45 protein-coding genes and 1 rRNA gene (1 of these 46 running past the window's edge) are annotated in these 57671 nt (G+C 56.3%); 4 read left to right on the forward strand and 42 right to left on the reverse strand.

What is annotated here, in order from left to right; translation table 11 throughout:
• The 13 genes from I2E77_RS11175 to I2E77_RS11235 form a co-directional block, all read right to left on the reverse strand.
• A partial coding sequence (locus I2E77_RS11175) for a TasA family protein (RefSeq protein ID WP_243252607.1) occupies positions 1-210 on the reverse strand: 210 nt, incomplete at its 3' end.
• Positions 211-793: 583 nt separating this feature from the next.
• On the reverse strand, positions 794-1387 hold the full coding sequence (locus I2E77_RS11180) for an Rnf-Nqr domain containing protein (RefSeq protein WP_195451229.1): 594 nt from the start codon (positions 1385-1387) through the stop codon (positions 794-796).
• Positions 1384-2052, reverse strand: a complete 669-nt coding sequence (locus I2E77_RS11185; RefSeq protein ID WP_191405964.1) for an Rnf-Nqr domain containing protein — start codon at positions 2050-2052, stop codon at positions 1384-1386. The genes I2E77_RS11180 and I2E77_RS11185 overlap by 4 nt, the downstream gene beginning before the upstream one ends.
• Positions 2042-3013, reverse strand: a complete 972-nt coding sequence (locus I2E77_RS11190) for an RnfABCDGE type electron transport complex subunit D (protein WP_195451230.1) — start codon at positions 3011-3013, stop codon at positions 2042-2044. Before I2E77_RS11190 ends, I2E77_RS11185 begins: the two co-directional genes overlap by 11 nt.
• 1 nt (position 3014) lies before the next feature.
• Positions 3015-4241: a 4Fe-4S dicluster domain-containing protein gene (locus I2E77_RS11195; RefSeq protein WP_195451231.1), complete on the reverse strand. Its 1227-nt coding sequence runs from the start codon at positions 4239-4241 to the stop codon at positions 3015-3017.
• Positions 4238-4879 carry a ribulose-phosphate 3-epimerase gene (gene rpe / locus I2E77_RS11200; RefSeq protein WP_195451232.1) on the reverse strand — a complete coding sequence of 214 codons (642 nt, stop codon included), beginning with the start codon at positions 4877-4879 and terminating at the stop codon, positions 4238-4240. The genes I2E77_RS11195 and rpe overlap by 4 nt, the downstream gene beginning before the upstream one ends.
• A 481-nt stretch (positions 4880-5360) precedes the next feature.
• Positions 5361-5621, reverse strand: coding sequence for a hypothetical protein (locus I2E77_RS11205; protein ID WP_087235060.1), 261 nt, complete (start codon positions 5619-5621; stop codon positions 5361-5363).
• Positions 5622-5704: 83 nt separating this feature from the next.
• On the reverse strand, positions 5705-6010 hold the full coding sequence (locus I2E77_RS11210) for a hypothetical protein (RefSeq protein ID WP_195451233.1): 306 nt from the start codon (positions 6008-6010) through the stop codon (positions 5705-5707).
• A 335-nt stretch (positions 6011-6345) separates the two neighbouring features.
• Positions 6346-7638 carry a 3D domain-containing protein gene (locus I2E77_RS11215; RefSeq protein WP_195451234.1) on the reverse strand — a complete coding sequence of 431 codons (1293 nt, stop codon included), beginning with the start codon at positions 7636-7638 and terminating at the stop codon, positions 6346-6348.
• Between the two features lie 466 nt (positions 7639-8104).
• Positions 8105-8338: a hypothetical protein gene (locus I2E77_RS11220; RefSeq protein WP_140400398.1), complete on the reverse strand. Its 234-nt coding sequence runs from the start codon at positions 8336-8338 to the stop codon at positions 8105-8107.
• Positions 8339-8923: 585 nt separating this feature from the next.
• Positions 8924-9325: a 30S ribosomal protein S9 gene (rpsI, locus tag I2E77_RS11225; protein ID WP_054324959.1), complete on the reverse strand. Its 402-nt coding sequence runs from the start codon at positions 9323-9325 to the stop codon at positions 8924-8926.
• 15 nt (positions 9326-9340) lie between these two features.
• Complete coding sequence (gene rplM / locus I2E77_RS11230) at positions 9341-9769, reverse strand: 50S ribosomal protein L13 (protein ID WP_087234568.1); 429 nt, start codon at positions 9767-9769, stop codon at positions 9341-9343.
• Between the two features lie 103 nt (positions 9770-9872).
• Positions 9873-10106, reverse strand: a complete 234-nt coding sequence (locus I2E77_RS11235) for a hypothetical protein (protein WP_195451235.1) — start codon at positions 10104-10106, stop codon at positions 9873-9875.
• A gap of 73 nt (positions 10107-10179) precedes the next feature.
• Here I2E77_RS11235 and I2E77_RS11240 point away from each other — a divergent pair, with 73 nt between their 5' ends.
• Complete coding sequence (locus I2E77_RS11240; RefSeq protein ID WP_195451236.1) at positions 10180-10890, forward strand: tRNA 2-thiocytidine biosynthesis TtcA family protein; 711 nt, start codon at positions 10180-10182, stop codon at positions 10888-10890.
• Between the two features lie 184 nt (positions 10891-11074).
• Here I2E77_RS11240 and I2E77_RS11245 read toward each other — a convergent pair whose 3' ends face one another.
• The 21 genes from I2E77_RS11245 to I2E77_RS11345 form a co-directional block, all read right to left on the reverse strand.
• Positions 11075-12526 (reverse strand): CotH kinase family protein, encoded by a 1452-nt coding sequence (locus tag I2E77_RS11245; RefSeq protein ID WP_195451237.1) that lies wholly within the window; start codon positions 12524-12526, stop codon positions 11075-11077.
• A gap of 4 nt (positions 12527-12530) precedes the next feature.
• A complete protein-coding gene (locus I2E77_RS11250) occupies positions 12531-13202 on the reverse strand; it encodes a DUF4956 domain-containing protein (protein WP_195451238.1) in 672 nt (223 codons plus the stop codon).
• 25 nt (positions 13203-13227) lie between these two features.
• Entirely contained in the window at positions 13228-13926 is a 699-nt protein-coding gene (locus tag I2E77_RS11255; protein WP_207738250.1) for a polyphosphate polymerase domain-containing protein, read from the reverse strand.
• Positions 13916-15130, reverse strand: coding sequence for a PepSY domain-containing protein (locus I2E77_RS11260; RefSeq protein ID WP_195451239.1), 1215 nt, complete (start codon positions 15128-15130; stop codon positions 13916-13918). Before I2E77_RS11260 ends, I2E77_RS11255 begins: the two co-directional genes overlap by 11 nt.
• 110 nt (positions 15131-15240) lie before the next feature.
• Positions 15241-16386: an anti-sigma-I factor RsgI family protein gene (locus I2E77_RS11265; protein WP_195451240.1), complete on the reverse strand. Its 1146-nt coding sequence runs from the start codon at positions 16384-16386 to the stop codon at positions 15241-15243.
• Positions 16383-17108 (reverse strand): sigma-70 family RNA polymerase sigma factor, encoded by a 726-nt coding sequence (locus I2E77_RS11270; RefSeq protein WP_195451241.1) that lies wholly within the window; start codon positions 17106-17108, stop codon positions 16383-16385. The genes I2E77_RS11265 and I2E77_RS11270 overlap by 4 nt, the downstream gene beginning before the upstream one ends.
• Before the next feature lie 383 nt (positions 17109-17491).
• A complete protein-coding gene (locus I2E77_RS11275) occupies positions 17492-18094 on the reverse strand; it encodes a cytidylate kinase-like family protein (protein ID WP_195451242.1) in 603 nt (200 codons plus the stop codon).
• Position 18095: 1 nt separating this feature from the next.
• The gene (locus tag I2E77_RS11280) at positions 18096-19433 is read right to left on the reverse strand and encodes an MATE family efflux transporter (protein ID WP_087234577.1); all 1338 of its coding nucleotides are present in this window, start codon (positions 19431-19433) and stop codon (positions 18096-18098) included.
• A 363-nt stretch (positions 19434-19796) separates the two neighbouring features.
• The gene (locus I2E77_RS11285; protein ID WP_195451243.1) at positions 19797-20201 is read right to left on the reverse strand and encodes a DUF1284 domain-containing protein; all 405 of its coding nucleotides are present in this window, start codon (positions 20199-20201) and stop codon (positions 19797-19799) included.
• Positions 20198-20749 carry a biotin transporter BioY gene (locus tag I2E77_RS11290; RefSeq protein WP_195451244.1) on the reverse strand — a complete coding sequence of 184 codons (552 nt, stop codon included), beginning with the start codon at positions 20747-20749 and terminating at the stop codon, positions 20198-20200. Before I2E77_RS11290 ends, I2E77_RS11285 begins: the two co-directional genes overlap by 4 nt.
• 241 nt (positions 20750-20990) lie before the next feature.
• Positions 20991-22028, reverse strand: a complete 1038-nt coding sequence (locus I2E77_RS11295; RefSeq protein WP_087234580.1) for an aldose epimerase family protein — start codon at positions 22026-22028, stop codon at positions 20991-20993.
• 132 nt (positions 22029-22160) lie between these two features.
• The gene (locus I2E77_RS11300) at positions 22161-24044 is read right to left on the reverse strand and encodes a substrate-binding domain-containing protein (RefSeq protein WP_195451245.1); all 1884 of its coding nucleotides are present in this window, start codon (positions 24042-24044) and stop codon (positions 22161-22163) included.
• A gap of 39 nt (positions 24045-24083) precedes the next feature.
• Positions 24084-25301 carry a response regulator transcription factor gene (locus I2E77_RS11305; protein ID WP_172749730.1) on the reverse strand — a complete coding sequence of 406 codons (1218 nt, stop codon included), beginning with the start codon at positions 25299-25301 and terminating at the stop codon, positions 24084-24086.
• 5 nt (positions 25302-25306) lie between these two features.
• Entirely contained in the window at positions 25307-27070 is a 1764-nt protein-coding gene (locus I2E77_RS11310; RefSeq protein WP_243252608.1) for a cache domain-containing sensor histidine kinase, read from the reverse strand.
• 303 nt (positions 27071-27373) lie between these two features.
• Positions 27374-30913 (reverse strand): NPCBM/NEW2 domain-containing protein, encoded by a 3540-nt coding sequence (locus I2E77_RS11315; protein ID WP_195451247.1) that lies wholly within the window; start codon positions 30911-30913, stop codon positions 27374-27376.
• A gap of 195 nt (positions 30914-31108) precedes the next feature.
• Entirely contained in the window at positions 31109-32692 is a 1584-nt protein-coding gene (locus tag I2E77_RS11320; protein WP_195451248.1) for a cytochrome c biogenesis CcdA family protein, read from the reverse strand.
• A gap of 192 nt (positions 32693-32884) precedes the next feature.
• Entirely contained in the window at positions 32885-33877 is a 993-nt protein-coding gene (gene yjfF / locus I2E77_RS11325; protein ID WP_191405552.1) for a galactofuranose ABC transporter, permease protein YjfF, read from the reverse strand.
• A complete protein-coding gene (locus I2E77_RS11330) occupies positions 33874-34887 on the reverse strand; it encodes an ABC transporter permease (RefSeq protein WP_087234587.1) in 1014 nt (337 codons plus the stop codon). Before I2E77_RS11330 ends, yjfF begins: the two co-directional genes overlap by 4 nt.
• Positions 34874-36397 (reverse strand): sugar ABC transporter ATP-binding protein, encoded by a 1524-nt coding sequence (locus I2E77_RS11335; protein WP_087234588.1) that lies wholly within the window; start codon positions 36395-36397, stop codon positions 34874-34876. The genes I2E77_RS11330 and I2E77_RS11335 overlap by 14 nt, the downstream gene beginning before the upstream one ends.
• A gap of 116 nt (positions 36398-36513) precedes the next feature.
• Positions 36514-37548, reverse strand: coding sequence for an ABC transporter substrate-binding protein (locus I2E77_RS11340; RefSeq protein ID WP_195451249.1), 1035 nt, complete (start codon positions 37546-37548; stop codon positions 36514-36516).
• Positions 37549-37863: 315 nt separating this feature from the next.
• Positions 37864-38340 (reverse strand): hypothetical protein, encoded by a 477-nt coding sequence (locus I2E77_RS11345; RefSeq protein WP_195451250.1) that lies wholly within the window; start codon positions 38338-38340, stop codon positions 37864-37866.
• 98 nt (positions 38341-38438) lie between these two features.
• On the opposite strand from I2E77_RS11345, the gene I2E77_RS11350 reads away from it, so the two are divergent.
• Entirely contained in the window at positions 38439-38690 is a 252-nt protein-coding gene (locus tag I2E77_RS11350; RefSeq protein ID WP_191441711.1) for a helix-turn-helix domain-containing protein, read from the forward strand.
• Between the two features lie 283 nt (positions 38691-38973).
• On the opposite strand, the gene aroF is transcribed toward I2E77_RS11350, so the two are convergent.
• Positions 38974-39993, reverse strand: a complete 1020-nt coding sequence (gene aroF / locus I2E77_RS11355) for a 3-deoxy-7-phosphoheptulonate synthase (protein ID WP_087234593.1) — start codon at positions 39991-39993, stop codon at positions 38974-38976.
• 246 nt (positions 39994-40239) lie between these two features.
• Positions 40240-40356: ribosomal RNA gene (gene rrf / locus I2E77_RS11360) — 5S ribosomal RNA — on the reverse strand.
• A 544-nt stretch (positions 40357-40900) separates the two neighbouring features.
• On the opposite strand from rrf, the gene ygjK reads away from it, so the two are divergent.
• Positions 40901-44740, forward strand: a complete 3840-nt coding sequence (gene ygjK / locus I2E77_RS11365; RefSeq protein ID WP_195451251.1) for an alpha-glucosidase — start codon at positions 40901-40903, stop codon at positions 44738-44740.
• Between the two features lie 524 nt (positions 44741-45264).
• Here the strand turns inward: ygjK and I2E77_RS11370 are convergent.
• The 6 genes from I2E77_RS11370 to I2E77_RS11395 all read right to left on the reverse strand — a co-directional run bounded on the left by I2E77_RS11370 (position 45265) and on the right by I2E77_RS11395 (position 52636).
• Positions 45265-46896 (reverse strand): putative ABC exporter domain-containing protein, encoded by a 1632-nt coding sequence (locus I2E77_RS11370; protein ID WP_195451252.1) that lies wholly within the window; start codon positions 46894-46896, stop codon positions 45265-45267.
• A complete protein-coding gene (locus I2E77_RS11375) occupies positions 46893-47609 on the reverse strand; it encodes an ABC transporter ATP-binding protein (RefSeq protein WP_191405913.1) in 717 nt (238 codons plus the stop codon). Before I2E77_RS11375 ends, I2E77_RS11370 begins: the two co-directional genes overlap by 4 nt.
• 72 nt (positions 47610-47681) lie before the next feature.
• On the reverse strand, positions 47682-48158 hold the full coding sequence (locus I2E77_RS11380) for a zinc ribbon domain-containing protein (protein WP_191405912.1): 477 nt from the start codon (positions 48156-48158) through the stop codon (positions 47682-47684).
• A gap of 384 nt (positions 48159-48542) precedes the next feature.
• Positions 48543-50366, reverse strand: a complete 1824-nt coding sequence (locus I2E77_RS11385; protein WP_191405910.1) for a M56 family metallopeptidase — start codon at positions 50364-50366, stop codon at positions 48543-48545.
• An 84-nt stretch (positions 50367-50450) separates the two neighbouring features.
• Entirely contained in the window at positions 50451-52268 is a 1818-nt protein-coding gene (locus I2E77_RS11390) for a M56 family metallopeptidase (RefSeq protein WP_195451253.1), read from the reverse strand.
• Positions 52268-52636: a BlaI/MecI/CopY family transcriptional regulator gene (locus I2E77_RS11395; RefSeq protein ID WP_191405961.1), complete on the reverse strand. Its 369-nt coding sequence runs from the start codon at positions 52634-52636 to the stop codon at positions 52268-52270. Before I2E77_RS11395 ends, I2E77_RS11390 begins: the two co-directional genes overlap by 1 nt.
• A gap of 243 nt (positions 52637-52879) precedes the next feature.
• Between I2E77_RS11395 and I2E77_RS11400 the strand changes: the two genes are divergently transcribed.
• On the forward strand, positions 52880-57671 hold the 5' portion of the coding sequence (locus tag I2E77_RS11400; protein WP_195451254.1) for a metallophosphoesterase. Its footprint extends 5 nt past the window's final position; 4792 of the gene's 4797 nt are visible here — the first part of the coding sequence; the start codon lies at positions 52880-52882; its stop codon lies off the right edge, out of view.

Raw genomic sequence — 57671 nt, forward strand, 5'->3', positions numbered from 1 at the left:
CTCGTACAGCATCGGGCGCAGGTTCTTAAAATCGAGGGCCGTCTGTCCTTCCTCGCCCGGCTTCACGCTGACATCCAGGATGCCCGCCGTGAAGTTCGTGTCGACCTTTTCCGTGTCTGTGAACCACGCCATTGTGCCGCCCACCAACAGGCACAGCACCAACAGCAGGGACACGCCAGACAAAATGACTCTGCTCTTTTTTGCCTTCATGTCTTTTCCTCCATTCTATTTTTACATCCTCAATAGCCGCCCTTTGCGGCCGTACAAAATAAGGAATATAGGCATTCCTTATTTGTTGTATTATTATACCATTTTATGGTTCTGCTTTATTTCTATATTTAAAATTTGGTTATTTATATCCTATATAATTTATCCATAAATATTATTATATTTTGGTGAATCATGCATTATTCGCCCCGATTTATGATTCATTTTTCTATTTAATATATTATAAGCTGTTAATTACACGTTTGTATTCCTAAAAAATTTAGGAACAAGCAAAATTTATATTCCAGGTCATGTTTACACGCTGCATTTCATGAAAATCTAATTTATCATACTCAGAAAATTGTAGTCAGCTTTCCAAAATAAAAGATGTGCCGTAGAAAAATCCACGGCACACCGAATCAATCGAACCAATAGAAATCATTCGATACTTGTCAACCTTTTCCACTTTTACAGTAAATCGCACGGGCGATGTAGACGTAATTGCCTCCTGGGTCGCAGCATCCAGCAAAACGCCGTCTTTTTAAGATTGCTTCTTAAGCTATGGCGGCCCTCGCCGTGCGCCCTCTCAGCCGAACAGCCGTCCTCCCGTCACGCCCACAAAGACCATGGAGAGAATCCCCACATAAATCAAAACGGAGGGCAAGCCGCGGAACGCTTTCGGCATATATTCGTTGCGGTAACGTGCCAACGCCTCAGAAAGCACGAGTGCAGCCAAAAAGAACGCTACGCCTGTCCCAATCGCGAATCCTGCCGCCTCATGTGGGCGCATAGCAAAACTGCGCTGCATATACGGCATCGACAGCACGATGCAGTTGATCGCAGCAGGCGAAAGGATCGCCCCAACCTTGCCGTAAATTTTCGGTAAAAAAGTCCTTAAGACAAAAGCCACCAGGAGATAGGCCAGCGCCGCACAGAACGCATAAACCGCCGGGCGCATAAACAGCAGGGTGCTGTTTGATAACAGCACCGGCCCCAAATAGCAGGCCGTCAACGCTGAGGCCAGGGAAAAAAGCCCAACAAAACAGCTATAAAGCGCAATGGTTTTTGGCTTGCGCGCAGCGCGCAGCACACGGCTGAAGCCAATCCCGCCTGTAAAAATGACATTTTCTGCGGTAACCGCCAACAGCGCGGCCAAGCAGAGCTCCATAAACATATTCATCCGCGCGGCACCCGCCTTTCCGCCTTTTTATCCCGCCGGGTATCCGCCCATTTGGTGAAAGCAGCAGCAAAGCCCAATAGGATAAACCCAAAGAACGGCAGGGCTGTGCCCTTATCTGCCGCAATGTAAGTCCCGGTATTGCTGTTCCAGACACTGCCACGCTGAAGGAATTCCCGCAAACAGGCAAACCCACACAAAACCAGGGAATATCCGATCATACAGCCAAAGACATCCGCCAGTACAGCGCGCGCCAGATGATACGGCGCATAGTCGTTGCAGCGGGACAACACCATCGAATTGCAGATGGTCAACCCCGCGTATATCCCCAACGAATGCAGGGACCCCGGGAACAACTGGTTCAAGCACCAGGCTGCCGGCAAGTAGAACACGGCGTTCACGGCAAGCACAGCGCCAGGGCGCAGCCAATTGGGCACTAAACCGCCGAGGAAACAACAGGTCAAGGCCGCCGGGAGCGTCATCAAAAACAACAGGAGCGAAAGCTCCACCGCCATGCGCAGGTTGTAACCCGCCGCCACTACCGGATACAGCCCTAAAGCCCCGATCAGCACAGGGCTTTTAAAGAACAGGCCGTTTGTAAAGACCGTCCGGGTTTCCCGCAGGGTGGAACGTCCGGATGGACGCGTTTGTTCGGTTTTAGCTTTCAACGATCTTCCCTCCCCATACGCGCACCGCGCCGGCCGCCCGGTCCAAGAGCGGGGCAATCGCATTGGACGCCAATATTGCAAAGCACGCCCCCTGTTCATATGCACCAAAATGGCGGAACGCCATCACCAAGGCGCCGCAAAAGGCGCCGTAAATGCTCCGCGCCACCGCGGTGCGGGGGGCGGTCACCGGGTCCGTCACCATAAAAATTGCGCAGAAAAACAGGGAACCGGACATCAGCTCGTATTTGACGGACGTCAGCGGGCTGCAAGCGATGCGCGGGCACAGCGCCGCCCACAGCGCTGCCGCAAGCAAAAAGAATACCGGCGCTTCCCAATTGGCAATCCGCCGGAAAACCAGGAACAGGCCGCATGCGCCGATCACCAGCATGGCGGTCGTCCCCATGGGCCCCACAAAGCGGCCCCAAAGCATCTCCAACGGCACGATATCGGGCTTGAGGCCCTCCTTCAGGACCCCAGCCGGCGAACGCACTTCCGTATAGGTGCAATCCCCGAACACCGGCAGCACCCATCCAATGGTGGAACTCACATAGGAAAACATGCGCTCCGGCCAGCAGATGGTGACAAACGCAACCCCCGCCGCAGCCGGGTTAAACGGCGTGCAGCCCGTCCCCCCGAACGGCGCGCGCACGACCAAAACCGCAAACAATGCCGCCACCGCGGGCATCCAAAAGGGCGCGTTCACCGGCATCAACAGGGCAATGACCAAGCCGGTAACCAATAGGGACGGGTCCGAATGGATGGTGCGGCGGCGGACCAGGCAGACCGCGACCTCCGCCAGGCAGCAGAGGGCCACCGTCACAAAGGCCATCGCCAGCGGCCGCCATCCATAATAGACCGTTGGGAGCACCAACAGCGTACACAGGGCGAGCGTCACGTTCCACATCAGGGACGGGACGCTGCGTTCTTTTCTTAAACAGGGCGTTTCCTGCAACGAAGGCATCTCATTCGCCCCCTTTCTTGAATTCCGCCGCGCGGAGCATCTGCGCGACCAAGTCGATGCCGGAGGGACACGCCAGGCTGCACGCCGCGCAGGCGATGCAGTGCTGGACGTTTACCATGCGCAGGGGATCGGGGTTTTCCCGGGAAAGCTGGTCGCATACCTCCCAAGGGCGGATCCCCCGGGGGCAGGCGCGCACGCAGCTTCCACAGCCGATGCAGGGATAGGTTCTCCAGCGGGGCTGGCGCTGCAAGGCGATCAGGCAGCGCGTGTCCAGCGTCACCGGGGCGTCCAGGTCGGGCGCCCGCTTGCCCGTGATGGAGGAACCGACAAAACAGGCGCCAGGCGTCCCCTCCACACCGCAAAAGGCGAGAAGCTCCCGCAGCGGGGTCCCGACCGGCACACGCAGGTTATATGGGTGCGGGACCGCGTCCCCCGCTACCGTGACCACGGTTTCGGTCTGCGGCGTCCCATTCTCCAAAAACGACGCCAAGGCGGCGCAGGCCTGTACGCCGATGAATCCCGTTGTGTTTCCCTTGGCATATAAGCCCCGCTTGAGCAGTGCGCGCGCCGGATAGCGCTCCCCTGCCGGCATTGGTTCTACCGCAGGGCAGGCCTCGTGAACCCGCTTCATCTCCTTGCGGGAGCTGGCGGTGACCCGGCACTCCGCCGCGCCGCAGGCCCTTGCCGCGGCAGCCAACCCGTCGGCCACCTTCTGCGGCTGTTCCCGCAGGACGGCCACCGCGGATGCGACATAGGGGTCGTCGTCAATCGCATTGGCAAGCAACAGGTTTACACCGCGCCTGCGGAACCGCTTCAGCTTTTTGTACAGCGGAAGGCCATCAAATTCATCGATAATCCCGGCGGATGCCGCGGCCGAAATTACTTCTTCCTGCTGCCCCTGGGCGGGCGGCTTTTGTTCCGGCCCTTCATACGCCCAGTCCGGCACCAAAAGGGCGCAGGGGACCGTCCCCTGCAGGGGAAGCGGGAGCTCACGGATCTCCTTGATCCGCCCTGCAGCCGGGGCATGGGCCGGCACGGAACGCTGCGGGGCGGAGAGCGGGGCGCCTTTGTCCACCCAATCCCCGGGCTCTACCAGGCGTTCGGAAAGCACCGTACATCCCACCAAAGGGACCCACAGCTCCGCTGGCTTTGGGAGCTCCTGAATCCCCTGTTTGAGCGGTTCTTCTCGGTGCGGCTCCAGACGGACGCCGCGCGGAAACAACGTCAAAGGACCACCCCATTCCCTTCCCGGAGCGTTGCAATGGCCTTTGCAGCGTCCGGCGCGTGGAATACGCTTGTCCCCGCTACGCAGACGTCCACCCCTGCTTCCTTCGCGGCAACCGCCGTCTGGGGATTGATCCCCCCGTCCACTTCCACAAATGCGCCATGGGCTTTCAGGGTGCGCACCTTGTCCATCATGGGCGCCATAAACGACTGCCCGCCAAAGCCGGGCTCCACCGTCATGACCAGAACCATGTCGAGGTCGTCCAAAAACGGCAGCACCGCCTCCACCGGGGTCTTGGGCTTCAGGGCCACGGCGGGCTTTGCGCCCCCCGCGCGGATCGCCCGGATCGTCTCATGCACACTGCTCTCCGCCTCCAAGTGAAAGGAAATGATATCCGCGCCCGCCTTTAAAAAGTCATCCACATAGCGGAGCGGCTCGCTGATCATCAGATGGACGTCAAACGGCAGCTTCGTATAGGGCCGGATCGCCCCCACAATGGGCGCTCCGAAGGTCAGGTTCGGCACAAAATGGGCATCCATCACATCCAGATGGATCCAATCCGCGCCCGCACGTTCCATCCGCGCGGTCTCCTCCCCCAGTTTGGAAAAGTCCGAGGACAACATCGATGGTGCAATCAGCATGACCGCAGCCTCCTTTTTTCAATTCCATGGCCGCCTTGCGGCGCCGGTTGTCTTTTTCTCCATTTTAGCCGAAAACGGTCTTTTTTTCAACCAATGGCGCACCGCCAAGTGATTTCTGGGAAAAGGCATCGCAGGCTTCCCTGGGAAAACACCCTTCTTTATACATCTTGCCAAAACGCCTTTCATTCGTTTGGCGCAGATCCCTAGTCCCCCAGAAAAGCCAAATGTGCGCAGGGCAAAAGCCCTGCGCACATTTGCCGCCGCGAGCGAACAGACGCCAAGATCCCGGGGCCAGCTGGACGCCCGGGCCTTGGCCGGGCCCGGGCAATCTATCTGAAGCGGTGGAAAATATATTTGCCCCGCACCCTCATAGTATGCGCCCCGGCCCAAAATGGATTGCAATTTTCCGAGAAATTGCTTTGCTTCCGATCGAGCGTTAAGCTTCACAACCTCAGCCTTTTCTTTGGCATGGCTGCCAGCCTCACTGCCCGCCGCTTTTCTTCCGTTCCCGGTAATACGCCATACACAGCAGCACCAAGGCAACCGCCATCACCCCGCGGAACGCCCAGCCCAGCGCGCCGGCAAACAGATCCTGCTGCAAAATGGCCCCTGCAAGCCACCAGCCGCCCATCACCAGGAATAATGCACCGGCGAAGTAGAAGATCTTATTCATCTTCCCAAACCGGAAGAACAACAGCAGGGCGGCGGCAAACCACATGGCCGCATATACGTAATCCAACAAACCCCACAACCCTTCCTACCGGACCTTTGGGTCCGCATGATTTGCCATCCAGTATACGCCCTGCCAAAAGCTCTGTCAACCGGTCAGCTGGCGCGTTTGAGCGGCCCAGCCCCCACCGGCGCGCGGTGCAGGGCTCGCATCCTCCTTTGCCGGCGCAGGCGGCAGGCATACTCCCTGCGCACCCGCAGCGTGCAGCAGACCGCCATGGCAGCCCCCAGCCCCACCTGTACAGCGGTAAAAAGCCCGTTTCCCTGCCCCGCAAGCAGGGAAACCAGCCCCATGACCGCCATCATGCCGCACAGCATTTGATTTTCCAATATCCGCGGCTGGTATTTCACAAACAGCGCGCACGCGCCGGTTATTAACAGAATCCCCATACATGCTAACATCTTATCCCCTCCTGTAAAACGCTCATATGTTCTATTGCAAAGTTATAATAACACATATGTTCTATAAATACAAGGGCCTCCGCCAAAAAATTCGAACATAAGAACGATCCACCGCATTTGTTTCTTCTTTTTAGACTTTCCAGCCTGTCAAAAAGACAAAACAAAAAGCGCCCTTTTCAGGGCGCCCCTTGAAATTCCTTATTCCACTGCCAATCCAAGAACCCCATGGCCTTTCCGGCGTTTGGGTAAGCGAAGCCGACTCCCCGCGGCAAATGCCGCGCAGAGGGATTTCCGGCCTCTTTTTGCCTATAACAGGGTTTCCCTTTGGGGAAACCTTACTCAAGGATATAGAGGTTCATATTCCGCACACCGAAGTTGATGCACTCATTGTACGTATCATAGTACAAGTCCGCTACAATCCGGCCGCTCTTTACGCCGCCGCCGGTATCCGCAGCGATTGCATAGCCGTAAACGGTCTTGCCGTCCGGGGATGCAATATACATTCTCGTTCCATACGGGATGATCTTCGGGTTGACCGCCACAAGGCCGACCGCCGCAGGCTTCCCGGTGGACGTATATCCACCGCCCGTATAGGCCGAACTGCGCCCGGATACCACCTTGGAATACTTAATGGTATTGCCGTTGTGATCCGTGAGCGTGCCGTCCCCATTGACGATCGCTATGCCGTTCTTCGGCTTTGCGCCAACCGTGACCACCTTTGTGACAGGCTCCTTGAGCACGGTTGTGCTCAAAACCGTCTCCTCCGCAAGCTGGCCGTCGATAAACTTCTGGCGCTTCTCGACAGACTGGCTTCCGACCTGGCCTTCTACTTCCACAATCGTCTTGCCCTTGTCAAGATTCGCATCCTTGTTTGTTGTCGTCTCATAAGGAATCTCTTCCGTCACCGTGACATCCTGATACGTAACGCGGGAAACGACGATCTGCATGCCGTCACACACACGCTCCTCCAGATTCACGCTGACAAGGTCGTCGGAACCAAGGGAAATCCCCTGGTCCTCCAGGGTCTGTGCCACCGTATTGGAGGGGGCCAAGAGCTCTCTCGTTTCCCCATCCGCTGTGATGGACACCTCATATCTGCGGGTGACCGTAATTTCCGTGTCATCCGTCACTTTCTCGTTCTTCGCAGGCTCCACCACATCGTTCACGCCGAGGGTGACGCCCACTTTTTCCAGAACATCTTCCACGTCCTCACCGTAATAAGCAAGCATAGTGTGGCCGGCGCCGTCCGCCAAAACCGTTGCGTCATACGCGCTCTTCACGGTCAGGTTGATCGCCGTCTCGTCCTCCGAACGGGAGATGTCGTCCATCGGCCCAACTTCGATTTCCGGATATTGAGCCTTTGCCTGATTCAGGATGTCCTGCGTCCCGCCGCTGGTTGTTTGCAGCGTGTAGGTTTCCCCATTGTACGTAAGATTGACGTCGCGCGTGGCGGCCATAACCGTGATGACAGAACTTACCGTAATCACGACCATCACCAGCAGGGCGGTCAACCGTTTCAACGGGGTTTTGCACAGGAAGCGCTTTGCGTTCTCCACAAATTGCTTCGCATTCTGATTGAACATTGTTTCACCTTTTTCCTTTTCTGCGGCAATTTCGGTTCGTGCCATCACCCTCCCCCAGCCATCCTGTTTGGCAGGGAAAAGAGCCTACGACAAAGTAAATCAATTACTACATGCGGGAAAAAATCTTCCCGCTCGCCGCTTCATGGTTATTGGGGTTGTCAATGCACGTATTATATTCATCCAATCGCCCATTGTCAAATTTGGAAAAAGCGCGATTTTGAGCATTATGAACAAGTCGAAAATCAGAATTGTCCACCGTTTTCCGGAGAAGCTTCCGTTTTCGACCGGATTTCCCCGTTGCTTAGGAAGATTTTGACCGTGTTTTCTGTGCAGAATGTAAAAACTTTCGGTTACAAACTTGTTACAAAGGTTTCAAGCCTGTATTTTATGCCAGGGGACGGGAAAAAAGCGCGGCAAAAATGCGGGGAGACAAGCCCAAAAACGGCTTGTCCTCTGGCTTTCCGGGCGGATTGGCCTTGGGGGACATTGTATGTCTTTGGCAGTTCTCCCGTCAATGATTTCCATTTTGCAGGTTTGGCATTTCTTCTTCGCGCAAGAGAAAGGCGGACGGCAATTTTCCACACTTCTCAACCGCTTTTCCACCGGATTCCCACGAGTTTTCCCTCTCTTCCACAGGGAGAGCCTTGTTTCTGTGGATTTTTCTCGGACCGGACAACTGTCTTTTTCCTCCTACTGTATATTGGGGTTTGAAGCGGGTTTTTGAAAGGTTTTCCACTATTTCCACACAGTTTTCCACCGTTGAAAGGGAAAACTCTGTGGAAAGCCGGTCGAATTGGGGCGCCGCCCACGCTCAAAAACACCGTTTTCCACAGGCACACAGCGGGCACACAGTGCCTCTCGCGGACCTCCGGTCAGGACGCGCCTACGGCGGGCACACAGTGCCTTTCGCGCCTACGGCGGGGGCCACGGCAACAAACGGCAATGATTGCATCCTCCGCTCCACAGGGGAAAGCCCTACAGAAGCAGATGGGAAGCCTTATTGCCCACCCACAGGGAGTATTCCGCAAAGGCAGGCGGAAAAGTATGCAAGATGGGGAATCCCTTCCCTGCGGCATGAGCAGACACCCCAGTTTCCTTTATATAAATAGAAACCTTCTTGCCAACGCAACATGCTTTTTCCTTTAAATATGAGCGCATCAAAATAGACGCAAAGCAACGAAGCCCTTCCTCCGATTGCAAATATCCTGATTAGAAACTTATATACATCTATATACATCAGAAAAAGCCCTTGGAACACGCAAAAAGCCTCCCAACGGGAAATTCCGTGGGAGGCTTCGAATGCTTTTGAAATGGGACTCCAGGCGCGCAATTATCTCTTGGAGAACTGCGGAGCACGACGTGCTGCCTTGAGGCCGTATTTCTTGCGTTCCTTCATTCTCGGGTCGCGCGTGAGGAAGCCGGCCTTCTTCAAAGAGGCGCGGAGGTTCTCGGAATCGTACTGCAACAGGGCGCGCGCAATGCCGTGGCGGATTGCACCGGCCTGTCCCGTTACGCCGCCGCCTGCCACACGGCAGACAACGTCGAACTTCTCGTTGGTCTCGGTGAGCACCAGCGGCTGACGCACGATCAGCTTGAGGGTCTCGAGACCGAAATAATCGTCGATGTCACGATCGTTGATCGTCACCTTGCCGGTGCCCTGGTACAGGCGCACACGGGCGACGGAGCTCTTTCTTCTGCCAGTTCCGTAAAAATAAGGCGCTTTCTCGTACATAGTTCAGTCCCTCCCTTATAACTCCCAGGCTGCGGGCTTCTGGGCGGCATGCTTGTGCTCCGCGCCGTCAAACAAACGCAGTCTGGTCAATGCAGCGCGGCCGATGGTGGTGCTCGGAATCATGCCCTTGACGGCCAATTCCATCGCCTTGGTCGGACGCTGTTCCATGAGGGTGTCATAGCGGACCGCCTTCAGGTGGCCGATATAACCGGTGTGGCGGTAATAGAACTTCTTCTCCAGCTTCTTGCCGGTGAGAACTGCCTTTGCGCAGTTGATGATGATGACATGATCCCCGCAATCGACATGGGGAGCATAGGTCGGCTTATGCTTGCCGCGCAGAAGAACCGCAGCCTGGGCAGCAACACGGCCCAGCGGCTTTCCTGCCGCGTCAATCACATACCACTTGCGGTCGACTTCGCCGGCCTTGGGCATATACGTGGACATAGCGTTTACCTCCAATATTCTTTCAAGATTCCCGAGCCTATCCCTGAATCGCCGCAGGGTTTCCGGCGGCTCAGGGATAGGCTCTTGGCGGGACGGCCATCCCTCAAAAAGGCATGGCACTTCCTACAGTGCGGTTCTTAATATACCATCTGCGGCGCACGGTGTCAAGACCAAAACGCGAAATTTTTAATTTACTTTGCGGATAGCTTCCGTTTTCTCGCATTTTTGGCCAATTATCTCCTGCAAACTCCCCCGTCATTTCAATTGTTAAAGAAATGTCAATTCGGGTAGCGCTTTTCTTTTTGCCGCGTTTCCGGTATAATAGCACGGAATCCATTGGAACGCTCTTATACATTATATAATATAGGTATATGGCCGGGAGCGGCTTGAGACGGAACGGGGGATCATTCATGCAAAAGATTATGGGGGAGATGCGCGCCGCCATGGAGCGCTACGAAATGGTATCATCCGGGGACCGCATCGCGGTCGGCGTCTCCGGCGGGAAGGACTCCCTGGCGCTGCTCTGCGGCATGGCCCGCCTGCGGGACTACTACCCGCAGCCTTTTGAGGTCGTCGCGCTGACGGCCGACCCCTGCTTTGGCGGCCAGGAGACGGATTACAGCCCTATTGCCTCCCTGTGCGCCTCCCTGGGTGTGGAATACCGTCTGCGCCGCACGCGCCTGGGGGAGATCATCTTTGAGGAGCGCAAGGAGAAGAACCCCTGTAGCCTCTGCGCGCGCATGCGGCGCGGCATCCTGCACAACATGGCCAAGGAAGCGGGCTGCAACAAGCTGGCGCTGGGGCATCACTTCGACGACGCCGTGCAGACTTTTTTTATGAACCTCTTCTACGGCGGCAAGCTCTCCTGCTTTTCCCCAAAGACGTATCTCTCCCGCAAGGACCTCTGGATGATCCGCCCCCTGATCTTTACCGAAGAGGCGTCCATCCGGGCCGCCGCGCGCCGGAACGCCTTCCCCGTGGTCAAAAGCGCCTGCCCTGCGGACGGCGCAACCAGCCGGCAGGACACGGCCACGCTTCTTGCCAACCTGGAGCAGCAGTTCCCCGACCTGCGCTCCAAGGTGATGGGCGCCATGCAGCGGACGCATCTATCGGGCTGGTGAGCGGGTTGCCCTGCCAGCAGCCATCCAAAGGGGCCCTGCCCCATGAAACAACCGGGCGCACCGCACAAAGGACGCTAAGAGGCAACGTTCACAAGGCGTCCCTTAAACGATCTCGCAGAAACGGCATCCAAGCGGGTATTTCCCGCTGGATGCCGTTTTTTTACAATATCGCCTGGCAGCTATTTTACAACGCCCCTTTTTGTAGGACCGTTTCCAGCGCCGCGTCCTGCTTCTCCTTTGCCCACTCCAAATCCTCAAAATCGCCAAGGGCGGCCAATGATACGGCAGAAGCGTCCACCCCGGCCTCCGGCTGTTCCTGCCGCCCGCGGATGGTCGCCGGGATTTTCCCTTCCAGCTGGCCCCGGGCACTCTGCGCCCGGAGCAGGCAGACCTGTTCCAGCGTATCCACGGCCAGCTGGTGATCTTCATAGGAGCAAAACGCCGTCGGGTCCCGTTCCACATAGGGGGCGATCCTTTTTTCCGTCTGCCGGAGGACGGCTTCAAACCGGCCATTCTCAAAATATCCCGAAAGGAATTCATCAAAGTACCTGTGATAGCGGGCAAAATATTCGTCATGCTTCATCAGGTTGTGATACAGGGGCCGGTTGCGCATAACCTCCCCTTCTGCGGGGGTGTTGATGGGATAATTGATCAGCACGTTGGGGTCCTTGATGGGATTGGTCATCCCCAGGGCATAGGTGCCAAAGGATAGGTTATAGTCCCAGGGAAGGATGCGGAGGATCCCGTCCTCCTCGTATAAAAAGTAATTGTGCCCGGTGCGTCCCAGATAGCTGTCCCAGTTCATCACAAAAACCTGTACGGTAAAATAGCGCAGCACCTCGTCCACATCGACCGCCGATTCCAAATTTTCGCCGGTCGATAAGACCCGCAGCGCCTCGACCAACCGTTCCCGGTCGGCCTCCGACGCTTTAAACTTCGCGTTCTCGAAGATGTTGGGGTAGCTGTCCGGGTCCCCGTCGATGTATTTGAGCGCTACATCGGCGTTCTCCTCCTTCAGAGAACGATAGTCCGGCTTGTATAATTGCCCAAAATCCTTGCCGAAATTCCGGCGCGCGAAAGCTTCCTCCGGTTCTTCCACCGCCAGAAACAGCCCCCAGTCTTCCCCATTCACCGTCACCCACGCATAGCTGCACAGCGGGGTGGGGACGCCCATAAACGCCATCATATCATAGGCCATATAGGTTTTCAGGTAGCTGTTGTCCTGAAAGGAGGCGTCCAGTGACAATTTGTCAAGGCCGTAGTAATTCCCGCCGTCAATGAATTGGTCGAATTCCAGCTTGAGGCTGTACCGCGACAGGCCGTACTCTTCCGTCAGGCGCAGGGAATTGTTCCCCTTGGCGCGCAGGCCCACCTGCCGGAACGCCTCCCCGTCGATCTCCACCGTACAGGGGACGTATTCTTCTTTTCCCGCGTTTTCGACAAATGCGCCCCAGTCATCGATCTGAAGATCGATGGTATGTACCCTGCTGCTGTCAAACAGGCGGGACGCATACCCCGGTGAGGCGCTGGCCTTTGGGAGCCCCAACGGTTCGCCAAACATCAGCAGTATGGCAAGCAGGGCCGCCAACGCTGCCGCGCCGATGCAGATCCGGTCGATCCATGCACTTTTTATCATCGCTTTATCCCATATAATCGCCGTTGTAGGAGACAAGCACCACCCGGGAAACGCCGGGCATGGCCTCCAGCTGATTGACAAAGGCGCTGTTGTCATCCTTGAGGCGGACTTCATAGTTCAGCTCCACGCAGCCGCCGCACACGCTTTTGCTTTTCAGGTTCAGCCGTTTGACCTGCGACTTTACAAAAATGCGCACCTGTTCCTCGATCCCGCTGTTTTCGCAATGCGCCACCAGGATATACGGCGAATCCACCGTCTTCCTTTTGGAGAATGCGACCAGCACCGCCCCAATAAAGATGCTGCCGAACACCGCCAGAGGGATGAGGCCGGCCGCCAGCACAATGCCCACCGCAATCGACCAGAACAAAAAGGCGATGTCCATGGGCTCCTTGATCGCCGTGCGGAAGCGCACAATGGACAGGGCGCCCACCATGCCGAGGGACAGCACAATGTTGCTCACGACCGTCATAATCAGCAGCGTGGTGATGAGCGAAAGGGCGACCAGTGTCACGCCGAAGCTGGCGGAATACATCACCCCGCTGTAGCTCTTTTTATAGACAAAAAAGATAAACAGCCCCAACAGAAAGGCCAAGACAAGGGCGATCGCCATGTCCAGCATGGAGATGCTGGCGATGTTCTCCAGAAAGCTGGATTTGAAAATATCCTGAAAAGTCATTTCAGCCGTTCCTCCCGATTTTCCTTTAATCAAACCTGCGGCATACAGCATATTTGGAGCAAGCCGCCGCCTGCCTTCCGGGAACCTGCACCGCCATGCGGACAAGCTCCGGTAAAAACGCATCGTATTTGACCTCCAGCACCGTGCTCTGTTCCAGCGCCCGCAGGTAAAACGTGTCTGGGTTTTGGAAATCCACGTTCCCCAGCCCGGTACAGATGTCCCGGTCCAGGGTAATGCGCACATTGCCTGGCGCATAAAGGAACGCTTCGCGGTCGTAGCGGACGATGGTTTTCGGCCGCAGGCCCTTCCCTTGCAGTTTGCTGTAAAGCTCTATGAAGAGCGGTTCCCCGGAGTCCAACAGGAACCCGTATTCGCCGGCCAGAAGGCTTTGCACCTGCTCCGCCGTCATGCGGGCGCTGCGCTTTCCGCACAGGCCGTTCTGCTTAAACTTTTTTTCCAAGCGGATAAAGGAGGGATCCGCCCCATAATAGCGCAGGCGGAATTTTTCCCTCCGGTTCACCCCGTCGAGCTTCTCCCGCAGGGCGCTGTCATAGGGGGTATCAAAGTAGAGGCTCGTCACCCGGTAGCATCCGTCCGCCCCTGCATGCGGGTCATGGGGAAACAATTTGCGCAGCCTTTGGGAAAGCACCAGGTCTTCCCGCAGGTTGATCTGGTGCTTGTATTCGTGCCGCAGAGGGATGGCCTCCGGCGGGTTAGCCGTCATAGTCGGAATTCCCATCGTCGTTGTCGCTGTAGTCGCTGCCGCCGTCGTCATAGTTGGTGTCGCCGTAATGGGTTGCGCCGCTGTAGTCCGTGACCCCGTCGTTGTTCGGGCCATAGTCCGTGTCGTTGTAATCCGTCACGCCGTCGTTGTTCGGGCCGTAGTCCGTGTCGTTGTAATCCGTCACGCCGTCGTTGTTCGGGCCGTAGTCCGTGTCGTTGTAATCCGTCACACCGTCGTTGTTCGGGCCATAGTCCGTGTCGTTATAGTCCGTCACACCGTCATTGTTCGGGCCATAGTCCGTGTCGTTGTAGTCCGTCACACCGTCATTGTTCGGGCCATAGTCCGTGTCGTTGTAGTCCGTCACACCGTCGTTGTTCGGGCCGTAGTCCGTATCGTTGTAATCCGTCACACCGTCGTTGTTCGGGCCGTAGTCCGTGTCGTTGTAATCCCCGGAGGAACCCGTCTGCTGCTGCCCGGCCTGCGCATTGACTGCCTTGTGCCCGGCTTTGACCACTTTCCCTGTGGCCGCGTGTACATCGTATTCGTATTCATTGCCATTGGCGGTGAACTCCAGTTCAAAAACCGGGGTCCCGTCGTCGTGGTCGAACTCCTTGTCGTCAAACACGGCGTCTTCTGCCGGAACGTTGGCCTGGGTCAGGGCAATCTCCTGCGCTTTTTCCAGGGTGATGTAGGGGGAGGGCTCCCCGCCCTTCGCATATGCGGGGTCATAATCGTCGCCGTCAATGGTCACAATCCCGGAAGAAAGGCTGATCTCTTTGACCACCGCCTGGGTGCTGGCGCTCATATCCGCCAGGAAATGGTCGCTTGGGAGTACCGATCCGGGTTCCAACTGCAACACAATATTCTTTTCGTTCCCGTCGATGTCCTCTACAAAGTATCCGGCCTCGTTGATTTTCTCAACTAGATCTCTCAAGACAACGTCGCAGTTCTTGCCGATGTAATCCGGGTAGGCTTCTACAATCCCCTTCCCCTCTTCATTCTGGCCGGCGAGGGCGATCACTTTTCCCTCTTTGTTGTAATCGATTTGAATCTCAGGGTTCACGCTCAGCATGAGGGTTCCCGTTTCTTTCAGCGCAGCGCCTTCGGCTGCCGGTGTTTCCGGAGAGCCGCAGCCGGTCAGAAGGGCTGCTGTGAAAATCGCCAGGGAAGAGACCGCTGCAAAGATTTTTCTTCTCAATTTCATTTTGATAACTCCTCTCAATCTTATTTCAGGTGGCTTTTGTTTTGCCTTACACCCATAGATTACGGAGGGGCGTTTCAGGAACCGGGGTCTCTTGGAAAAATTTTTTAAATTTAATCATCGCTGTCTTCGCCGTCATCGTCGTCGTCATCATCGTCATCGCCGTCATCATCCCCGCGGTCGTTGCCGCCGTCGTAGTCCGTACCGCCATCGTTTGTACCGCCTTCCTCGTCCGGACCGTCATCGGTATCCCCATCGCTGTAGTCCGTGGCGCCGTCGTTTCCGGGCCCATAGTCCGTATCCGCTGGGACGGGCTGGCTGCTAGCGGGCGGCGGATTGCCGGAAACCCCGCCGCTGTTCTGGCCATTGCCGGTGTTCCCATCGCTGTAATCCGTCACGCCGTCGCTGCCGGGTCCGTAGTCCGTATCCGCTGGGGCGGGCGTGCTGCCGGTGGGCGGCGGGTCATTGGCCGCACCGCCGTTGCCCGGGCCATCGTTGGTATCGCTGTAGCTGGACGTCCCTGCCGGATTGGTGCTGTCCTGGCCGCCAGTGTTTTGGGGCTCGGAAGATGCCGGTGGCGCAACGGCTGGCTCCGCCGGTTCGGACGCCGGCTCCGGCTGCGTTTGTGCGGGCCGGGAAGGCGCCGCGGACAAAGCGCTCTCCGGCGGCTCCTGCCGCCCCTTCTTATGGTCCACAATTTCGACGGTAACCGTCATCCGCCCGGCCAGATGTTCCTCCACTTCCGTGCGCAGCTCCGTCCCGTATTCCTGGAACAGGATGTCGTCCGGGGAGTCGATGGAAATGGAAACCTGGCCCCCTTCGGAAAGGAAGCCCATCGCAATCGCCCGGTCGACCAGTTCATCGGCAACGATCACTTTGTCCTTCCCCTTGCCGTCGTAGCCCTCCAGGAGCTTCTCCCCGTCTTCGTTTGTTCCAACCAGCCCCACAACGTCCCCATGCCGGTTCAGGTCCATCTGGACCTCCGGATTGATGGTCAGGTAGATGGATGAATAGGGCTGTATATAGTCCTGGTAATAGCCGAACCCAAAGAGGAAGAGGAAGCAGGCCGCGATTGCCGCAACCCCGCTGCAGACCCATCGGGCCGTGCGGCGTTGTTTGACCGGTCCCTCTTTCATCAGCACCGGATCGTATACCGTCTGCCCCACCTCATAGCGGAGATTTGCCGCTTTTAAAAACCGGCCCTCTTCATCCAGTAAAACCACGTAACCGGGGTGGCATTCCATAACGACATAACTCATTTTGCCGCCACTCCTTTCATCACCTGTTTTAAATGGCCTCGAATGATTTCATATCCATTGGTATAAATCAACAGGAGCGCGACCATGTATTTGCGATGCCGCTCCAGCGTTTTGCGTTCCACGCCGCTGCCGGCCGCGAGCTGTCCAACCGGCAGTTTTTTGGTATGTAAGAGCACATCGAAGAGCTCCGGGTTTTCCCTTGCATATTGCAGCGCTTGCCGGCACGCGGCCAACGTGCGCTGCTGCTTGGGGCAGTTGTCCGCCACGTCGCTGATGCTGACGCCAAATTCCTGCATTTGCCGGGTCAACTCCTCGATTTCCGCACGGGTAGCGTCCCGGGAAAGCATTTCCTCCTGGTGATCCCTTTCTTCCGGCAGCGTATCCAAAAGCGCCGCATCCTCTTCCCCCGCCGGCGTGTCCAGCGAAAGGGTACGGCTGTGCCGCCGTTCCCTGCGGCTGTAATCGATCAGACGGCTCCGGATCAGCATCGCCGCATATTTCAGGAAAGCCCCCCGGGCGCGGGAATATCCGCCGATCGCCTCATGAAATGCGATCATCGCGATGCTCAACTCGTCATCGTGCCCTTCCACCGGCGGTCGTTTTAAATATTTTGCCGTTTCCGCCTTGATAAAGGGCATGTATATGCCGATCAGACGGTCCGCCGCCTCCACATCTTCCTTTGCCGCATAGACCTGTTGAATGATTTTGTGTTCGTCACGCATGCAGCAGATTCCCCCCCATTTATAGAAATACGGCCCCTGTTTTTTAAAACCGGGGTCGATAACAAAGGAACTGAAAAAATTATTTAGAATGTTCCATTATAATATCATACAAAGCACAAGGGGAAAGCAAAACGGATGCGGGTTAAATCTATGTAAAATCCATGTTAAATTTCTATTTTGATTTCGATCCCTATCGTTCCCTGAGTATGCGGTGGGACGTAAAGGCTTTCTTTATAAAATCATCTTCGGGCCCTATAACCGGTTGGAGGTCCTGTTTCCCTGGCGGCTTTTTCCGCGTTTTTCCGTATAGAGGTTTCCCTCCAGATACAAAAACCGGGCGCTTCGGTGTGAAGCGCCCGGTTTTCGGAGCCTGCTGCGGCCCGTCAAACAAAGAGCCTTGCAATTGCGGGTACAATCTCCTTGATGACGGTCTGTGTGGTGTTGATGCAAAGGTCAAAATTCAATTTATCTCCCCAGGCGTGCCCGGTATAGACCTCACAATACTTGGCACGCTTCTTATCGATTCCGGTAATCTTCTGTTTCAATTCCTTATCGGTCAGCTTTTCGTCCTCCGGACCCTTTTCCCGGCAGCGCTTGATTTTGCTTTCCATGTCCGCATAGATAAAGATCCGGAACGGCCGGTATTCCTTCAAAATATAATCCGCACACCGCCCCACGATCACGCAATTGGATTTCGCCGCCATTTGTGTGATGATGCGCGCCTGCTCCTGATAGACCGCCATCGTCTGCTCAAAAGCAGGGTTTACCGCAGGGTAAAAACTCCTTCCAATATGGATGGGGAACGAAAACGAGGGCTGATGTTCTACAATCGCCTCCACATACTGTTCGGACAGTGAGGTCCGTTTTGCAATTTCGCTGATGATTTCCTGATCGTAATAGGCAAATCCCAGCTCTTCCGCCAACCGGCGGCCAAACTCGCGGCCGCCGCTTCCGAATTCGCGGCCAATGGTAATGATTCGGTTCATCCTACACAACTCCTTTCGTTTTCAGAGGTTTTGTACATTTTACCATCTCATAAACGACATAGATGGCAACGAGCAGCTCCGTAATGGGCATCGCGAACCAAATGGAGTCCGCCCCCGTGACCAATGGAAGCAAGTAGATCAGGACCCCGCTGACCACCAACCCACGCGCCACGGACACAACAAACGCCACCTTGGGCTTCATAAGGGCCTGGAAGTAATAGGTAGAAAAGATGTTCAATGGCAGCAAAAGGAACGAGATGCCATAGCAGCGGAAAATCGTTGGAGCAATTTCCAGGACCTCGGGCGTTGGCGTCATAAAGACGCGGATAAACAGGTTGGGAACCGCCAAACTCAATGCTGTCCAAAAGATGCCGAAAAAGGCCGTCGTGCCCAAAGCGTATTTTAAGGCCTGACGGATCCGGTCCCCCTTGTTTGCACCGAAATTTGTAGAAATAATGGGCTGGGAGGCCTGCCCAACACTGTAGGCGCAGCACTGCGCAAACGTACTGATGTTGACAATTACGCCGTACACCGCCAGCGCATTTGTCCCCAAATAGTGCATAATCTGCCGGTTAAACAGGATGGTGAGGATGCCCATCGCAACGTCAATGAAAAAGGTGGAAAATCCGGTTACAGAGATCTCCTTCAGCATTTTGAACAGGCCGGTGGGTTTCACGAAGTGCAGTGTATTCCGCTTCGTGAAGAAATGCGACAGCATCACGATAAACGTGATGGCCGAACCGATGGCCGTGGCAAGCCCCGCGCCATACGCGCCCATATCGCATGTAAAGACAAAGAAATAATCCCCAAACACATTGAAAATGCCGCCCGCCAACACAGCCCCTGTGGCCAGCGCGGGGTTTTTATCGTTCCGCAGGTAGGCCGCAAGCATCTGGTTGAACAGGAACAGCGGGATTGCAAATTTGATAGGGCTCACGTATTCCCGCGCCAGAGAAAGCGTGTTGTCCTGCGCGCCAAACAGCAGCAGGAGTTCGCGGTCGAAAAAGATCACCACCAGCCAAATGACCGCCGCAAGAAAGATCGAGCCGATCACGGAAGCGGTAAAATACGCATTTGACCGCTTCTCCTGGCCTTCCGCCTTTCCCCGGATGGTGCTGAAAAGGACCGAGCCGCCGATCCCCATCAGGAGCCCAAAGCTATAGATGATGTTCCAGACGGGCGCGACCACCGCCAGGGCCGCCGACCCCTCCGGGCCGTGGTACTGGCCGACCATGGCCATGTCTACAATCGAATAGATCGACGTGATCAGGGCGCTGCCAAACGCCGCCGCCAAGTACTTAAAATAGATGGTTTTGATGTTGCCGTTCAGAAAGTCCATTCGTATTCTCCTCCTTCCAAATAAAAAAGGCTGGATAAGGTCAGACATTTCAGTCTGTGCCTTATCCAGCCCATCATTTCTACCGAATGATTTGCCCTCCGAGCAAGCCTGTCTATTGTAACAGATTTCTTTTTGCATGTCAAATGCGAGCGGAGGAATCCAGGGATGGGAAGCGCAAAATCCTGATCCCGGCCTTCCGCGCCAAACAAAGAGGGGCAGGGTGGCGCCCCAGCGATCGTATCCTCTTCGGGCGCTGAATCGCTCCGCCGGTATAAAGGCGCTAAAGGTGATATCCTATTCGTATAAATCATTATGATTATACGAAACGTATCGTTTAATATGATACACTTTGTATAATTTGCTTTAATTATTACAGGTTCTACTTTGTCCCCGGCAGAGGTCCAGCCACTGGCACCCCCGGCAAACCTGCTCCAAACAGCCGGGCCGTAGGATCTGTTGCTCCACACGGCGCTCAAATTCGCCCCAGGGAATCCGCTGCCCAAACCGCAGGCCGCAGTATTGCAACACGGCACGGTCATACCTATCGGGCTTCGGCGCGGACGCGCACCAGCCGCTTTGATTGTGTGGGCAGCTCGCGCAGAGGACGTCCGCACCTGCGGTCAGTTCGATGTCCGTCTCCGGTGCGGCTCGCAGGCCAGCGATGACGCGCGCCATATTCTCGACAAACGCAGGGCTATAGCCCTTTCCCGTAAAGTGCCGGATGCAGAGCCCGTGGTGGGGCCGCAGCCGTATGGCCTTCCCGTTCATACCGAAACCGCCATCCCTGCTTTGGACAGCGTCTTGCGCAGCACGGGTACCAACAGGGCGGCCACGGCAATCTTGGCCGCATCTCCCGGAAGGAAAGGAACGACACACAGCAACAGGGATTCCACCAGGCCGGTATGCGCGACCACCATATACCAGGCGGTGCCCAATAGATAGCAGAGCGCCAACCCGCCAGCCATGGACAGGGCAAACCAATATGCCTTCCCATGGCACCGTGCGGACAAGAGCCCCACCAGCCATGCCGCCGCAACGTACCCAACGATATAGCCGCCCGTCGGCCCAAACAAGATCCCCATCCCTCCGCTAAAGGAGGAAAACACCGGCAGGCCAACCGCCCCCAGCAGGACATAGACCGCCTGGCTGATTGCACCGCGCTTCGCCCCCAGCACGCCGCCCGCCACAAAGACCGAGAAGGTCGCCAGGTTGACCGGCACGGGCTGAATCGGGATTGCAATCTGGGAAAGTACCGCGGTCAGTGCTGCAAACAGCGCGCAAAGGATCAGGTTTCGCGTTTTTTCCAACCGGGTCATACCGCCCCTCCTCTATTGTTAACTAAATAATTTATTTAGGTTTACAATTTGCATTATACGGGTTCCGCTGGAAAATGTCAAGGATTGGAAAGATGAACGGGGCTGAATTTTCCAGAACCGTATGAGGGGAAGGCTTTTAATACAAGCCTTCCCCTCGTCTCCCTGTTTTCGCAGCAAAGTCCAACCGGCCTTTGCAGGCGGCAAATGCAGGGTATATGAAATACATTTTGGATAATTTTCTTTATTTACAACCAAACGTAAATGACGTGTCGTGTGCATAGAGCGCTCCCTTATGCAGCACGGGCGACGGAAAATGCGGGCACGACATCGCATTGGGGAAATACTGCGTCTCCAAGCACAAGCCCATGTTCGTCTCATAGGGCACCCCGGATTTCCCGACCGGGCCATCCAACACATTCCCGCTGTAGAACTGCACGCCGGGCATGGTGGTGCGGACGGTCATCGCAATCCCCGTATCGGGCGAATAGAGCTCTGCGGCGACCTTCTCCCCATCCCCGCCGTCCAGGATAAAGTTGTGGTCGTATCCCTTCCCATTGCGGAGCTGCGGGCAGTCCACGTCCATATCCCGCCCGATTTCCTTGCTCTCCCGGAAGTCAAACGGCGTCCCCTCGACGGAGAGGACGGTGCCGGTCGGCAGGCAGTCCGCATCGTTTTCCGTGAACGATCCCGCCGGAATGCGCAGGATGTGGTTGCGGATCGTCCCCTTCCCCTCGCCGGACAGGTTGAAATAGCAGTGGTTCGTGAGGTTGACCACGGTGTCCGCGTCGGTCTCCGCACGGTATTGCAGGAGCAGCCGGTTGTCATCGGTAAAGGTGTACGTCACGCGCACATCGAGGTTGCCGGGATACCCCTCTTCCCCGTCCGGGGAAAGCCGGTGGAACATCACCGACTGCCCCTCAATGCTGGCGTCCCAAACGCGCTTGTCAAATCCGCAAATCCCGCCGTGCAGATGGTTCGGCCCATCGTTGACCGCCAGATGGTATTCCGTCCCATTGAGCTGGAAAATCCCCTTTTCAATGCGGTTGCCATGGCGCCCGACCACAGCCCCCAGATACCCATTGTTCTGCTCGTATTCCGCAAGGGTGCGGTACCCCAGGCAGACGTCCGTCAACGTCCCGTTGCGGTCGGGCACCCGGATTGCCTGGATGGTGCATCCGTAGTTCATCACGCTCACGGACGCCCCGCTCGCATTTTCGATGCAAAACCGGTATACGGGGACCCCGCCCCGTGTCGTGCCAAACAATTCTTGTGTGACCATGCTTTTTATCCTCCTTATCAAACTCAGTTGGTTGCTGCTGCGCGCCCCGGCATAAGGAAGCTTGCGCGGCTTTCCCTCCGGCACGCGCGCCGGGAAGTCTGGAAGCGATCCCGCTTCCCTTTTCCCCGGAAATCAATATTTCCTGCTCCGGATGTACTGCTGCGCATTCTCCTGTGTATAGACCTTTTCGTCGGTGATAATGCGCAGGGGCAGCTCTTTTCCCGCCATCAAGTCCTTGACCGCCTTCATCAGCTGGGGTCCCAGCAGCGGGCTGCATTCCACCACACAGTTCAGCCGTTTATCGATCAGCGCTTGGAAGGCCGAGCGCGCGCCGTCCACAGAGATCAGCTTGACGTCCACGCCGGGCTTCAGGCCATGGGCCTCCAACGCCTCCGCCGCGCCGAGCGCCATATCGTCATTTTGGGAGAAGATCACGTCGATGTCCCACTTATGGGAGGCCATGTAATCCTCTACCACCTGTTTCCCGCCCTCATAGGTGAAATCCCCGCAGGCTGAATAGACAATTTGGCAATTGGGGTATTCCTGCATAACCTCCTGGAACCCCTGGCTGCGCTCCTCTGAAGGGGACGCCCCCACGGTGCCCTCAATTTCCATAATGCGCACATGCTCCAACGGGTCTTCCATGGTCCCGGCCAACCACCGCATGGCACGCCGCCCTTCCTCCAGGAAGTCCGCGCCGATAAACGTCATATACATATCGTCCTTTTGTGTGCTGACCTTCCGGTCGGAAAGGAGGACCGGAATCCCCGCGTCCTGCGCTTCCTCCAGCACCTCGTCCCAGCCGCTGTCTACAACCGGGCTTAGCACAATGACGTCCACTTCCATCTCAATGAACCGGCGCAGCGCCTCGATCTGCCGCTCCTGGCTCTGGTTGCCGTCCTCGTAGATCAGGTTGATGCCAAAATCCTTGGCCGCGGTCTTGATCGACTGGGTGTTTGCCAAGCGCCAGGCGCTCTCCGTGCCAACCTGTGCATATCCCACGTCGATGATCCGGTCGGGCTCTTCATACACCCGGTTGAGGCTCTCGACGTATTCGTCCGCATTCTCCTTTGTGATGCTGTGGCTCCGCAGGATCACCTGCTTGGGGACGCCGCTGACATTCTGCAAAATCTCCAGCGCATATTGGACAGCCTCCCTGCCGCCGGTTGGGCAGGTGATCGTCTCGTCGATCAGCCCGCGGCGCACCAGGTCGATCCCCCGGTTCTCCCCGGTGAACCCATCGACCCCCACAATGCGGATATCGTCGTAGCCCAACTGTTCCAGCGCGCGGGCAGCGCCGAGGGCCATATAATCGTTGTGTGCGAAAATCGCGTCGATGTCGCGCAGATGCGTGCCGAACGCCCGGACAATATCCTCCGCGGAGTCGCGGGATTCGCTCACAACATGCACCTGCTCCACCCTGACGTTGCCCGCTTCTTCGATGACGCTTCGGAAGCCCTCGCTCCGGTCGATGCTCGCCTGCGAGACGGAACTCCCGCAGAGCTCCAGGACGGTCCCTTTGCCGCCCAGCATGGCAGACACGGATTTCCCCGCCCGCTTCCCAATCAGTTCGTTATCCGGGCCGATAAAGAGGGAATAATCGTACCCCTCCACCACGCGGTCAAGGACCACCACAGGGATCGACTGGTACACTTCGCTCACCAGCGGCGTGACCTTTTTGACGTCACAAGGGGAGACGATCATCAAATCGACCCCGAAATCCAGCAACCGTTGGATGTCCGCGATCTGTTTATCGCTGTTGTCCGTCGCGTCCGTAATGACCAGGCGCACGTCCGGATGTTTGGCAGCTTCCTCCTGGATCTCCTGCGTGAGCACCAACCGCCAGGGCTCCCGCATATTGGCCTGCGATACGCCGATCACATAGGAGATCTGGTCTGGCTGCTGCTTTACCACACACGCGGAGAAGATCGTAAAGAGCAACACAAAAATCAGGATACATGCGCAGGCAGCTTTCCCGATCAACCGGTAGCCTGCCTTTTTGATCCGTTCCCGCATGCGGATTCCCTCCTTTCTACATTCCTGCCGTTGGGCCGGTCATGGATTGGGTTCGCCCCTTTTCTGCAAGCTCTTCTTGTACTCCATAGGCGAAACCCCCAGCACCTTTTTAAACGCGCTGCTGAAATAATGCTGGCTGGAGTACCCGACCGCCTCCGCAATCTCATACATCTTGTGGTCGTCATCGCGCAAAAGCTCAATCGCCCGGCGGATGCGTACCCGCGTGATATAGTCCATAAAAGTGATGCCCGTGCTCTGGCGGAACACCCGGCTCAGGTGCTGCGGGGAGACATGCGTATAGTCCGCCGCCTCTGTGAGGGAGAATTCCTCCCGGGCAAAGTTTTCTTCGATGTATTTTTTTGCATCCCGGACAAGCTGCGGCGTCTCCAACAGGGTACGCAGGTCCTCGGACGCCCCTTCGTATGCGGCAGGCAGGCCTTGCAGCGTATCCCCCAGGCGCCGGGTGAGGAAGACATCCACCGGCAGGTGGGTTTGCAGCAAGTGTTTGAGCTGTTCCCCCGCGGCCTCCCACACAGCGCGCGGTTCCCCCGCGGTGAGCAGCACCAATTCGCCGGCGGAATTCCGGCAGGTGGATACAGGGCGCAGCGTCTGGAAGACCTCATTCGCCATATTTTCCGCCGCATAGAACAGCAAGTCCTCGTCCCACTCGCCGCCGATTTCCGCATTGTCCTTGTTCTCAAGATGCACCAGCGTCACGCCGACTGGCTCCGGGAGTTCCAGCCCAAGGGCAGAAATGCGCTCCTGGATCTCCGCTTCCGTAAAGCGGCCGTCCAGCCAGCCCTCCAGGAATTCGGCGATCAACGCCGGCCGGTTTTTCTCCACCAGCGCCCGGGCCCATTCCAGATACTGGGCCTGTTTTTGCCGGTGCCCAAGCTGGTCTTTTGCCTTGCCCAACGCCTCATAAAAGGTATCCTCCATAATGGGCTTGAGCAGATAGTCAAAGACCCCTAGGCGCAGGGCCTTCTGGGCATATTTAAAATCGTCGTAGCCGGTAATCACAAGGATCAAGGCGTCCGGCTGGACGGTTTTCAGCTTCTCAATAAAATCCAGGCCGTTTAAAAACGGCATGTTGATGTCTACAAAGAGCAGATCCGGGTGATATTCCATCGCCTGTTCCAAGGCCATTTCCCCGTCTTCCGCTTGGGCGACCACCTGTATATCGGGGTCCTTTTTCAGGAAATGGGCAATCCCCCTGCGGATAATCTCCTCGTCATCCGCAATCAGCACCTTGTACATTCCCATCACTCCTCATCAAATTTTTTCGGCTTTTGATACAGGGGCAGCGTAATGGTCACGCGGGTCCCCTCGCCCAGGGCACTTTCCACATGTACGCCATACCCCGTTCCATAGCAAAGCTGGATCCGTTCCCGGATATAGAACAGGCCGAAGCTCTTTTTTTCGTCCAGCACACTGCGCTCGCTCATCCGCCGGTTGAGTTCCTCCACCTTTTCCTGGGGCATCCCGGCACCGTTGTCCTGGACCGTGAACACCAGGTTTTCCCCCTCGGGCACACCGGTGATGGTAATGGTGCCGCCGCGCTTTGCCTTTACGCCGTGGTAAATGGCGTTTTCCACCAGGGGCTGCAAAATCAACTTGGGCACCTCGATGGCATAGAGTGATTCGTCCACATGGATCACATAGTTGAGCTTATCCTTATAGCGGATCTTTTGGATATAGAGGTAGTTGGAAACGTGTGTGATCTCTTCTTTGACCGTGATGATGTCCTTCCCGTGGCTCAGGCCAATGCGGAACATATTTGTCAAGGCGTCCACCAGACGCACGATATCCTCCGCATCGTAGTCGCGGGCCATCCAGCTGATGGTATCCAGCGTATTGTAGAGGAAATGCGGCTTGATCTGCTCCTGGAGGGACTTCATCTCTGCGGTCCGCTTGTTCTCCTGCTCCACATAGACCATTTGGATCAGCTGGTCGATGCGCGCAATCATGTGGTTAAAGCTCTGCCCAAGCTCCCCGATTTCATCGTTGTGTTGGAAATTGAAACGGACCGTAAGGTCGCCGGATTCCGCCTGTTTCATCAGGCGTTTGAGCTTAAAGATCGGGTTTGTGAGCGTCCGGCTGAATTTAAAGGAAACGATGACCACCAATACCAGGGAGATGATGACGCAGGTAAACAGGATGTACACAATGGTATTGACGCTGGACATCACTTCGTCCATGGAAAATACGCCCACGGTCCGCCAGCCGGTATAGGGGGACAGCTCGCTGCGGATCTGGTAGCTTCCGCCCTGGATCTGCACCGACATGGGCTCCATCGCCTTGACCCACTTGGGGTTGACGCGGTATACAATGCCGTTGACGGGCGTATAAACAATATTGTCCTCCTGGTCCATCACAAAGACAAACCCTTTTTCCCCGATGGTGACGCCGTTGATGGAACTCTGGATAATGTCGTGGCGGATATCCAGCAGGATCACCCCCAGCACTTCCCCGGTTTCCGGGTCTTGCACAGCTTTTGCCAGCGAGAACACATCGTCGATGCTGTAGCTGCGGTTGGTCACAATATTCCGGCCCGTCACTACGCTAATAAGCTGGATTTCCTCGGGGTTTTCCGAAGCTTCCCGGTACCACCGTTCGTTTTGAAAGGGGTCGCGCGAAATGCGCGACATCCCCGTGCTGACATAAAGATCCTCTTTTGTCGCGATAAAGATCCCGGCCACCTCCCGGTGGGAATTCGCGACGTTTTCCAAAACGGAACGGATATAATCCGTTTCGCTCTCCCAGCCAGAGGCGCCTTCGGTTTCCATAGTAAAAAAAGGCGTGTCTTGCAATTCCAATTGGATGTAATTGACCATCTTCTCAATGGTTTCCACATAAACATCCATGGAGTTGCTCACCTGGTGGATCAGCTGCACAGAATGCTCCTCTGCGGTCTTCTGGGCATGGTCCAAAAAGATGGAGCCGCTCACAATGGAGAACATCAGGAAAGGGATGAGCGCTACAACAATATTGGACAGGAGCATCCTGGTCCGCAAGCTTACATTCAACAGTAGGTCCTTCATTTTCCTCAAAGCCTACATCCCCTCTTTCCCGTCCTGCCGTCTTGCAGGGCCATGTATTTGGAGGCAGAAAAATCTTTCTGCCGGATTGTCTAATGAATGGTTTGATCGCAAGTTTTCTGTGTGTAATATCCATAAAATTCCATAAAAATCGCGTATAAATTATGCAGGTTGTTTTCATAAAGGAAGAAAACAGGCATTGACAGGCAAAAGGGTCCAAACGCCTGTCAATGCCTTTCCCTAATCCGCTACGCCGGGCGGGCTATCCGCCTGGGCATAGAGGTCTGCTGTTTATTCCTGAGTCAACAGGACTTTCTTCCACTGGATCATATCACGGATATCAACCGTACCGTTGCCGTCATAGTCCATCAGAGCCATCTGGTCTTCCGTCAGTTCCAGGTCGCCCAAGATGTACTGCTGGAGCATCTCGATATCCGCATCCGTCAGTTCGCCATCGCCGTCGAGGTCGCCGGCGACCACGTCCAGGGACTTCAATGCATCGCGCAGTGCCTGCTCCGCTGCATTGACGTCTTCCTGCGTTGCCTCTTCATCCAAGTACACTTCATATGCTGCGTCATAGACTTCCTCAAAGGCCGCCCACTTATCCGCATCATAGTCTTCTTCGTTCAGGGATTTCGCCATGATAATCGCGCCATAGAGGCCCGCCTTATCGACAACCCACTTGGAATCGGTGAATTCCTGCATCGCAACGCGCAGCTGCTTCGCGGCAAGCGCCATGTCGTCCTTGTTGGCTTCGCTGCCCAGGTCGACGAGCGCCTGTGCTTCGTCAATCGCGTTCTGGAGCAATTCGATTGCTTCGTCCGTGACGTTGTCCGTTGTGTTGAACAGCTCTTCCGCCTCTGCGATCAAAGCCGCCAGCGGCTCCGTAGAGGTGGTGAAGCGCGGCTCAACCCAGCAAGCGTGGTCGTATTCGGTGCTGTCTACTTCTTCCACAACCAGTTTCAGGAAATCATAGCCTGCCATCGGCAGTTCAACGTCAACGGATTCCGAAGTGGCATCCATATACTGTTCAAAGAGGAGTTCATCGTCTCCGTAAATCTTATAATTTACGGTAGCGCCGTTGGCGTCGTCCTCCACCTCATCGCCGATGCCGATCTTCGTGGTAAAGACGCCGGACGCGCCGTTCAGGTAATACACAACCTCGCTGGGCGGGTTCACCTGGAAGCCGCCGTCCGGGCGGTCATAGTTCACGCCGTCCAGGATCATGGAGCCGCCGTCCATGTTCTTGCCGTCCGCCGGGTCTCTCCAGTAGCTGTTCGCAGACCAAGCGTTCGCAATGGTCAATACATCGTCTGCCAGCACTTCCGGATCATAGGAATCGATTCGCGGATTGATCCAGTCCGCGTGGTCAAAGTCCATATTGCCGCCCGAGTCGACGACCAGGCGCAGGTAATCGTAACCCATCAGCTTCACAGCGACGGACTTCGCATCGTCATGCCAATCCATCTCACCGCTGTCATACAGCAGGTCGTCGTCGCCATAGACCTGGAAGGTAATGTCGCCGCTGTTGCCGGAATCTGCATCGGAGCCGACCAGTGCGGTGAACTCTACGTTGCGTCCGCCGATGTAGTATACCAGCTCGGAAGGCGCATGCGTGCCGATACCGGTCTCATAGGTGGTGCCGTTGATGGTCAGCGGGTTGCCGTTGATGGAGCGGTCCTGCTGGATGTTGCCCCAGCCGGCAGTTCCGGATACCCAGTTTTCGGTGGTCAACGGGCCGTCCGGCAGCGGGTCGCCTGTTGCTGCCGCTTGCACAGTGATCATCGTATCGAACGTCACGGTGACCGGCTGGTTGGAGCCTTCATACGTCAAAAGTGCCTTGACCGTGATCGGTTCATTGGTCATGGGCACATCGCCTGCGGTGACGCGGAACTGGACAGTAAAGCTTTCTCCCGTGGTGAGGTCGCTGCTCACGGTGGAGGAGAGCGCCTTGGAGGTGAAGCCTTCCGGCAGGTCGAGGCTGATGCCGACGGTGTCAACCTTCGTTGCGCCGCCGTTGACAAAGCGCGCTGTCAGGATTGCACTCTCGCCGCTTCTCAGGTTGCTGTCGTCGAGTTCGCCAACAATGTAAGCGCCTTCCTGGACGTTCTCATTGGGTTCGATGATGTACATCTTGACGCCGTGCGCCGGGACGGATGCGGTGGCAACCGGGGAGTCAAACTCGATGTTGTTGCCGTCTTCGTCCTTCTCCCAGACGTCCTTCAGATGATATACATAGGTGTTGTCGAGCTTGTAGTAGTTGTCATAGTAGTACTCGTCTTTTTCTTTCAGCAGTTCGCCGATCTGGGAAATTTCCTGGGTCATGGTCGCCGCAGAATTGGAGCGGTTGAACATAAGCAGGGAAATGCGTCCGTCGGTCAGAGGCTTTACGAGGTACTCGAAATCGCCTTCATCGCGATAGCGGATGCCCTGGATCGCCGTCGGGTCCTGGTTGACCGCGATGGCGTCCTCGTTGGTGATGATGTCGAGGATTTCCGGATTCTCGTCAAGCGTCCGCAGGTCGTTGCCGAGGATCAGCGGGGATGCCATCTCGCACCAGAGGCTGAAGTGGGAAACGTTTTCATCATAGGTCAAAGAAGAGCCGACGCCCACTTCCAACATATCCGGATGGTTCCAGCCGTAGTTGTTGTCGCCCTCTTCTTTGCCGTACTTGCCAGCATACTTATACAGTTCTACGTTGGTATCGTAGATGCTGGAGATGGAGTTCCAGTTGGCCGCGATATCGCCGGTGGTTCTCCACATGTTGCCGGTTTCGCCGCCCCAGACCCAAGGCTGGCGGCCGCCCCATTCGCAGATTTCCAGCGTGATCGGGCGGTTTTCTTTGCCGTTCTCCTCTGCATACTTCTCCGTCGCCTGCATCAGGTTCGTGCTCATGAACTTGTAATTATAGCGGGCGGTGTCGTAGTCGCGGTTGGAGCTGCGGATCGGGTTGTAGAACCGCAGGGTGTTTTCGCCGGCTTTCAGCTCAAACAGAGCGGATGCACGGCTGCCCGGCGCGCCGCCGTTGTATCCGGTGGACGGGAGCATCATGCGGTAAGGATGGTCGCTGTCGCCGTTGATATCGACGAACATCGGCACATCTTCGTCGGACGGCTTCTTATAGAAGTCGAGGTTGATCGCATATGTACCATCTTCCGGCACAGTTACCGTGAAGGTCGCGGCGCCCGCGTTCTCGCCCAGGCCGTCGATGTGGTCGCCAGAGATATAGGCGGTGCCTTCCAGTTCTGCGTCGGTGTAGGAATATTCGTAAATTTCCCGATCTTCGCTTGTATCATACGGCTTGGCAACTTTCAGCCCATAGATGCCGTATGCGGTCGGGGAGAGCTGCACATTGTGGCAATAATCGTACTTGAAGAAGTCGATCTCCCAATTTGCAAAGCTCGTCGCGTCGCTCAGCTCCCGGAACTCGGAGGCCGGCAGGTCCTGGCAGGTGTACAGGCCGTTGGACGTATACAGGCCCATCTTCAGCCCTCTGTCGTGGATCTGCCCCGACAGCCAGTTGCCGTCGTGCGGGAAGCGGATCGGGTCAAACTGCAATCTCCCGTTGACATCGCGTTCGGACGACTGCCAGTTGTCGTCGAGGTTGACATACTCATACCCGGCGTCATCCAGATTGTACTCCACCATCGCGTCCGCAATATCGACGATCAGGTCCTCATCGATGTTGGCCGCGAAGAGGTTCCAGCTCGACCACCCCATGGGCGGTGTCTGGGCAGCCCCGTTGTCGTGCGCGCTGGCGCCCGTTGCCAAAACCGCTGCCATCAAAAAGGCAGTCGATAGGGCTGTGGCAAATTTTGTAAACCTTTTCACTTGAATCCTCCTTCTTTTTTCGAAATTCTCCTGACAATTCTCTTTTCTTTTCCCACCCCGTTTCTTTGAGCCTCTCTCACAAGGCCCTGACACAAGAATTTCTGTAGGCTTCCCGGCAATATAAACCTTTTCCCCGCCGGGGGCCGTACAGCAATGTCCTGAAAAAGAACTCCTCCTTCTGCGTGCAGCGATTCATCAGCTGCCCCACAGATGGTAGGCGCTCAACGCGGCAAAGCCCAGGAAAAGGACCGCCATCACAAGCTTGATGAGGTGCTCTTTTCCGGCAAATTTCGCCGCAATGTCTAAATATTGCTTCCCCTTATAGATCAAAAGCGTTACCACAACGGCGGGCAGGGAAAGCATCACGGTGTAAAGCAGGAATATGAGGGCTCCCACCACCATATTTCCTGCGCTGGCATCAAAATAATAGAGGACGGTCGCCGCAAACAGCTGGCCTGTGCACAGGAACTCCCCAATGGCAATCACCGCGCCCGCCAACATGGCGGCGATAAACACCGCTTTCCCGGTGGAAAGCCGCTCGACGATCCTGCGGTAAAACGCCTTCATGCGCGGGGTGAACTGCAAAATCGCCTTTCCCGCGCGCCCGTTCTTTGTGCGCAGGAAATCGATAAAGCTCAAAACGGCAAACAGGCACCCGATGACGACCACCAGTATGGCTACCACGGTATTGATCCCTGAAAAGAGCGACCGGTCGATTGCCTGCAATAGGCCGAAGAACACCGTCCCCAGCAGGAAATACAGGATGATCCTGCCCAGGATGAAACCAAACCCAGCCTTCAAGACCTTTTGCTTATCGGCAATCAACAGCGAAAACAGCAGAAGCACCAGCGACATGGAGCAGGGGGACAGCCCCCCGATCAGCCCGGACAGGGCCACCCAAAACAAATTGGCCGCCGAGAGGGATTCTTCCGCTTCCTCTGTTAAATCTTGGTCATTATAACTAAGATTACCATTTTTTAATGCATTTATCAAATTCTTTTGGATATTTTCACAGCCGACAAAATAACCCCCGTCATATAACACAATTGGGACACGCCGCTCCTCCGGCTTGACCTGGTGCTCGCTGTAAAGCGCATTGATCTCTTCGATGTCCGCAATATTGCCCGCGTCGATGCGCTCCACGCGCAGGGGCTTTTCTTCGACCGAACCATCCTCGTTCTGCACCTCGACGGTCGTGATCCCCTCCAAAAATTCCGTCACCTGTTCGCACTCGGAGCAGCCCTCCGCATACAGGTATTGGATCGTGACGGATTCCGCTTCTGCGGCGCGCTGCTCCTCCAAATACGCCGCTACCACCGGCTGAAATCTTTCCCCCAGCTCCTGCGAACCGATCAACACCTGGTCGCCGATAAACACAATCGGATGCTGCATCAGTTTTTCTTCCCCAACCCCACTGTCGATCAGGGCTTGGCGCAGGGCCTCCAGGTTTTCCTCTTCCGCCACATTTTTGATCGTGAGGTCCGCTGTGACGTTTGGGAAATCCTTCTTGAGCATCCCAAGGATATTTTCCTCAATGGTTGCTTCCTCGTCGCAGGAAAGGCACCGGTTGTAGAAATAGTATAGGATCTCCACATTGCCTTCCTCCAGGTCCGCATCCGGGCTGACGGACACGGTGTCCAGATAGGTGACCTCTTCCGAAGCGGAGGGGTCCTGCTGCGCGCTGGCCCACGCCGCCGTAGGGAATATGGCCGTTGCCAGCAGGAACAGGGCGAGCAGCACCGCCCACGGGCCCTTTGTTTTCCTTATTTGTCTTTGCATCTGCATGCACCTCAACATTCTCTCGCATTTGGATCATCATATGGTTCCGATGGCGGTTTTACAGCACATGGCAGAAAGCACAATGCCCCTGGCAGAGCGGCCCGGCCGCCCCGCCAGGGATGGCAATACGATGGGTTCCTTCGGGCCCCTGTTTCGTATCGGATATGGATTCTTTGAAAGGAAGCAACGGCTTTAGTTTGCGGTCCCCTTTGCTTTTTCCGCGCGGATGGCGATCACCCTCTGGATCACGATGAAGATGCACAGCAGCGCCGCGATGGTCACCTTGGTCCACCAGGTGTTCAAATTCTGGTAAGTCACGATGGTCTGGATCACGCCCTGGATCAGGACGCCGACCGTCGTGCCGATCACGTTGCCCACGCCGCCGGTCAGCAGCGTGCCGCCAATGACGGAGGAGGAAATCGCATCGAGCTCCAGGCCCATGTTCTGCAGGGAATAGCCCGCCAGCGTATAGAAGCTGAACACCACGCCGGCCAGCGCTGCGCAAAAACTGCTGATCGCATACACAGCAACCTTGGTGCGCGCCACGGGCAGGCCCATCAGGATGGCGGACTGCTCGTTGCCGCCCACCGCGTAGACCGTGCGGCCAAACCGCGTGAATTTCAACACGAACAGCGAAACCAGCAACACCACGATGGCGATAAACACGTAGAAATAGATCCTGCCGCCCAACAAAGTGACCTTCGTCAGGGCCATGGTCTTGTAGAATTCATCCGAAATCGGGATGGACTCCGTGCTGATGACCGCGCACATGCCGCGCATGAAGAACTGGCCCGCCAGCGTGACAATGAACGGCTGAAGCTTGAAATAGTGGATCATGTACCCCATCAGCGCGCCAAACGCCAGGCCGATCAACAGGACCAGCGGGATCACGATCAGCGGGGTCCAGCCAAGCCGCAGCAAAAACGCGGAAAACACGCACGTAAACGCAATGGTCGATGCAATGGAAATGTCGATGCCGCCCGTCAGCAACACAAACGTTACCCCGATGGAAGCGATCATCAGATACGCGTTGTCGTTAAACAGATTGAAGAACGTTGAGAACGAGAAAAAGTTGTCGTATGCAACCGACCCAGCGCCGAACAGCACTAGGAACAGCACGGTGGTGATTGCCAGGGAAATGTTCTTGATCCGGAACGTTCTCTTCTTTCCACTCGTCTCTCTCATGCCTGGCTCACCGCCTTCCGGGACAGGAACCGCCTCTTGAGCATATCCTTAAACGCCTTGGATTGGAACAGGCAGATAAAGACAACGATCAGCGATTTGACCACGAGCGTGACCTCCGGGGCAACACCCATCGCATAGATAGACGTGGTGATGCTCTGGATAATCAGCGCGCCAACCAGGCTCGCCGGGATGGAGAACCGCCCGCCGTTCAGGGATGTGCCGCCGATTGCGACCGCCAGGATCGCGTCCATCTCGATCAAAAGGCCCGCATTGTTGCAGTCCGCGCCCTTGATGCCCGCGCTCTCGATCAGGCCGGCAACCGCCGCCATCACGCCGCAGAAGGTATAGACCAGCCATTTGATGCGGTCCACGTTGATGCCGGCAAAGCGGCTGGACACCGGGTTGATGCCCGTGGACTCCAAAAACAGGCCGAAGGCGGTCTTTTTGGTGAACAGCATGGCGATGAGCACGACAAACGCCACGATGAAAATCGGGAACGGGAGGCCCAAAATATAGCCGCCGTTGATAAAATAATAAGAATCCGAATTGATGGTAATGATTTTACCGTTGGTGATGAGCTGCGCAATGCCGCGGCCCGCCACCATCAGGATCATGGTTGCGACGATGGGCTGAATTTTGACCTTCGCGACCAGCATCCCATTCCATGCCCCTGCTACAACTCCTGCCAAAATCGCCACCAACACTGCGACGGCCACGTTACCGCCATTTGCAACAATACTGCACGCGATCGCGCCGCTGATGGCCATCACAGAGCCGACGGAAATATCGGTCCCCCCGGTGGCCAAAACGAACGTCATGCCGGTGGCTAACAACATAAGTTTACTACCATTCCGCAAAATGTCAATAATTCTGCCATACAGATGCCCTTCCACGATCTTCATCTCGAAGAACGCGCCGCCCGAGACAATCCCATTGACCAGCAGGATCAACAGGAAGATCACAATGGGCCAGAACACCTGCGCCTTGCTCCATTTTTTAAGCAGGTTCATTCTCCGCACCTCCCGCAATATAATGCATGATCGCCGCTTCCGAGATCTCCTGCCCGTTCAGCTCCGCGACCTTCTTTTTGTCCCGCAAAACGACCATGCGGTCGCAGCAGCGCAGCATCTCGTCAATTTCCGAGGAAATAAAGATAACCGCCATGCCCTGCTCCGCAAGCTGGACCACCAGCTTCTGGATCTCCGCCTTTGTGCCGATGTCGATGCCGCGGGTGGGTTCGTCCAGCATCAGCAGGTCCGGGTTGGTAGCCAGCCAGCGCGCCAAAATGACTTTCTGCTGGTTGCCGCCCGAGAGATTCTTGATGAGCTGGTCCGCGGACGGCGTCTTGATTTCCAGTTTTTCGATGTATTCGTCGGCGAGCTTCTGCGCTTCCGCCTTAGAGATGGCCTTGAACATGCCGCGCTTTGCCTGGAGCGCCAGGATGATGTTGTCCCGGATGCTCAGATCCCCGATGATGCCCTCCGTCTTCCGGTTTTCCGGGCAGAAGGAGAAACCCTTGCGGATCGCGCCCAACGGGCTGCGGTTGTGGATGGGTTCGCCCTTGAGCACCATCTCACCGCCGCTGAGACGGTCCACGCTGAAGATCAGGCGCACAATTTCCGAGCGGCCCGACCCGAGCAGGCCGGACAGCCCCAGCACCTCACCGCTGTGGACGTCGAGCGAGATGGAATCGATCGTGCCCGCGCCGCTGGCATCCTTGAGGGACAGCAGGGTTTCTTTTTCCGTCTTTGCGGCCTCTTCGTTGACAAAGCGCTGGTTGAGGTCGGCGTATTCCTTGCCGATCATCTTGGCGACCAGCTGCACGCGCGGGAGGTCCGCCGTGGCGTATGTACCGACATAGCCGCCGTTGCGCAGCACGGTGATGGTGTCCGATACCTCATACACCTGGTCGAGGAAGTGGGTGACAAAAACGATCCCCATCCCCTGCTTTTTCAGCATCCGCATGATCTCAAACAGCTTCTGCACCTCCAGCGTGGACAAGCTGGACGTCGGTTCGTCCAAGATCAGCACTTTTGCAGAGATATCCACCGCGCGCGCGATGGCCACCATCTGCTGCACTGCCACAGAATAGGAATCGAGTGTTTTGGTCACGTCGATCTGTAGGTCAAACCGCTCCAAAAGCTCCTTGGAGCGCGTGTTGATGGTTTTCCAATCGATCCGCCCGCCCTTTTTGGGTTCGCGTCCAATATAGACATTTTCCGCCACCGAGAGGTTGGGACACAGGTTGACCTCTTGGTACACCGTGCTGATGCCGGCGTCCTGGGCCTCCTGCGGGGTCTTGGGGAAAATTTCCTTTCCCTCCAGCAGCACTGTCCCTCCGTCGCGCTCTTCGACGCCCGTGAGAACCTTGATGAGCGTGGATTTCCCTGCGCCGTTTTCGCCCAGCAGCGCATGGATCTCCCCTTTTTGCAATGTAAACTGCACGTCGTCGAGCGCGACGACGCCGGGGAATGTCTTGGATATGTGCGACATTTGGATCAATGCCGTTTCGCCGCTCATAGCAGCCCCTCCTTTTGATATGCAAAATCCGCCTCCGTCTCAACAGGCGGGGCGGATTTCACAGAATCGGTAAAATTTATAAAATGAAGAAGAAAGAAAGTGAAGGAGAAATCAAATTAATAGACACGGGTCTTGATGTCTTCTGCGGCGGTCTCCTGACGGAAGATGCCCTCTTCGGACTTGATCCATTTCTCAACGGTTTCGCCGTTTGCAAGCTTCTGGGCCGTCTCAAAGAAGACCGGGCCGAGCAGCGGGTTGCACTCGATGGTGACGTTTGCTTCGCCGGCAGCCATTGCTTCAAAGATCGCCTTGACGCCGTCGCAGGAAACGGTCTTGATGTCCTCGCCGGGCTTGAGGCCGGCTTCCTTGATGGCCTCGATTGCGCCGAGTACCATGTCGTCGTTGTGCGCATAAACGCCCTTGATGTCCGAGCCATAGGTCTTGAGGAAGGACTCCATGACCTCTTTGCCCTTTGCGCGGGTGAAATCGCCGGTCTGGGATGCGATGATCTCGATGTCCGGATATTCCGCTGCCATCTGATCTTCAAAGCCCTTCTTGCGGTCGTTCGCAGCGGAGGCGCCCACGGTGCCTTCGAGCTGTACGATCTTGCCGCTGTTGCCGATCAGCTTCGCCATTTCGTCGGCTGCGTTCTTGCCCTCTTCGATGAAGTCAGAGCCGATGAACGTTGCATAGAGGTCTTCCGGGACGTCCGCCATGCGGTCTACCAGGATGATCGGGATGCCTGCGTCCTTTGCCTCGGTGAATACGGCGTCCCAACCGGTCTCTACCACCGGCGCCAAGCCGATGACGTCAACGCCCATATCGATAAAGGATTTGATTGCTTTGATCTGGTTTTCCTGTTTCTGCTGTGCATCTGCAAATTTGAAATCGATGGTATCCAAATTCTGGCCTGCATAGAACTGGATGGAAGCGGTCTCCGCGTCACGCCAGCCGGATTCCTGGCCGATCTGTGCAAAGCCGACCTTCAATTTCCCGTCGTCCTCGCCGCCTGCGTTCGTATCGCTTGTACTCTCGGTCGAAGCGGTGCCGTCGGTTGCTGCGGGGGTTTCTTCCGTGCTTCCGCATCCGGTCACACATGCGCTAAACATCAATACGGAAAGGATAGCTGCTGCAAATCTTCTCATTTTCATAGATCGTTCCTCCTATGTAACTTTGACTGTTTGATTTGGGCCGGCCGGATTCTCCGCCTCCCCGGGGCCGTTCCCCTTTCGTTGTCTCTATTGTATCCGGTTTGGTTTTTAAAGTCTTTACGATAACAAAACCGGAATTTACAATATTTTAGCAGACCATTCCGCTCTTCCTTTTTTGGCCGGCCTCCCAAAAGCGCGTCCCAGCCGCCCGTTTTCCCCCTCAATATAAGGAAAAATGCCATGCAAACGCAGGAACGTTCCTACATTTGCATGGCATTTTTCACATGATGGTTCCAGATAAAACCCCTATCCCGTTCAAAATTCCGCCAGGTTGGTTATGCAAAGCAGCCCCCGCTGTTCCCGCAGGCGGGCATACTTCCATGTCTGATAGGCGCCGTTGGAAACACGGTAGACATAGGCGATCGCGTAGTCGGAGGCGTCCACCACCATGCGGTTCAGAACCGGGATCGCCGCCTTCTCCGGGACCCGGGCCAGCTTCTTTGGATAGACGGCGCGTTCGCAGCCGGGCGGCAGTTCCATCCACTCCTGCTCCGGCGGATAGGCGAGCATCTGATAGAAGCGGATGTGCGGATACCGCGCTTTGATCTCCCCCAACACGGAAGCCGCCATGCGGTCAAAATTGCCGTAGGTGCCGACAAAGAAGCGGTTCACCCCGCATTGCAGGATGTGCCTCTCCACTTCCTTGCGCAGCAGGGGATACAACCCATCGGGTGCATCCCGGTGCCCCATAAAGCAACCATTCTTGTAATGGCCCTTCTGTCCGGCGCGCATCGCTGCCCCCTGCCCTTCCGCTTGCGTTTATTTCTTATTTAGTATAACATAGATACGCATCCTTGTATATGGGAAATGGCCGCAGAGGAGGGCTCCTGATGGAAAAATTAAAGGCCGATCTCAACATGGGAAACAACCTGCGCCGCCTCCGAAAGGCGAACGGGCTGACACAGGACCAGTTGGTGGCCCGGCTGGGCATCCTCGGCCTTTCCACCACGCGGGGCCTGTATTCCCGCTACGAAACCGGCGAGCTGAATATCCCGATCCGCCTGCTGGTTGCGCTGCATCAGATCTACCATTGCAGCTACGATTGCTTTTTTGAAGGGCTGACGCTGGGCGAAATGGGCTGACCGGGTTGCGCGCATCCCGCAGGCGCTTTCCGTGCGGACAACTCTGCCGGAAATGCACAAAACGGGCCCCGCCCTCCACTTGGGAGAACGGGGCCCGCTTCATCGATTGCCATTCCATGGTCCCTTATATGAAATTTATTCCCCGGGAAACCGTTTCCCCGGAAATCCCAGAGCGGCTTTGTTTTCCACCGGGAACGCCCATCCTGTGGAAAACTTCCCCGCTTTATGGAGCCGCCGCCCGCTTGGAAGGCATTCCAAAGCCGCAGCCAGCCCCTGCGGCCGCTCAGCAGGGCAGTTCCCTTCCCACGGCGGCGGCCACTGCGCCAACCTTTTTGACCAACGCCTGGTATTCCGGAATGGTGAGCTGCTGGGCCGCGTCGCTCATGGCGACCTTCGGCTCCGGATGCACTTCGATAATCAGGCCGTCCGCCCCGGCGGCGATCCCCGCCAGGGACAGGCTTTCGATGTAGCGCGATTTCCCCGCCGCGTGGGAGGGGTCGATGATGATCGGCAGGCTGCTGCGCTCCTTGACCACCGGCACCGCGGAGACATCCAGCGTATTGCGCGTGGCGGTTTCAAAGGTACGGATTCCGCGTTCGCATAATACAACATTATAATTGCCTTCGCTCATAATGTATTCGGCGGCGTCCAGCCATTCCTCAATCGTGGAGGCGATGCCGCGCTTGAGCAGCACCGGCACCTTCGAGCGGCCGATCTCGCGCAGCAGGCGGAAATTCTGCATGTTGCGCGCGCCCACCTGGAACATATCGCAGTATTTGGCCGCCGTGTCGATCTGGTCATGGGAGATCACCTCGCTGACGACCTTGAGGCCCGTGGCGTCCGCCGCCTTGCGGAGCAGCTTGAAGCCCTCGTCCTCCATGCCCTGGAACGCATACGGCGAGGTGCGCGGCTTATACGCGCCGCCGCGCAGGAATGTTGCGCCCGCTGCCTTGACCCCTTGGGCCGCCTCCAGGATCTGTTCCTCGCTCTCGACCGCGCAGGGACCCGCCATCAGGACCAGCTGTTTCCCGCCGATCCTCTGGCCGCCCACCTCTGCAACGCGCCCATCCGGGCACATCTCCCGGCTGGCCAGCTTATAGGAATGCATGATGGGCACGCACTTCTCCACGCCGTCCATCAATTCCAGGTTGGCGTCCGCCAGCCTGCTCTTGTCGCCCAGCACGCCGATGATGGTCGCCTGGGCGCCAGTGGAAAGGTTTGCCCCGAGGCCGTGTGCCTTCAGGACTTCTACGATTTTATCAACGTTCTCCTGGGTGGAGCCGTGTTTCATGACAATAATCATACGATCACTCCTGTCTGTACTTTTATTACTTTATGCTTTAAAGCGCTAAATAACATTATATAGAAAACCGTGCAAAAAAACAAGGGGGATCTACAAAACCTCTGCATGGATGTTGTTTCCGGTTTGTTGCAGAACATGCGCCCGGCACGCAATTGCGCCACGCAGATCTGGCGCGGCTGCGCAAAAACGGCAAAAAAGCATATGAAATTATAAAAAAACAGCCACCCTATTGGGTGACTGCTTTGATGTTGGCGCCTTCCTATTGTCCCGGGCCGTCGCCAGCCAAGTATCTTCGGCACTAATGAGCTTAACTTCCGTGTTCGGGATGGGAACGGGTGGACCCTCATCGTCATCGACACCAACTATTCAATTCTTGTCGTCCTCACTGGCGACTTCCATATAATAGCACAGGATATTTGAAAATGCAAGCGTTTTTTTCAATTTTTCTGAAAAATTTTTTACAAGCCCTTTTTCCCTCTGTGGCAACGGTTCCCTGGGGCGCTTGGCCTGCTGGCCGCCCAACATCCCGCCATAAATTTTTCTATTCATATAATATTATCAAAAACTGCTTTATAAATCAATATGCGATCAGAATTTATGCAATATAACAAAAAGAATGGTTATATATTATGCACGAGTATTCTTTACTTTACAATTTGTAAATGTTAATATACTATTAAACATTCATCCGTTCACATATTTCGTTTCGCCTTTATTAAGATATGGATCGTTCTGCCTGAAACTCTTTTATAGGGTTTTTTATTTTTGGAAATCTTTCAAAAGAAGGGAGGCCATCCAACCGACCCCTGCCGCCTCCAGCGGGAAGAGGCGCGGCGCCCTCTCCAAGCGCTTGCTGGGGACCCAGCGATTCCCGCAGATCGAAACATTTTGAAAGGAAGGAAGTCTCATGAAAAAACTGCACCGTTCTGCACTTGCAATGCTCCTGTGTGCCACACTTGTTGCGGGCACAATTCCAGGCGGCGCTTTTGCGGCCGCGGCAGCGCAGGAGGATTCGATCCTTGCCCCGGAACCGATCGGCTATGCCAATGTATTGGATATGACCGGCGTGCCGGAGCCGGACATCTATGGGGATTACAGCACCAATAAGTACAATAACTTCTGCGACATGGGCGCCTGGCATGGCTATTATCTGCATCCCCAAGACGCCACGGACGCTTACGGCGGCTTTGCCGGCCCGGTGATCTTTGCCGAAGAATACCCGGTGAACCTATCCGAATGCATTGGGAAATGGGTTATTACAGGCACTGACGGGACGGCCTATGACCTGGCGGACGCCGCAGCGACCGTCAACGCCTATCCCGGTAAGCTGGTGCAGGGCTATGAACTGGAAGATATCGATCTCAAACTGGAACTGATCTTCGCCAGCGGCCGCACGGCGCTGATCCGGACCACCATCGACAATAAGACGGACGAAGCACTGGAACTGAACCTCAAGCAGACCGGCTCCATCTTTGACTCATACGACGCGTATGGTTCCCCCTCCGGAACCTCTCTGGAGGCCACGGAGGACGGCGTAGCCGTAAACTTTCAAACCATCCGCGAGATCTGGAGCTACATGACCACAGAGGAAAACAAGTTTAACATCCGCTTTGACCAGCCGGTCACAACGGAGGTCTCCGAGGATGCGCTCTCCTATGAAAGCACATTCGAAGCGCCCATCACCGTGGAGCCGGACGAGCCCTATGTGACCTACCAGACGCAGAGCTTTACCTTCACGGACGAAGAGGCCGCAGAGGAAGCGGACAAAACCGCGGACATGCTGGCCAGCGGCGACGGCTACTTTGTGGAAAACAGCGAGCGTTGGCAGGGCTATGTCGATACCATCGACAACGCGGACGTGGACCAGGCGTACAAAAACGCGGCTGTGAAAGCTATCGAAACCCTGATGACCAACTGGATCAGCGCGGCGGGCGCCCTGCAGCACGGCGGCATTGTCCCGTCCAAATCCTACCAGTGGTTCATCGGCCTGTGGGGCTGGGATTCCTGGAAACAGGCGACCGGTATGGCCCGCTTCAACCCTGAGGCCGCAGAGGATAATATCCGCGCACACTTCGATTATCAGATCACCCCGGACGACCCGGTCCGCCCGCAGGACGCTGGCACGATCGTTGACTGCATCTTCTACAACCTTGGACCGGAGCGCGGCGGCGACAGCGGCAACTGGAACGAACGCAACTCCAAACCAGCATTGGCGGCATGGGCGGTCTACAACATCTACCGCCAGACGGGCGACGTGGCCTTCCTCGAGGAAATGTATCCGAAGCTGGTCGCCTACCACAATTGGTGGTACACCAACCGCGACGTCGACCACAACGGCATTGCGGAATACGGCGCCATGGTACACGATTCCCACTATCAGTATGACCGCGAGGGCAACATCCTGCTGGACGAGAACGGCGAACCCCTCTTTGACGAGGACGCCATCATCGAGGCAGCTGCATGGGAAAGCGGCATGGACAACGCCACCCGCTTTGACAAAGAGGGCAACGGCCCGGACGACATCGGCGTGCATGTCTTCCCGGTGCGCAATGCCGATAATGAAATCGTCGGCTACAGCATCAACCAGGAATCCGTGGACCTGAACTCCTACCTCTATGCGGAGAAAGCGTTCCTGATGTCCATGGCAGAAGTGCTCGGCTACGACGAAGACGTTGCCAAGTACGAAAAGGAAGCGGCATACGTCCGCGATTACATCAACACGAACATGTTCGATGAGGAGACCGGCTTCTACTACGACCTCCAGACCAACGAAGACGGCAGCGAAAAGAAACTGCTGGTCAACCGCGGCAAGGGCACTGAGGGCTGGCTCCCGCTGTGGGCAAAGCTCGCCACGCCGGAAAAGGCTGCGCGCGTTGCCGAAAACATGCTGGACGAGGACAAATTCTACCGTCCGGTTCCGTTCCCAACCGCTTCTGCGGACAACGACAAGTACAGCCCGAGCACCTATTGGAGAGGCCCGGTCTGGCTGGATCAGGCGCTGTACGCGGTAGAGGCCCTGCAGAACTACGGCTATGAGGACGAAGCCAGAGAAGCGGCTTACCGCCTGTTCGACAATACGGAAGGCCTGCTGGGCGACGGCCCCATCCGTGAAAACTACAACCCGGAGACCGGCGAGGGCCTGCACACCAAGAACTTCAGCTGGTCCGCAGCGGCATTCTATCTGCTGTTTGAAGACACGCTGGCCGGCAATGAAACCACCTCCCAGGACGCCCTGCCGATCCCTGCATCGGAAGAGCAGAACCTGACGGCGACGTACAACAGCAAAGACGTCACCTTGACGGTGGACGGCGAACCGCAAAAGATCGCGGACCTGCTCGGCAAGTTCGAAATGAAGGACGTCGCAGACGGCACGGAAGTCGAATTGACCTTTGTGCCGCGCGTGGCGGGCAAGAACTTCCGCTCCGTGACCATCAACGGCGGCGAACCGCAGCTCATCAGCGGCAATTCCTACACCTACACGGCGACGGTCGAAAACGGCTCCATTGCTCTGGACTTCGTCTTCGAAGTGACGGACAAGCGCATCCTGGAAGAGACTTACAACTACGCGAAGACCTATGTGGACGACGGCACGGTCGATTCGCTGGTCACGGCGGCGAAGGAAGCCTTCATGGAGGCTTACAACACGGCGGCAGCGGTATTGGCCGACGACGCGGCAACCCAGGCGCAGATCGATGCAGCCTGGAGCGGCCTGCTGAATGTCATCCACTACCTGGACTTCCAGGCGGGCGACGCGAGCGCGCTGGAAGAGCTGTATAACCTGCTGAGCGGCCTGGTGGAGGACGACTTCACGAGCGACAGCTGGGCAGCATTTGCAGACGCAATGACGCAGGCAGCAGAAGTGATTGCAGACGGCGAGCCGCTGGAAGCGGACGTCACGAAGGCATACGACGGCCTGCTGAACGCAGCGGAGGGCCTGGTGCGTGCCTCCGATCGGAACAGCCTGAACGACTTGATCGAGAAGGCGGAAGCAGTTGCGGCGGAGATCGCAGAGGGCAAGTATCTGCCGGACGGCCAGGAAGCTTTCCAGGCGGCGCTCGATGCAGCAAAGGCACTGACGAAGGACGACGCGCAGGCGACGATCGACGCGGCGGCACAGACGCTGACCGAGACCATGGCAGCGCTCCGCAAGAAGGCGGATAAGAGCGAACTGGAAGCTATCCTGAACGAGCTCGAAGCACTGGATGCTTCCGACTACACAGCGACGAGCTATGCAGCGGTTGCCGCTTCGATTGCAAACCTGAAGACCCTGCTCGCGGACGAGACCCTCGACGCAGAAGAGGGCCAGGCGGTTGTGGATAACGCGGTCGCACAGGCACGCGCGGCAAAGGCCAACCTGGTGGAAGTGAACAACAGCGGTTCGAACGCCGGCAGCTCCGGCGGCAGCACGTCCGCGAACATTGGCAATGCGTACGGCGCAGCGGGCGTTGTCTCCGCAGGCCAGAGCGTGGCGGCGAACGCCTATGTGGTTTCCGACACGACGGTCAACTTCACGCTGAAGCACGGCCAGGCGTATTGCTTCAAGATGACCGTGGTCAACGGCAACGCCATGACGCCGAGCTTCACGGTCGGCAACGGCGATGTGCTGAAGACGCAGTTCGTGGCGAAGATCGGCAACGACTACTACTACAGAGTCTATGCCATCGGCACGCCGGGCCAGAGCACGGGTGTTTACACGACCCTGCCGGGCCAGAACGCTACGAAGCATTGTGCTGTAACCATTGGCTAATCGAAAATAAAAAGGAAGACTTCTTCCCGATAAACTGCAAGGACCCAGCCCCGGGAGATTTCCTAGGGCTGGGTCCTTCTGTGTTTTTCGCTGCTGTTTTCCGGATGTCGTGTGGGAACGGTGGATTTCTTCCTTTCTCGCTTTTGTAAAGCGATTGGCTTGCTTCTGTAGAGCCTTCCCCGTATGGAGTGGCAAGCAAATTCCTTGCAGTTTCCTTTTGTAGGGAACGCCGTAGGCGCGGAAGGCACTGTGTGCCCGCCGTAGGCGCGAAAAGGCACTGTGTGCCCGCCGTAGGCGCGAAAAGGCACTGTGTGCCCGCCGTAGGCGCGAAAAGGCACTGTGTGCCCGCCGTAGGCGCGAAAAGGCACTGTGTGCCCGCCGTAGGCGCGAAAAGGCACTGTGTGCCCGCCGTAGGCGCGAAAAGGCACTGTGTGCCCGCCGTAGGCGCGAAAAGGCACTGTGTGCCCGCGTCCCGACCGGAGGTCCGCCGTAGGCGCGAAAGACGCCATGCGTCCGCCTGGGAGTTACAGGGAATTGGTCAACTCCACATTCTCCAGGTTGTTCCGGCAAAGGGCAAACACACCGGCCGAAACCGCCAGGTTCCAGAGCACCACCGGCATCCCGATGACGATCGCGGGCAGGAAATTGCCCATCGTGAGCAGCAGGACCAGGGAAATCCCCACACCCGGCAAAACCAACAGCAGCAAAATCAGCATGTACAATATCATAATCAGCCCTTTGTTCGCCACCGTGCCGAGAATGCGGTCGGAAAGGACGCTGCCCGCAATGTACAACACGCCCATACTGGCATACACCAGGATACATAAAAGGACGGTCAACGGGTTTGCTTGTGCGTAGATGCCCAATATCGCGAATACAATCACGCCGTCCACCACCGGCTTGAGCATGGTGGACATTGCCGCCCACACCAGCTTGGTAAAGCCGCTGGCCGGGACCAAATAGATATAGGGCTTCATCAGTTCCTGCATCCATGCGCCCGCGGCATTCAGGAAAAACAGGATATAACAGCTAAACGCTGCCCCAATAATCATCATCAGGCCCGCCGGCATCACGCCCCCCTCTTCGCTCCAAACATGCGAGAGGATAAACGCCATGCCCAGGTTGACCAGCACCAAGATAATCGTGTTTGAATCCACAAACGGGATGCGGCTTCTGCGCCGCGCCTCACACAGATGCTTATAGAAGAAGGTATTCGCACCCCAGCCGCGCCGGATGCCCGTGGTGCGCACCTTGTACTTGCGCTTCTTCCCATTGTTGGTGGTCATCATCCCGCTGTCCGCGGCCTTTTTGAGGGCGTCGCGCTGCTCCTGCGCCGTCTCCGTGGACTGCAAGACGTCTTCAAAATAATCGACATTGCCGCGCACAAACACCAGCACGCACGCGGCGACCGCCAGCACCGTCAGGCCGGCAAACAGGCCCGCCTGCGCCAGGTTCCCGGCGATGAACGCAAAGCATGCGCCCTTGATCCAGCCGAGCAGGGGCAGGTATTCCAGCTTGGGGGAGGAAACCGCCGCCAGCAGCGCCTCCATGTTCGAGCCGCCTTCCGTGAACTCCAACAGGATGATCCCCACGATCGCAGCAAGATAGACATATAGGATGGCTTTTGCGGTACGCACCCGCGCCGGATTGCCATTTGTAAAATTGTAGAGCAATAGCGAGAGCACCTGTACGGAAAACAGCGTCACCGCAGCCCCCAGCACCAGGGCCAGCGTGTCCGTCCAGACAATCCCGAACGTCTGCGCCATCATCGCCCCGTAGAACAGGAAAAAGAACATCATCAACAGCGTGCGGCCCATCTGCTTCATCAGGCCGTATGCCAGGATCTTTTTGGGGGATATGGGCGACACAAACAGCAGGTTGACGTCGCTCATGCCAAAGAAGGTGGTGCCCTTTTGCAGCGCATTCAACAGGATGGGCACAGTGAACAACAGCAAAATCCCCAAGTAAGCGCCGTGCAGGATGCGCAGATCCAAAAAGCCGCCCAGGTCCGCCTGCGGCGTCAGCGCGGTGCTGATCACCGAATTGACCAACAACACCACCAGGAGGATATAGACCACCAGCTTTCCCGGGTGCCGGAACAGCGCCAGCAGGCGGTTTTTCCACTCCTTGCGGAGCATATAAAAAATGGTACTCATGCCGCGCCTCCGTCGGAAGCTCCCTCCGTAATGGAGAAAAAGAGCTGCTCCAGGTCTTCGCCGTTGGCTTCGATTTCGGAGCGGGTGCGCACCGCGGCGATCTTCCCCTGCACCATGATGAGCGCCTTATCCCAAAGCTCTTCCACGCTGTCCAGCATGTGCGTGCTCACCAGGATGGAGCAGCCGTTCTGCCGCAATTCCAGGAGCATCTGCTTGAGCTCCTTGATCGCGTGGGGGTCCAGGCCGACCAGCGGTTCGTCCAGCATGACCACCTTCGGCGCGGGCAAAAGCGCGCAGCAGATGCTCACCTTTTGCTGCATGCCCTTGCTCAGCTCGCCGCCCAGCTTGTTCTGCTTATCGTCCAGCTCCATGCGCTCCAACAGCGCATCCGCCTTTTTCTCCCAATTTTCCACCTTATAGGCCCGCGCGATAAACTCCAGATGCTCCCGCACGGTCAGCGCCTCAAACAGCGCCGGCATCTCCGGGATATAGCCGAACTCCTTTTTGGCCTCCACGCTCTTGTTTGGATGGCCGCAGATCGTGATATTTCCCTGGAAACGCAAAAGGCCCGCGATGCATTTGATCGCCGTGGATTTTCCCGCGCCGTTCGGCCCCAGCAAAACGGCGATTTCGCCCGGATTTACCGTGAAATTCAGATGGTCGTTCGCCACCAGGCGATTATAAATCTTTGTCAGGTCCGTCACCTGTAACATATATTGTCCTCCCAGTCCCAATCTTTTTCATTCCCGCGGGGGAACGTCCTGTTTCTCTTTTGAAGGAAAGCGTCAATACATGGCCAACCCGGCCAGGGACGTCATCAGCCCAAAGACGGCGACAAGAGTCAGCACGATCACCGCGGCATAGGCCACAACCGCCCAGATCAACAGCAGTTTTGCGCGGTGCGCCTGCTGCTGCGTGAGTGGGTTCTGAAACGGCGCGCTGTATGGATTCTGCACGCGGCACTGCGGGCAGAACGGCTCCGCCACCCGGTGTACAAACCCACACTGCGGGCAGGTCATCAGCCGGTTCGCGTTGTTATTGCGCAGGCACAGATAGACGATGCCGGGAATCCAGCCCAGAAAGCCCACCAGCAGGCCCCACATCACCGGGTCGTTGTTCCCACGCGCCTTTGCGTCGTTATACGTCGCCAGCCCCAGAAGGACCTGTGCGGCAACCCCCGCAAGGCAAACAAAGACAATCATGACAATGAATCCCATCATCGCGTTCATAGCTGCTACTTCTACTGAATAACTGCTCCCCATGATCCCACTCCCTTTGTACTAATATGTTAGTACAATAATATACACTGCATCGCGCTTTGTCAAGAAAAACTACAATTTTGTAAAGAGGGAATGTTTTGCGGAAATGCGAAATGCCCCCGGCAAAAAACTGCCGGGGGCAGATGGGAATACCACTGTATAAATTTAACATAGGCCGTTATGCCGTCAAAAAAAACCTTACCGTCTATGCGCTCACTCTGTTTCTGTTCCATATTTTCCAGCTTATACGTTCCGTCCTGGACAGGGAACCTGAATTCGAAACCTGCTGTTGAAAAGACACATACGAAAACCATCGCAGGCATGAATGAACTAACCCTTTTTTCGTCCTTTCTGTATGGTCTTTTGTAATGGCAGTGGTCTCCGGAACTACTGAGGAATGCATCTGTTTTCGATAATTGGATACCAATTTTCCTCTCCGCTTATTTTGCTTCTGTCTGTATACGCCCCCATTCTAAAAAAGTGTGCATATATCCCATTTCCATCTTGGTTGAACAGAACTCCTTCCGTATGGTCTTTTTTTATATAAGCCCAAGTATGGTTAAGAGAAAACTTCTCAAAGGAATAACGGCCCATTTGTGCCAACTGTTTTTTTATAGACCCCCCTAAAAGATACGCTTGGTTTTGAATTACGGAAGGATAGACCGTAGAAAAAGCTTCTTCATATTGTGACAAATCAATCTGAAATTGTTCTGCAATTGTTTGTATATGCCGCTTTTCGGATTGCCGCTGAAAATATCTTTGATTCAGTTGCTCTCCCTGACAAGCAAAGGCTGTACCGATTTCAAAAACTTCTGGATGGAACGGATCGGAGAATTCTAATTCGATAAGCATTATCTGCCCTTGATCTACCTGGTTATCGGCTTGACAGCAAAAGAGCCCGGATGTAATTTCCCCTTTCTTTTTACTATCGACCGCGAGAAAGAACGGATGGTTTGTATATTCGCGCGTTTGCATTGCAGGGGAGACTTTTTCTAAGAGGCTTCGGTACGATTCTTCCGCCTGTTCGCACCTCTGATAATTTTCATCGGTCAACGGCAAATCGCGGAAGGGCTGATAGGTTTCAAACATCGAGCCCTTTAGACACTCTGTCAAAAGCGCCTTGGTGGCGGCCCGTTCTTCCGGGGTTGTACGGGCCGCCTTTAACTGGGAAAGAACCGAAGGATTTAACGCCTGCACAGACGCCGGGTTCAGGGAGCTGGTAAGCAATATTAAACCTGCTGCAATACAGACGATCAGAATATGTCCATTCCGCTTTGATGATGGATGGACAATATTTTGGAAACGCCTGACCATTTCCTTTTTCTTGCCTGAAAAATTAGTAGAAAGCGGAACCCTGTGGGACTGTTCCGTCAGGACTTCCAGTAGGACCGTCCCGTATTCCTTCCGGTAGAGGCGGCTTTTCCCCTTTAGGACGGTATCGTCGCAGGCATTTTCTAAATCCAAATTTGCCTTCTTTGCCAGAATATGTGCCAATGGGTTAAACCAGTGGACGCTCTGCGCCAGCAGAAACACCCACTTGATCCAGAGGTCGCGCCGTTTATAATGGGCGAGTTCGTGGCGGAAAATAAATACCAACTGTTGTTGCGACAGTTCCATCTGTGGCAAAATCAGTACGGGACAAAATAGGCCCAGGATCATAGGCCCCTCCGCATGACTGCTGATTCTTACGGGGATGTCCCGCCGGATATGCATGTCCTTCCGCACCTGTTCCAAAAGAATGGATTGTTCCCGGCTCAAGCTGGATTCCCCGCTTTTCTTCAGGAACCAGATATGAAACAGATAAAGCCCTATGTGAGCAAACAAAAAGCAAATACTTCCCATAATCCAAATCAGGGCAAGGCCTTCCAGGAGAGAAAGGTGTTCATAGAACGGTTTGATAGGGGCGTCAAATGTAGGGATGGGACTGGGGAGAAACGCCTGCGAAAGAACGTCCGGCTGCGGGTAGGCAGCCTGGGACCCAGCGGAAGAAATGGTTCCGGCCGAACCCTGCATAGTTGCATTCCCCTTTGAAAGGGGAAACATAAAGGTTATCGGAATCAATAACCGGACACCAAACACCAACCATAAAAAGCATTTTGCCTGAGAGGAAAATGTTCTTGTAAGCCATCTATCGGTGACAAACAACGGCAATAACAGCAAAGCCATCTGTACGGATACACTGAAGGTTTGGATAAACAGATTTTCCAACATTCTTACTCCTCCTCTCGATCCAGCAGCGCCCGAATTTCTTCCAAGTCCTCCTTGTTGTAGTGGTCTTGCTAAAGCATCTGCCTTTTAAGCTTTACACTCGGATCGGAATATGGGGAACTGGCTCTCTAACGTCTTCCTTTGATTCCTTTCGGCAATTGTAGGGACTTCAAAATAATGGACATAGGTCCCACTCCGGTCCATATGAATCATTACCCCTTCTGTATGATCTTTTTTGATGAACGCGGTCATTTGCCTATGGTGAAACTGTTCAAACTGGTACCCTCTCATCCTCTTTAGCTGCTCTTGCAAAGACCATCCTAAATTGTCCGCCTGATTTTCTATAATCGCTGGATCCATCATCGAAAAAGCCTTTTCATATTGTGATAAATCAATGTTAAATTCTGTTGCGGCCTCTTCTATGGAATGCCACTGCCTTGTGATTTCTTGCACCCGCTCATCGACATCGTTTCCCCTGCCCGGATAGATCGTTCCCACGTCCATCACCTGCAAATTCGATACATCCGAAAAATCCAGCCAAATAAAATGCATTTTCCGATTTCCCTCTGGAATATCCGCATTTGCCTGGCAACAAAACAGGCCAGATTGAATGTCCTTTTCTCCCTGCCCATAAACAGCCAAAAAAGAGGGATTCTTTCCATATTCCTGCGCAATGGATCGGGCATCTGCTTTTAATAAAAGCGAACGATACGCCTGCTCTGCTTTTTCGCATCGGTCGTAATTCTCTTGCGACAAAGGGAGTTCCTGATAAGGTACGTATCCTTCAAACATCGAGCCTTTTAGACATTCTGCCAAGAGCGCCCTTGTTTCCGCAATCTCCTCCGGCGTTGCTTTTGGCTGGGAGGAGGCCCCCGCGCTTACCGCCTGGGCCGGCGCTGGATACAGCGTGCTGGTAAGCAACACCATCCCCACCAAAACACAGCAGAGAAATCCATACCCTTTCTTTTTGGGAGCTGTGTTGATCATGTTTCGAAAGCGTCCGATCATTTCTTCCTTCCTCCCTATAAAATGGGTGGACAGCGGCACTGCATGGGTTTGATTGGTTAAGACGTCCAGCAGGACCGTTCCATACGCCTTCCGGTAAAGGCGGTCCTTTCCCTTCAGGACAGTATCGTCGCAGGCATTTTCCAAATCCAAATTTGCCTTCTTCGCCAGAATATGTACCAAGGGGTTAAACCAGTGGACGCTCTGCGCCAGCAGAAACACCCACTTGGTCCAAAGGTCGCGCCGTTTGTAATGGGCAAGTTCATGGCGGAAAATAAACATCCGCTGCTCTTGTGAAAACTCCGTCCGCGGCAAAATCAACGTGGGATGAAACAGGCCGGTGAGCATCGGGCTGTCCACTTTGCCGCAGATCCAAACGGGTAGATTGCGCCGGACATGCAGCTCCTTCCGGATCTGCTCCAGGAGGGCTTGCTGCTCCCCGCCACATACAATTTCGCTGTGTGCCCGCAGGAACCGCATATGGAAAACATGTATGCCCACGTGTGCCAAAAGAAAGCAAACCGCCCCGATCAGCCAGAGCAGTGCAATGCCCTCCCCTGCGGATATCTGTCCATAAGAAATCTCAGCTGGGGCCGCGAATCCTGCGGTGGAACCCATGGGAAGCACATCCACAAATACCGGCGCCTCTGCCTGTCCCATCTGTGCCGCAGAGGGCAGGGCAGCTTCCGTGGCCTTTTGTATTTCTGCACCCCAAGACGGGAGAGCAAACGAAAGAGATGCAGGAATCAAAAGGCGGATGCTAAAGGCCATCCAGAGGAAGCATCTTGCTTGCGCAGCAAACCGCCGTGTGAGCCACTTATTTCCCAGGAAGGAAAGCAACAGCAGTATGGACATTTGCAGGGAGAGCCTCAACACCCGGAAACAGATGCTTTCCAACACTACGATTCCTCCCCTCGGTCCAGCAACGCCCGAATTTCCTCAAAATCCTCCTTGCTCAGGGGCTGGGATTGTACCAGCGCTGCAATCAGGGATTTCGGGGAATTCCGGTACAGCTTTTCCACAAAGGTTTCCGTCTCCGCCGCACGGTAGTCCGCTTCCGCGACCAATGGAGTGTAATAATTCAAACGCCCGATTTTCTCACAGGAGAGATATCCCTTCTTGACCAGCCTGCCCAAAACCACCTGCACAGCCTGTATTTTCCAGCCCTTTTGCAGGCGGCGCGCAACTTCGCCGGTGTCCAAGGCCTCCTGCGCTCTCCAAACAACCAACATGACGTCCAATTCCGATTCTGAAAGCCTTTTCAACATATCCATTTACCTCTTTTTGTCTGTTTAACATACAATTGTATGTATACAGTATAACCTTTAATAGAATTCTTGTCAAGCAAAAACATTTTGCAGAATTCCCTTTCTAACAATCTTTAATCCAAACCTTACCTGTTTTTAACGACGGATTCCTATACTTTTTGGGAAGGCGTGTGACGACACGCGCCGTTCCCTATCAAACGTCCCAAGGGACGAAAGGTGATTGCAGAATTGGAGGAAAAAATGATGCAAAGCCACAGGAAATGGTACAAGCGAACCCTTGCGCTGCTCCTGGCGGTAGCCATGGTCGCTACGCCGGCAACAGCGTTTGCACAGACGGAGCCAGCCGCGGAAGAACCGGCGGCCAGCGTCGTCTATGCGCCGGAGGACCTCGCTGCGTTCTCCGAAGCCCTCGACAGCGCCGGTTACGACCTGCCGGACAACACGGCAGCCCTCGCGGCACTTTCGGAAGAGCAACCTGACCTCAGCACCCAGAACATCCAGATGGAAGTTTCCCCGGCAGCGCCGGCCAGCGTCCTCCGCACGGCGCAGAGCGCCGCGCCGCAGGCGGAGACCTCTTCCACCCTCAAGATCATGCAGGTTTCCGACACCCACCTGCTGCCGGAATCCATGCAGCCGAACGGCGGCGAAACACAGCAGCCGGGCCAGTTCCAGCCCGCACTGGACGGGGACGGCAACCTGGTGAACACCGAGCCGTTCGAATACCCGGATTTCGCCGCAGCCCTGCACTCCGACCGCAAGATGATGGCGGAGAGCGAGGACATCGACGCCCGCGTCTTTGAGATGGTTGACGAGGCCGACCCGGACGTGCTGGTCATCAGCGGCGACCTGACCAAGGACGGCGAGGAACCGGCCCACCGCGAGATGGCCGCGATGCTGACCGAGCTCCGGGCCGCCAACCCGAACATGCAGATCTATGTCATCAACGGCAACCACGACGTCAACAATTCCGATGCAACCGACTTTTCCACCTGTGTGAAGGATTCCTATGGCACGGCGACCACCAGCGCCATGGACCCGGACCTCAAGACCACCCCGGAAGAGTTCAAGGAAATTTACCATGACGTCTCCTACACGGACGCCATTGCAACCTACACCCCGCCGGAAGGGAAGCAGCAGGGCAGCCTCTCCTATGTGGCGCGCCCGGCGGAGGGCTTCACCTTTATCGTCATGGACTCCGGCAAATACAGCGCGGACGTCACCGACAGCGGCACGGACGAGCACATGACGGGCGGTGCGCTCAGCGAAGACCTGCTCCAGTGGGTCGCGGAACAGGCTGCGGAAGCCAATGCGCGCGGCGACGTTGTGATCGGCGTGGAACACCACGGCCTGGTCCCGCACTTTGGCATGGAGCCGGACATCCTCGGCGAATACCTCGCGGACAACTACGAAGAGGCTGCGGAAGCGCTTTCTGCCGCAGGCGTGAACATCGTCCTGACGGGCCACATGCATGCCAACGACATCGCCTCCCGTGAGATCAACGGCAAGATGTTCTATGACATCGAAACCGGTTCCTGCGTCACCTATCCCTCCCCGGTGCGCACCATCACCCTGACCCGCACCCAGGAGGAAAACGGCAGCATCCAGGTGAACGCGCAAATCTCCACCGACCTGGTGGGCACCGTGAATTACAACGGTGTGGAAATTGAGGACTTCACCGCCTATGGCAAAAACGCCACGGCGCTTTCCGGCGACATGATCAGCGGCGCGGCCGGAAACCTGCTGGTGCGTCCCCTGGTGGAGCAGGTCCTTGCGGCGGGCGGCACAAAAGCGGCCCTGACCGCCCTGCTGGAGCAGGACCCGGGCGACCTGGTGGTCTCCATGCTGGACGAGTACCTGCCGCACACCGAGGAAGACGGCATGCATGTCACCCTCTCCGGCATTGACGCAACCCTCTGGCACGCGGACGGGAAGGTGCATGGAACGGCTTCCGTCAGCGGGCTGGATGCACATATCGTCATTGCGGACAGCGACGTCAAAGAAAAGCTGGTGGATGTGCTGCTCCAGCAGGTGGACGAGAAGGTCCTCCCCGAGGGCGGCCTGCTCGACCAGACCATCGAGGCAATCGCAACCTCTGTCGCAGACATGCAGATCGACGCGGAACATACCGTGATGGACTTGGCCAACTACGTCTACCAGGGCCATCTGGCGGGCGATGAGCCCCAGGAAATCCCGGATTGGGTCAACACCGGCATCGCACAGCTGCGCGACGTGACGCTGGTCAACGCGCTGGTGGCCGCTGTGGTGGACTGCGCTTCCAACGAAGCGTCCGGCATTGCCGATGCACTGACCTTCAACGCCTCTGACCTGATCAAAGGCAACGACGGATTCGTGGATAACCTGGCCGCCGCGCTGGTGGCCGGCATGGTGGGCGGCTCCAATGCCACGGTCGGCAAAGTCGTGGAGATCCTCCCGGTCACGGTCCCGGGTGTGGAGGAACCCACCAATGAGCAGAAGATTGCATTCCTGCTGAACGGCCTTATCAACGGCGACGGCACGGAGGAAAACCCCGGCCTTCTGACCGAAGAGATCAAACAACAGGTCGGCGATTTCGCTGCGAACGTCTGCGAGTCCTTCATCCAGGACGACAACAGCGCGACCGGCGGCACGGAAAACAACGGCGAGATCGACTTTGTCCTGCCGAACGGGAACATCGTCGTGTCCGGCGGCAACCTCACGGGAGAGACGTATCAGAACCTCGACGATGCCCTGCTCGCCATCAAGCGCGATACCGACGGCGAAGGCCCCTACACCCTGTATCTGAACAAAGACGAAGACTTCCTGATGTACGAAGAGACCGCCGGCCTCTCCTGCTACTATGCGATGCGCAATGTGGATAAGCCGCTGGTCATCGACGGCCAGGGCCACACGCTGGGCGTAGCCGATACAAGGCCCTGCTTCCTGCGCACCTATGGCGACATCACCTTTAAAAACGTAAATTTGGATATGGCGAATACCACCCTGATCACCTGGAAGAGCAACGCGGAAATCAAGATGGACGACACCGTGTCCGGCTCCCTCAAGAGCTTCCGCGACGACTCCGCCTCCCGGTATTGCTACTATACCGTCGATCTGAGCAACCTCTCCATGGAAAGCATGGAGGGCAATGGGCGCAGCATCCTGCGCGTTGCCAACTGCGGCACGCCGGAAGAGCCCGCCGTGATGGACATCACGGGCATGGGCGGCACCAAGCTGGACCGCTCCTGGCTGTCCATCGAGGGCGACTGCACAGCCGATCTCGGCACTGTGAGCACTACGAGCGTCGGCGGCGGCCTGGTGCTGACGGGCGACGCCACCATCAAGGGCCTCAGCGGATGGAATAAACTTGAGAGCAGCACCCCCGCCACTGTAGAAATCCCCGCCGGAAGCGTCCTGACGGTCACCGACTTCCTGTTCGGCAAGAACAGCGTCACCGTCACCGGGGATGCGCAGGTTGGCGACGTGGTTGTCCGCGCAGAGGAGCAGGAGGACGGTTCGTTCTTCCTCAGCAGCCCGGAAAACATGGAGCTGGTTTACGCGGACGGCGCATACACCTTGCAGGAAAAAGCGCCGGTGGAATACCCGCTGACGGTCCACTTTGACCCGCGCACGGTGCAGATTGCCGTTGACGACATCTTCCCCGGCATTGCAAACGTGACCGGCACGTATCAGACCACGGTCTTCTCCGGCGACGAGTTCACGATGCTCTTCGTGCCCACGGCGGACGGGCGCGAAATCGCCTCTATGGAAATCAACGGGGAAGCGCAAGTTTTGGAGAGCAGCGGCCCCTTCTCTTACACGCTGACCATGCCGGAGGGCGAAACCACTTTGGACGTCGTCGCGACGGTGGTCGATAAGAGCGTGCTCCGCGCCGTCATCGAGGCGGCGGTAGCCCTGCAGGGCGGCGAAGAATACGAAGCGGCTGTCCCTGCGGTGCAGGAAACCTTCGACAAGGCTTTGGAAAACGCACAGGCAATTGAAGCGGTGATCGCTGTATCCCAGGCGGAAATCGACGAAGCATGGAGCGGCCTGCTGGATGCGATCCATCTTCTGAGCTTTGAAGCGGGCGACCCGGCCGCGCTGAACACGCTGTTGGATATCGTGGCTTCCCTGACGGAGGAGAACTTCACAACCGGCAGCTGGGCGGATCTACAGGCAGCTGTTTCCGATGCGCAGGAAGCCATCGAGAGCGGCCTGAAGGCGGAAATGGACAAAGCCTATGAAACCCTGTATGACGCCCTGAACGCCCTGGTTTACCGCGCGGACTTTGCGCAGCTCGACCAGGCGATTGCAGAGGCACAGGAAATCGATTTGGACGAGTACCTCGATTTGGAAGGCACCAAAGAGGCGTTCACCGCCGCTTTGGAACGTGCGCTGGCCGTACAAGCCAACGTGGATGCAGACCAGGAAACGGTCGATCAGGCGGCGCAGGCGCTGATTGAGGCCATGGCAGCGCTGCGCAAGACGCCGAGCAAGGAAGCGCTCGCGGAGCTGGTGGGCACTGCCTCCGCGATGGACACCTCCAAATATACGGCGGCCAGCGTATCCGCTCTCAACCGCGCCCTGGACGGCGCACAGGCAGTCCTGGCGGATGAAGCCGCTACGGAAGCGGATGTAGAAACCGTTTATCGTGCGCTTTCCACCGCGCTGGACAATTTGGTGGAAAGACCGGCGAGACCGGTATCCGGCAATCACGGCAGCACATCCGCGAACATTGGCAATGCGTATGGTGCAGCGGGCGTTGTCTCCGCAAGCCAGACCGTGGCGGCAAATGCCTATGTGATTTCCGATACGACGGTCAACTTCACCTTGAAGAGAGGCAGCGCATACTGCTTCAAGATGACCGTGGTCAACGGCAACAGCATGGTGCCGAGCTTCACGGCCGGCAACGGCGATGTGCTCAAGACGCAGTTCGTGGCGAAGGTTGGCAACGACTACTACTACAGAGTCTATGCCACCGGTACGCCGGGCCAGAGCACGGGCGTTTACACCACCCTGCCGGGTCAGAACGCGGTCAAGCATTGCACGGTGACGATTG

This window comes from Anaeromassilibacillus sp. 1001302B_160321_C8, assembly GCF_015554745.1.
Lineage (GTDB): Bacteria > Bacillota > Clostridia > Oscillospirales > Acutalibacteraceae > Anaeromassilibacillus > Anaeromassilibacillus stercoravium.

What these genes read in the sequence shown, in the direction of transcription:
- I2E77_RS11285 (WP_195451243.1), bottom strand. Translation starts at nt 20,201, where the DNA reads ATGAACGGGAAGGCCATACGGCTGCGGCCCCACCACGGGCTCTGCATC.
- I2E77_RS11210 (WP_195451233.1), bottom strand. Translation starts at nt 6,010, where the DNA reads ATGTTAGCATGTATGGGGATTCTGTTAATAACCGGCGCGTGCGCGCTG.
- I2E77_RS11235 (WP_195451235.1), bottom strand. Translation starts at nt 10,106, where the DNA reads ATGGATTCCGTGCTATTATACCGGAAACGCGGCAAAAAGAAAAGCGCT.
- I2E77_RS11350 (WP_191441711.1), top strand. Translation starts at nt 38,439, where the DNA reads ATGGAAAAATTAAAGGCCGATCTCAACATGGGAAACAACCTGCGCCGC.
- ygjK (WP_195451251.1), top strand. Translation starts at nt 40,901, where the DNA reads ATGAAAAAACTGCACCGTTCTGCACTTGCAATGCTCCTGTGTGCCACA.
- I2E77_RS11250 (WP_195451238.1), bottom strand. Translation starts at nt 13,202, where the DNA reads ATGACTTTTCAGGATATTTTCAAATCCAGCTTTCTGGAGAACATCGCC.
- I2E77_RS11370 (WP_195451252.1), bottom strand. Translation starts at nt 46,896, where the DNA reads ATGAGTACCATTTTTTATATGCTCCGCAAGGAGTGGAAAAACCGCCTG.
- I2E77_RS11290 (WP_195451244.1), bottom strand. Translation starts at nt 20,749, where the DNA reads ATGACCCGGTTGGAAAAAACGCGAAACCTGATCCTTTGCGCGCTGTTT.
- I2E77_RS11295 (WP_087234580.1), bottom strand. Translation starts at nt 22,028, where the DNA reads ATGGTCACACAAGAATTGTTTGGCACGACACGGGGCGGGGTCCCCGTA.
- I2E77_RS11270 (WP_195451241.1), bottom strand. Translation starts at nt 17,108, where the DNA reads ATGCGTGACGAACACAAAATCATTCAACAGGTCTATGCGGCAAAGGAA.
- I2E77_RS11380 (WP_191405912.1), bottom strand. Translation starts at nt 48,158, where the DNA reads ATGGGGAGCAGTTATTCAGTAGAAGTAGCAGCTATGAACGCGATGATG.
- I2E77_RS11300 (WP_195451245.1), bottom strand. Translation starts at nt 24,044, where the DNA reads ATGCGGGAACGGATCAAAAAGGCAGGCTACCGGTTGATCGGGAAAGCT.
- I2E77_RS11385 (WP_191405910.1), bottom strand. Translation starts at nt 50,366, where the DNA reads ATGTTGGAAAATCTGTTTATCCAAACCTTCAGTGTATCCGTACAGATG.
- I2E77_RS11215 (WP_195451234.1), bottom strand. Translation starts at nt 7,638, where the DNA reads ATGGCACGAACCGAAATTGCCGCAGAAAAGGAAAAAGGTGAAACAATG.
- I2E77_RS11335 (WP_087234588.1), bottom strand. Translation starts at nt 36,397, where the DNA reads ATGAGCGGCGAAACGGCATTGATCCAAATGTCGCACATATCCAAGACA.
- I2E77_RS11180 (WP_195451229.1), bottom strand. Translation starts at nt 1,387, where the DNA reads ATGAATATGTTTATGGAGCTCTGCTTGGCCGCGCTGTTGGCGGTTACC.
- I2E77_RS11260 (WP_195451239.1), bottom strand. Translation starts at nt 15,130, where the DNA reads ATGAAATTGAGAAGAAAAATCTTTGCAGCGGTCTCTTCCCTGGCGATT.
- yjfF (WP_191405552.1), bottom strand. Translation starts at nt 33,877, where the DNA reads ATGAGAGAGACGAGTGGAAAGAAGAGAACGTTCCGGATCAAGAACATT.
- I2E77_RS11305 (WP_172749730.1), bottom strand. Translation starts at nt 25,301, where the DNA reads ATGTACAAGGTGCTGATTGCGGATGACGAGGAGATTATCCGCAGGGGG.
- I2E77_RS11375 (WP_191405913.1), bottom strand. Translation starts at nt 47,609, where the DNA reads ATGTTACAGGTGACGGACCTGACAAAGATTTATAATCGCCTGGTGGCG.
- I2E77_RS11275 (WP_195451242.1), bottom strand. Translation starts at nt 18,094, where the DNA reads ATGAACCGAATCATTACCATTGGCCGCGAATTCGGAAGCGGCGGCCGC.
- aroF (WP_087234593.1), bottom strand. Translation starts at nt 39,993, where the DNA reads ATGATTATTGTCATGAAACACGGCTCCACCCAGGAGAACGTTGATAAA.
- I2E77_RS11245 (WP_195451237.1), bottom strand. Translation starts at nt 12,526, where the DNA reads ATGATAAAAAGTGCATGGATCGACCGGATCTGCATCGGCGCGGCAGCG.
- I2E77_RS11320 (WP_195451248.1), bottom strand. Translation starts at nt 32,692, where the DNA reads ATGCAAAGACAAATAAGGAAAACAAAGGGCCCGTGGGCGGTGCTGCTC.
- I2E77_RS11340 (WP_195451249.1), bottom strand. Translation starts at nt 37,548, where the DNA reads ATGAAAATGAGAAGATTTGCAGCAGCTATCCTTTCCGTATTGATGTTT.
- rplM (WP_087234568.1), bottom strand. Translation starts at nt 9,769, where the DNA reads ATGTCCACGTATATGCCCAAGGCCGGCGAAGTCGACCGCAAGTGGTAT.
- rpe (WP_195451232.1), bottom strand. Translation starts at nt 4,879, where the DNA reads ATGCTGATTGCACCATCGATGTTGTCCTCGGACTTTTCCAAACTGGGG.
- I2E77_RS11190 (WP_195451230.1), bottom strand. Translation starts at nt 3,013, where the DNA reads ATGCCTTCGTTGCAGGAAACGCCCTGTTTAAGAAAAGAACGCAGCGTC.
- I2E77_RS11240 (WP_195451236.1), top strand. Translation starts at nt 10,180, where the DNA reads ATGCAAAAGATTATGGGGGAGATGCGCGCCGCCATGGAGCGCTACGAA.
- rpsI (WP_054324959.1), bottom strand. Translation starts at nt 9,325, where the DNA reads ATGTACGAGAAAGCGCCTTATTTTTACGGAACTGGCAGAAGAAAGAGC.
- I2E77_RS11280 (WP_087234577.1), bottom strand. Translation starts at nt 19,433, where the DNA reads ATGGACTTTCTGAACGGCAACATCAAAACCATCTATTTTAAGTACTTG.
- I2E77_RS11395 (WP_191405961.1), bottom strand. Translation starts at nt 52,636, where the DNA reads ATGTTGAAAAGGCTTTCAGAATCGGAATTGGACGTCATGTTGGTTGTT.
- I2E77_RS11345 (WP_195451250.1), bottom strand. Translation starts at nt 38,340, where the DNA reads ATGCGCGCCGGACAGAAGGGCCATTACAAGAATGGTTGCTTTATGGGG.
- I2E77_RS11265 (WP_195451240.1), bottom strand. Translation starts at nt 16,386, where the DNA reads ATGAGTTATGTCGTTATGGAATGCCACCCCGGTTACGTGGTTTTACTG.
- I2E77_RS11255 (WP_207738250.1), bottom strand. Translation starts at nt 13,926, where the DNA reads ATGACGGCTAACCCGCCGGAGGCCATCCCTCTGCGGCACGAATACAAG.
- I2E77_RS11330 (WP_087234587.1), bottom strand. Translation starts at nt 34,887, where the DNA reads ATGAACCTGCTTAAAAAATGGAGCAAGGCGCAGGTGTTCTGGCCCATT.